Genomic DNA, 54,600 nt, shown 5'->3' with positions numbered 1-54,600 from the left:
GGGATTCGGCGGCGGATCCGGGCCGGCGTCGCCGCCGCCCGCGCGGCCCGTCCAGGAGAGCCGGCCCCCCGAGCGGCCGCCCGCGCGGCCGCAGAACGACCTGGGGCCGCTGCCCCCGCCGCCGGACGAACCCCCGCCGCCCGACCCCGGACCGGTGGACGAGAGCGACGAGGTCGACCCGGAGGGCGACGCCGACGCCGACGGCAGCGAGGCCGAGATGAGCGGGATGGCGCTCATCCAGCGCGAGCTGGGCGGCCAGATCATCCGTGAGATCGACAACACCTGAGCGGAGTCGGCGCGCGGGACGCCCGGACGTACCGCATCACCGGCCGACCCCGTAGTCTCGGGAGGACGGACGTCGTCCGGTGGACGGCGTTCCGCCGGACAGAAGGCCCGCGACGGGGCCGGACTAAGGAGTGCACCGTGGAACCCGGTGGTCAGTTGAACATCCAGGAACTGCTCCAGCAGGCCCAGGCCGTTCAGGAGCAGCTCTTCGCCGCGCAGCGCGAGCTGGCGGAGGCCGAGGTGAAGGGCTCCGCGGGCGGCGGGCTCGTCACCGCGACGGTCAACGGCGAGGGTGAGGTCACGGGTTTGACGATCGACCCGAAGGCCGTCGACCCCGACGACCCGGCCGACACGGCCGAGACGATCGCCGACCTGGTGCTCGCCGCGATCCGCGACGCGTCCCGGGAGGCGCGCGAGCTGCAGCAGGAGAAGATGGGACCCTTCGCCGAAGGTCTCGGTGGTCTCGGCGGCGGTGGGCTGCCCGGCCTCGGCGGCGGCGGCCTGCCCGGTGGGCTGCCGGGCGGTTTCCCCGGCCTCGGCGGGCCCGGAGGCGCGCCGGGCGCCTGAGCGCGGCCACGCGGTGGCTCGGAGCGGTGAACATCGAGTGAAGGGGAGGGTCCGTTGTACGAAGGGGTGGTCCAGAACCTCATCGACGAGCTGGGCAGGCTGCCCGGCGTCGGCCCCAAGAGCGCGCAGCGGATCGCCTTCCACCTCCTCGCCGCCGACCCGGCCGACGTCGAGCGTCTGGGCAAGGCGCTCAAGGAGGTCAAGGACAAGGTCCGCTTCTGCAAGACCTGCGGGAACGTCGCGGAGGAGGAGGAGTGCCGGATCTGCCGTGACGCCCGCCGCGACCCGCAGGTGATCTGCGTGGTGGAGGAGTCGAAGGACGTCGTCGCGATCGAGAAGACCCGGGAGTTCCGCGGCCGTTACCACGTGCTGGGCGGCGCGATCAGCCCGATCGAGGGCGTCGGACCGGAGGACCTGCGCATCCGCGAGCTGATGCAGCGGCTCGCCGACGGCACGGTGACCGAGCTGATCCTCGCGACCGACCCGAACCTGGAGGGCGAGGCGACCGCCACGTACCTCGCACGGCTGGTGAAGCCCATGGGCCTCACCGTCACCCGCCTGGCCAGCGGCCTGCCGGTGGGCGGCGACCTCGAGTACGCCGACGAGGTGACGCTGGGCCGCGCATTCGAAGGACGGAGGCTGCTCGATGTCTGACGCCAACAGCCCGCAGGACTGGAACGTCCTCGCCGAGCGTGTCGCGTGCCACGTGGACAACTACCTCGACGGCCTGGAGGCCGTCGCGCGCGGCGACGGCGGGACGCGGACGGTCCCGCTGCTCCTGCTGGAGGTGTCGCAGGTGATCCTCGCCGGGGCGCAGCTCGGCGCCAGCCCGGACGTGATCCTGCCGGACAACTGGGAGCCGGAGATCGGTGACGACCCCGACCTGGACGCGGTCCGCCAGGGCCTGTCCGAGCGGCTGGCCACCCTCGACGAGTACGTCGAGGTCTTCGATCCCTACAAGGACACCGAGCCCACGTCCTACCGGCTGTCGGACGATCTCGTCGACGTCGCGAGCGACCTCGTCCACGGCCTGCGCCACTACAACCAGGACCGTCCCCTTGAGGCGCTGTGGTGGTGGCAGTACTCCTACTTCAACCACTGGGGCAACCACGCCGGAGCCGCGCTGCGGGCGCTGCACGCGATCGTCGCGAACGCCCGCCTGGACGTCTCCCAAGAAGCGGCCAAGGCATAGGGCGCGAGTCGGCCGAGGTGCCGTACGGAGGTCACGGCCCGGTCCAGACGACGGCACCGCCCGCCTCGTCCCGCCGGGCCTCCGCGCACACCCAGCTCACCCCACAGGGGCGGTTCCCTCCGTCCACCCCCACCACATTCCACGAGAACAGCTCGTTCGATGCGCTCCGCGTATATTCAATGACATTCGGTGACTTCGACATGGCGTGCACAATGCCGCCCGGCGCCGCTCCCGGGTGTTCCAGTACGGAACACCCTGAGGCTTGACCACGGATCCGGCGGTGGGCTACCTGGCCATTCTCGTGTGCAGGCGGCGTAGCGGGTCGGGGACGGTGCGGTGCACGTCGACGAGGCGGTCCACCACGGAGTGCGCCGTCGGGTGGAAGCGGGCCATCTGCGGCGCGGTCTTCTCGGCGCTGAGCAGCCGGTCGAGTGCCCTCCCATAAGCGCCGGTCTCGACATGGACACGCGCCATGTCGAGCTCGTGATGCGCGCGGCGTTCGGCGGCCAGCCCCGCCAGGGTCGTCCGGACGATGGCCCGGTCACGGCGCGCGGCCTCGTCGAGGTCGCCCAGCTCCAGCGCGATCGCCGCGCCGTGGACGGCGATGTTGCCGGGGTTGAAGTCGGTGCCGTGCTCGTCCAGCGAGGGAGAGCCCGCCGCCTTGCTGATCTCCGTCGCCTGGGCGTAGTGGTCCCACGCGGCACTCGCCCGGCGGTTCCGGGCGCAGATCACGGCCGCACGGAGGTGAAGCGACCCCGCGACCTCGGCCGCGTCGGGGCGCCGCTGATCCACCTGGTCGACGGACCTCTCCAGCAGGCGCACCGCCGGTCCGCACACGGCGACGTTCATCATGAGCAGCGCGCGGCGGTGCGTCATCATCAACGGCAGGTGGGGGTCCTGTGAGTTCCGCGCGGACGCGGCCGCGCGTTCCATGATCTGGGCGGCCAGGTCGTTGTAGCCCAGGCGGCGGGTCAGGGAGGCGGCCAGGCCATGGGCCCGGTTCAGCATCCTCCAGGCGTCCGGCCGCTCCGTCTCGTAGGCGTGCCAGGTCAGTTCCTCGATGACGGACGGCAGACGCGCCGCGAGTTGGGCGTGGCGGGCCGCGTGCCGCAGCCGGAGCGCGACGCAGATTTCCGCCTGGAGCCGTGCGAGGGTGCGGGGCGGCCCGTCGAGGTCCGGGCCCACGTCGAGGTGCGCCATCGCCCGGCGGATCGCCGTGATCGCGGTGTGGACCCCGGTTCGGCGCGGGTCCTCCATATAGGGCTGCCCATAGAGCTCGGACGGGTCGACGCCGAGGGCGGCGGCGACGGCCGCCACGAATGCCGGGGTCGCCACCTTGTGCCCGACCTCCACCTGCGCGATGTGGGAACGGGCGTAGTTCGCCCTCTGCGAGAGGCCGTGCTGGGTCAATCCCCGCCGTTTGCGTATCCGCGCGAGCCTGACACCGATGGTCTCGTGGGTCTGGTCAACGGACATGGCCCCGCCTCTCCCTGCCGGATCCGCCTCCCAGGCTAGGATCCGCCCCCGCTCGATGTGAGGGCCTTCGAGGAGGTGGGTGGGGACAGGTGGGAGTTACCTGCTCGTGATGCAATGTGTCGGCGTCGGTAGACTCGACGCCGAGTACGCCTGACCCCGAACCGAGGAGCGCCCACCCGTGGCCCTTGTCGTGCAGAAGTACGGTGGCTCCTCCGTCGCGGACGCCGAGTGCGTCAAGCGGGTCGCCCAGCGCATCGTCGCAACGAAGAAGGCGGGCAACGACGTGGTCGTCGTCGTGTCCGCGATGGGCGACACGACGGATGATCTCATCGATAAGGCCAAGCAGGTCAGCCCGCTGCCGCCGGCCCGTGAGCTGGACATGCTGCTCACCGCCGGTGAGCGGATCTCGATGGCGCTGCTGGCCATGGCCATCGCGAACCTGGGCCACGAGGCCCGTTCGTTCACCGGTTCCCAGGCCGGTGTCATCACCGACGGCTCGCACGGTAAAGCCAAGATCATCGATGTGACGCCGGGCCGGATCCGCACGGCGCTGGACCAGGGCTCGATCTGCATCGTGGCCGGGTTCCAGGGCGTCTCGCAGGGCACCAAGGACATCACCACGCTCGGGCGCGGCGGCTCCGACACCACGGCCGTGGCGCTCGCGGCGGCGCTGGACGCCGACGTCTGCGAGATCTACTCCGACGTGGACGGCGTGTTCACCGCCGACCCGCGCATCGTCCCCCCGGCGCGCAAGATCCCGCGGATCTCCTATGAGGAGATGCTGGAGATGGCGGCGAGCGGCGCGAAGATCCTGCATCTGCGCTGCGTGGAGTACGCGCGCCGCTACAACATCCCGATCCACGTGCGGTCCTCGTTCTCCCAGAAGGAGGGCACGTGGGTCGTCGACAGCAGCGACATCGAAGGACACGACATGGAGCAGGCGATCATCTCCGGCGTCGCGCACGACCGGAGCGAGGCCAAGATCACCGTGGTGGGGGTGCCCGACAAGGTCGGTGAGGCCGCCACGATCTTCACGGTGCTCTCCGAGGCCGAGATCAACATCGACATGATCGTGCAGAACGTGTCGGCGGCCTCCACCGGGCGGACCGACATCTCGTTCACGCTGCCGTCCACCGACGGGCAGGTCGCGCTGACCGCGCTGAACAAGCTCCAGGAGCGGATCGGGTTCGAGACGCTGCGCTATGACGACCGGATCGGCAAGGTGTCGCTGATCGGGGCGGGGATGCGCTCGCACCCGGGCGTGACGGCGATGTTCTTCGCCGCGATCGCCGACGCCGGGGTGAACATCGAGATGATCTCCACGTCGGAGATCCGCATCTCGGTGGTCGTGGCGCAGGACGACATCGACACCGCGGTCGCCGCGGCGCACCGGGCGTTCGACCTGGACGCCGAGCAGGTCGAGGCCGTCGTGTACGGCGGCACCGGCCGCTGATCCGTAGAACCTCGCGGGCCGTGCCCGGACGGGGAGGGTCTTCCCTCCCCTCCGGACGCGGCCCGCTTTGTTGTGTCATGTGGCGCTAAGTCGCTCGCCCTTTGGGAGCAGGGTGGAACGTGCCCCGCGCGGGAACCGGCGGCGTCCGGCGGGAGTTCAGTGGATGGACGTGCGGACGCGGCTCGATGACGAGAGGTGAGTACGACCATGGGCTCCACTGCCGAGCCGGCCGGAGGGACGACCGGAGGGGGCCCGACCCTCACCGTCGTCGGCGCGACGGGCGCCGTCGGGACGGTGCTGCGCGGGCTGCTGTCCACCCGCCGGGACGTGTACGGCGAGATCCGGCTGGTCGCCTCGCCGCGGTCGGCCGGGCGGACGCTCACCGTGCGCGGCGAATCCGCCGAGGTGGCCCCGCTCACGCCGGACGCCTTCGACGGCGCCGACATCGCGATGTTCTGCGTCCCCGCTGCCGTGGCGGCGGAGTGGGCGCCGGTCGCCGCCGGGCGCGGCGCCGTGGCGGTCGACGGGTCCGGCGCGTTCGGCGCGGCGCCGGACGTGCCGCTGGTCGTGCCGGAGGTGAACCCCGCGCGGGTCCGGGACCGTCCCCGGGGGATCGTCGCGAGCCCGGGGTGCACGACGCTGGCGATGATCGTGGCGATCGGGGCGCTGCACCGCAGGTACCGGCTGAGGGAGCTGGTCGTGGCGTCCTACCAGGCGGCCTCCGAGGCGGGCCGGGACGGCATCGACACCCTGTACGCGCAGATGGAGAAGGTGGGCGGCGACCGCGCGCTGGGCAACCGCGCGGGTGACGTCCGCGGGGTGGTGGGCGAGTTCGGGCCGTTCCCGGCGCCGCTGGCGATGAACGTCGTCCCGTGGGCGGGCGCCCCGGCGGACGGCGGGTGGAGCTCGGAGGAGATGCGGATCCGGCACGAGGCGAGGAAGGTCCTCGGCCTGCCGGACCTGCGGGTCGCGGCGACCTGCGTCCGCGTGCCCGTCGTCACCGCGCACTCGGTGGCGGTCCACGCCGTGTTCGGCGAGCGGGTCGACCAGCGGGAGGCGCAGGCGATCCTCGCGGGATCGCCGGGGGTGGTGCTCTGCGACGACCCCGAGCGGTGGGAGTTCCCGACCCCGGCCGACGTCGTCGGGACCGATCCCACCTGGGCGGGCCGCGTGCGGCGCTCCCTCGACGACCCGCACGCCCTCGACCTGTTCCTGTGCGGCGACAACCTCCGCAAGGGCGCCGCGCTCAACTCGGCGCAGACCGCCGAACTGGTCGCCGCCGAGCTGCACGGCTGACCGCGGCGCCGGGCGGACGTCGGGCGCGCCGGTCAGGCGAGGAGAATCCCGCCGGTGATCGCCCGGTCGTGGGCGGGGAGGTGATGTGCGCGGTGACGGGCACGCGCCGTGGGCGGCACGGGGCACCGGGCTTTAGGCTGGCATGCGTGACCGAGACGAAGGCCGTGAAGTCCGAGCAGACGCGGGCCCTGATCGTCGAGACCGCGCTGCGGCTGTTCCGGGAACGCGGCTACGAGGCGACCACGATGCGCGTGATCGCCAAGGAGGCGGGCGTCTCGGTCGGCAACGCCTACTACTACTTCGGCTCCAAGGAGGAGCTGATCCAGGCGTACTACGACGAGCTCCAGGAGTCGCACGTCGCGGCCTGCCGGGCGGTGCTGGACGCCGAGCGGGAGTTCGCGCCGAGGCTGCTCGGGGTACTGAAGGCCCGCGTCGACACGATGGTGCCCTACCACGAGTTCGCCGGGAAGTTCTTCAAGTTCGCGGCCGAGCCGACGTCCCCGCTCAACCCGTTCAGCGCCGAGTCGGGGCCCGCGCGCGACTCGGCGGTCGCGATCTACCGCGAGGTGGTGGAGGGCTCCGACCTCAAGATCGACAAGGACTTCCGGGCGGAGCTGCCGGAGCTGCTGTGGATCTACTCGATGGGGCTGGTCCTGTACTGGGTGCACGACAGCTCGCCCGGCTGCCGCAAGACCTACCTCCTCGTCGAGCGGACCGTTCCGCTGGTGAGCCGGATGGTGTCGATGTCCCGGCTCCCAGGCTTCAAGTCCGTAACCAGAGAACTGGTAGGAATCATCAGAGAAGTCCGAGCCTAGGGGCGGGCTGGACGGGGGCCGTCACGCGAGCGAAGCGATTCGCGCTCGCACAAGCACGGTCAAGGGCGCGAGCCGCCAGGCGAGGGCCCTTGGGCCGGGATTGCAAATCAACGCAGCCCGAGGTGCTTGCAGGCGAAGTCCAGCTCCGCCGCCATCTGCGTGATCCGCTCCTCGACGACCAGCGAGCCGTGTCCCGCGTCGTACCGGTACACCTCGTGGGGACGGCCCAGCTCGGCGAGCCGCCCGAGATAGTTGTCGATCTGCCGGATCGGGCAGCGCGGGTCGTTCTCCCCGGCGAGGATCAGCACCGGCGCCCGGACGTGCTCCACGTAGGTGATCGGGGACGACGCGCGGTACAGCTCCGGGACCTCGTCCGGCGAGCCGCCGAACAGCGACCGGTCGAACGCCTGGAGCCCCTCCATCTCGTCCTCGTAGGCGGCGACGTAGTCGGCGACGGGCACCGCCGCGACCGCGACGCTCCAGTCGTCCGGCCGCGTGCCGATGCCGAGCAGCGTGAGGAACCCGCCCCATGACCCCCCGGTCAGGACGAGGCGCGCGGGGTCGGCGAGCCCGCTGGACACCGCCCAGTCGCGGACGGCCGTGACGTCCTCCAGCTCGGTGAGGCCCACCCGCCCTTCGAGGGCGTCGCGCCACTGCGAGCCGTACCCGGTCGACCCCCGGTAGTTGACGCGCACGACGGCGAATCCGCGGTCGACCCAGGCGGCGGCGGACGGGGTGAACGAGTCGTCGTCCTGCGCGGTCGGGCCGCCGTGGACGTCGAACACGACGGGGAAGGGCCGCTCGCCCTCCGCCGGGGCGCTGACCAGCGCGTGGATGCGGCCGCCGGGACCGTCCACCCACACGTCCTCGACGGGGACCGACGGCGGCGCCGGCGGGCCGGGCGGTGCGAGCACGACCGCGCCGGACGACGAGCGGACCACCGGCGGCTCGGCCGCCGACGACCACGAGAACTCGACGGTCCCGTCGGGGCGGACGGCCGCGCCGGAGATCACCCCGCGGGGGGTGTCGATCCGCCGCAGCTCGCCGGTGCCGAGGTCGTGGCGGTACAGCTCGTCGCGGGCCTCGTGGGAGTGGGAGATCAGCAGCGCGGATCCGTCCGGGTACCAGCTCGCGCCGATCTCGCCGGGCAGGTCGAGGACGATCTCTCGCTCCGTCCCGGCGACCGGGTCCCAGATGAGGGGCTCGTCGCGGCCGCGGCGCTCGTGCCCGACGAGCAGCCGCGGGTCGCCCGGCACGGGCGAGAACCCGTGGCCGTACACGCCCCGGCCGGGCCCGTCCCACAGGTCGGCGACCGTGCGGCCGTCCGGGCGGACGACGCGCAGCGCCATGTGGCGGCTGTCGCCGTGCTCGCTGTGCCCGATCGCGATCAGCGTCTCGTCCCGCGACATCGCGGCGATGTGCGCGTCCTCGGCGTGGTGGTAGAGGACCTCCGGGGCCGCGCCGGGCCGGCACAGGTGGACGGTGTTGCCGGCCTCGGTGGTCCGGCCGACGACGGCCAGGCCGCTCGCGCCGAGGGCCAGCCCGGCGGGGTAGGACGGCTCCAGCCCGGGGACGGCCGGGACGCTCTCGGCGCCCTCGGCCGCCTCGAAGGGGACGCGCCGCCACACTCCGAACTCGTCGCCGTCGGTGTCGGCGAACCACCAGAGCGACGTGCCGGCCGGGTCGAGGACGCCCATCGAGGTGCCGTTCGGCCGCCGCGTCACCTGCCGCCGCTCGCCCGTCTCGCGGTCCCAGACGTAGAGCTCCCAGGTGCCCGTGGCGTTGGATCGGTACATGCTGCGGTGGGGGGCGTCCCGCGCCCACCGGGGGAGGCTCATCCGGGCGGCACGGAAACGCGCCTTCCAGCGCTCGTCGTCGACCATGCCCCCAGTATCGCGGCTCGCCGGGGCGCGTCGCGGCCTCAGCGGCCGGGCGGCACCGAACCGTCGGACGCCGCCGGGACGCCGCCGGGCGCGGCACCGGCCGCATCGTCGCCGATCGCCGCGCGCATGCCGGGGTTGAGGGTGCGGTGCACGGCGCGGGCGACGCGCTCGATCGTGGTCACGCCGTAGGCCATGGACGGCGTGTCCCGGGTCAGCACCACGATCGTGTAGGACCGGCCGGGACCCTCGAACGCGCCGATGCTGTGCACCCGCCAGAACCGGCCGTGCCGCGGCAGCCAGCCGTTCTTCACATGCGCGGTCACCCCGTGCGGGCAGCCCGCGGGCGTGCCCCAGCCCTGCGCCGGGACGACCTCGCGCAACAGCCGCAGCGCGTAGGCGCGGGCCCGGTCCGGCAGGAGGTCGTTGTGCCGCGTGAAGCGGGCGAGCAGTTCGAGCTGGTCGTGCGCGGTGATCTGGGTGAGTCCCCAGTAGCCGCCGGGGCCGAGCACGGTGCGGGACATCCCCGCGCGCTCGGCGAACCGCGCCAGGCGCTCCCGCCCGAGCGAACGCCACAGCGTGGACGCCGCGCGGTTGTCCGAACGGGTGATCATCGCGTGGGCCAGGGACCGTTCGGCGGCCGTCGGCGCGCGGTGCTCGTCGGCGGCCCGCCGCAGCAGCGCGCCGAGAACGGTCGCCTTCACCACGCTCGCCGAGTCGTAGCGGCGATCCGCGGCCAAAGCGCAGCGAAGGCCGCGGCCGTGGTCGGCGACCGCGACGGACACGGTCCCGGCCCGGCCCGCGAGCGCCGCGCGGATCCGCGCGCCGAGCCGCTCGGCGATCTCCGGGTGGTCCTTCGACCGGCACGGGTTCCGTGGCCGGGACGGCTCGCCCGGCACCTTCCCCGGGACGGACGGCATCCGCGGACCCCCCTCGGCTCCGGCGCTCGCGGGGACCGGCGCCGACAGCGCGGCGCCGGCGGCGAGGACGATGAGCGGCATGGTCGGGCGGCATCCGGACACGGACACCACGCTAATGATCGTCCAACGCCCCCCAGGCCCGCGACCCGTCATGATCAGGTAGGCAGTGGTTTACCTGGGCGCAGGGGACGCGTGACGCCGGCTCCGGCCCGTACTCGCGGGTCAGGGGGTGGCCAGGCGGCCGGGGAGCTGGTCGATCACGGCGCGGACCTGGCGGTCCAGGGCGCGCGCGAAGCCCGCCTCGACCGTGAGCTGGGCGCCGGGCCGCAGCCGGGCGAGCGTGTCGGTGAGATCGCCGGGGTCCTGGCCGCCGCGGTCCCGGGCGACGTGCGTCGCGATCAGCCGGACGAACAGCGCGGCCAGGTCGTCCATGCGGCGCTGGAGCTCCTGCCCCGCCGACAGCAGGTCCCGCAGCGGCACCCCGGCGCCGGCGAGCGCCACGGCGGCGTCGAGCTGGCGGCGGCTCCAGTGGGTGACGCGGTCGCCGTCGACCTCGATGAGGCCGAGCGCGGCGGCCCGTTCGAGGGCGGCCGGGTCGATCTCGTCCTGGAACAGGCCCGCCAGCTCGTCCAGCGTCAGCGTGACCGGGACCTCCCTCGACCAGGGCGCGGCCCCCGCCGTGTCGACGCCGAGCACCGCGCCGATGTCGCGGCCCTGCTCCCACGCCGACAGCAGCTCCCGGATGCCCTCCAGGGTGTGGCCGCGTTCGAGCAGGTCGCCGATCACGCGGAGCCGGGCCAGGTGGCCGTCGCCGTACAGGCCGACCCTCCCGGCGCGCCGCGGCGGCGGCAGCAGCTTGCGCTCCTGGTAGTACCGCAGTGTCCGCACCGGGACGCCCGCGGCGCGCGCGAGCTCGACGATGCGGTACTCGCGGCCCCCGGCGCCGTCCGGGGCCGTCCGCGCGGCGGCCGAGCGCGCCGTCCGCCGGCGGGCCGTGCCGCCCGCCCCGCCGTCCACCGTGCCGTCCTCGTCGCGGGTCGCCTCGCCGTCCGGCCGGCCGTTCACGGGCACGCCCTCTCGCTCACGGCCGCCAGCATAGTTCGCGGCCCGCTCCCGCGGCCCGGGCCGGCGCGGACCGTCCCGTCTGGTCAGCGGCGGCGTGGGTTACCCTCGGCCGGTCGCGGATTCCGCATCGGGAGAGGCCGATCATGTTGAAGACCCGTTCCGCCGTGCTCGCGGTGACCGTGCTGGTCGCCGGGCTCGGGCTCTCCGCCTGCTCAGAGAAGCGGTGGTGCGAGCACGACGCCACCGACACCAGGGTCAGTGACCGGTACTGCAAGAACGGGACGCCGGGCTACGAGTGGGAGTCGGGCGGTCACAAGAAGCGCAAGAAGCCCAAGAAGACCAAGACCAAGTCGCACTGAGCCGCGGTATCGGACACGGCGGTATTGGACTCGCCGGTGCCGGACACGGCCGCGCCGCCGGTCGGCCGTGCCGTCCGGCGGCGCGGGCGCGCCTGGAGATCGGTCATCACGTTCTGCGCCGCAGGGTCATGATCTTGCGTGAGCGCTGGCGGCGCTTCTCGTCCGCGGACTGGGCGGCCTCGGTGGCGATCAGGTCGCGGAGCGAGCGGGGGACGATGTCCTCGCGCCTTTCGGTGAAGCGTGAACGCATCGGAGCTCTTCCTTTCCCCTCGGGTGGCCGGTGGTGGCCTTTCTTCCTCGTGGTCCGTGTGGTCTTGAGCGGTGCGGTCCGCCTCAGGCCGCGGTCGCGTACGCCTGGGACACCGTGGAGAGCGCCCAGCGCATCCGCGGCGCGTAGGTCTCGGGGTGGTCCCCCGCCTCCTGCGCGACCAGGCCCGTGCAGACGGAGCGGTCGCCGCCGCAGGCGCACAGCCGGGCGTCGATGGCCAGGCGCACCTGCTCGGCGGACGGATGGTCCGACGCCTGCAGACCCGAGCTGAAGAGGATCTCGGCCAGGTCGGTCGTGGTCAGTGTGGTGAGGCTCAACGTGTCTGACATCGCGTGCCTTCTTCCTGAGGGGCCCTCTCTCCCCCTTCTCCGCTATCTACGACTCTGCCGACCGGACGAACTCATCGCCATCAGGGAAAACCCCCAACCTTGGTGGGGTCTTCCCGTAGCCGACCCGTAGACCTCCCCCTACCCCCTGGGCGGCGAAGATGAGGCAGGAGCGGATCATTCCAGGTCAAAGGGGATTTCAGGGAGAAAGGGGGTGTTGTAGACGAGGCTAGCTCCGGCCTCCAAATGCCGCGCTCAGCGCCTCCCGGCAGGCCCGCACGGCGGGATGGGCGCCCCCGCCCCGGCGTGTCGCGGTGAAGATCCGGCGGGCGCGCCGCGACACGGGCAGCGGCAGGACGGTGATCCCCCTGGGGTCGCCGGACCACACGAGGTCCGGCAGCAGCGCGGCCGCGTGGCCTCGCTCCACGAGGCGCAGGTGCAGCAGCAGGTCGGTCGACTCGAAGCGGACGTCCGGCTCGAACCCCGCGTCCCGGCACAGGCCGGTGGCCCAGCGGCGGGCGGCGGTGCCCGCGGGCTCCATCACCCACGGCTGATCGGCCAGCTCGTCGAGGGCGACTCCGGTACGTGGCGGCACGGACAGGGAAACGGAGAGCTCCTCCGGAAGTGCGAGGCGGATCTCGTCCTCGCCGAGGGCCTCGTACTCCACGCCCGCCGGGCGCGGAACCGGGTCGCCGGGGTACTCCTCGGTGACGACCAGGTCGAAGTCGCGGGCGAGCAGCGCCGGCAGCGCGCGCTCGGACTCGTGCTGCGCCACCTCCACCCGCAGCCTCGGATGGGCCCGGCGCAGACTGGTCAGCGCGGCCGGGACCAGGGCGAGCGTCACGGTCTGGAACGCGGCGATCCGCAGGACGCCGGTGATCCCCGCCAGGGACGCGGCGAGGTCGGCCTCGGCCCGTTCGAGCCGCTCCAGCACGGCCTCGGTGTGCGCGACCAGGATCTCGGCCTGCGGCGTCAGCCGGACGCGCCGCCCCACCGGCTCCAGCAGCGGCACGCCCGCCTCCCGCTCCAGGACGGCGAGCTGCTGCGAGATCGACGAGGGGCTGTAGGACAGCGCGGCGGCCACGGCGGCGAGCGTGCCCCGGTGCTTCAGCTCGCGAAGCAGCCTGAGCCGGTGGAGATCGAGCACGGCCGGCCTCCCGAATCATCGGGTTTGTTCATGATTATCGCTCGGAAAGTTGCGCTGGACCGATGAGTGGCCGATGGGGCAGCGTGGCCGTATGGCCACAGCCTCCTCGCTCGCCCTCGGTACGCCCTTGGCCGGACGGTCATGGTTCGCCCGTCCCACGGCTCGCGCGTGGACGTGCCCGCGCCCGCCCCGCGCGGCCGCCGCCTTCCACGCGGCCCTCCCCGGCTACGCGCCGACTCGGCTCGCCGAGCTACCGGCCCTGGCGGACGAGCTCGGCGTGGACCGCGTGTTCGTCAAGGACGAGTCGCTGCGCCTCGGCCTGCCCGCCTTCAAGATCCTCGGCGCGTCCTGGGGCGTGTACCGGGCGCTGCTCGACCGTCTCGGCCTGCCGCTGCGCCCGGGCGGCGTCTCCGGCGGTGACCCCCTCGACGACCTGCGGGAACGGCTCGCGGCGGCGCCGCCCGTCCGGCTGGTGACCGCCACCGACGGCAACCATGGGCGCGCCGTCGCCGCCGTGGCGCGCCTCCTCGGCCTCCCCGCCGAGATCCTGGTCCCCGAGGGCGTCCACCCCGCCGCGCAGGACGCGATCACGGCGGAGGGGGCGCGGCTGACGCCGGTCCCGGCGCCCTACGACGAGGCGGTCCGGCGCGCGGCCGCGCTCGCCGCGTCCGATCCGTCCGCCCTGCTCGTCCAGGACACGGGCTCCGCTCAAGACACGGGCTCCGCTCAAGACACGGGCTCCGCTCAAGACATGGGGGCGCCGGGCCGGGACCGGGTGCCCCAGTGGATCGTCGACGGCTACTCCACCCTGTTCTCGGAGATCGACGACCAGCTCCGGGCCGTGGGCGCGGCCCAGACGGGTCTCATCGCCGTACCCGCCGGGGTGGGGTCGCTGGCCCAGGCCGCCATCGTCCATCACCGGTCCGGAGGAGGCGCGCCGACCGTCCTCGCCGTGGAGCCCGAGGCGGCGCCCTGCGTCCTGACCAGCCTGGCGTGGGGCCGTCCCGTCACGGTCGAGACCGGCCCGACGGCGATGGCGGGGCTCAACTGCGCCACCCCGTCCGGCCTGGCCTGGCCCTACCTGCGCGCGGGGCTCGACGCGGCCGTGTCCGTCTCCGACGCCGAGGCCGCCCGCGCGGCCCGTGATCTCGCCGGGCTCGGCGTCCGGTCGGGCCCGTGCGGCGCCGCGTCCCTCGCGGGCGCCCGCGCGGCCCTCGCCCCGCACCGCCGGGCTTCGCTCGCACCGGAGCATCGGGGCACGCTCGTCCTGCTGAACACCGAGGGCCCGGCCGCCAACCCCGCCCTTTTCTAGAAGGGAGCTCTAGAGGGAGGCGAGAAGCTCGTCCAGGAAGCGGCGGCTCGCCGCGGGAGGAAGGCACTGCGCCGCCAGACGGTCCCATATCCGCTCGTAGGCCCGCCTTTCGGTGGGTTTGTCGAGGTAGAGCGCCGTCGTCAGCATGTCGACGTACACGACGTCCGGGACGGCCTGCTCCTGGAAGCGCAGCACCGTGAAGGCGCGGGTCGCGGTGACGACCGGCCTGCGCAGGGCGGGCATGATCCGCACGTCCACCCGGTCGGACCCGCTCAGCGAGGCCAGGTGCTCCAGCTGCCCGCGCATCAGGTCCGGACCGCCCAGGAAGCGGCGCAGCGCCGCCTCGTCCACCACGGCCGAGAGCGTCCGTCCCGTGGACCGCTTGAACAGGCGCTGGCGCATGAGCCGGGCACCGATCCTCTCCTCCATCTCCAGGACGGTCTCGCCGCTGCGGATCCCGTCCCGGATGGCGAGGCTCGCGCGCGCGTACTCCTCGGTCTGCAGCAGGTCGGGGATCTGGCAGGGGTCGTAGACGCGGATGGAGGCGGCGGCCTCCTCCAGGTCCAGGTACTGGTGCGTCCAGGCGGGGATCACGTCGCCGTAGCGGTGCCACCAGCCGCGCGCGTTGCCCTCGCGGGCGAGCCGCAGGAGGGCGCCGCGCTCGGCGTCGTCGGTCACCCCGTACAGGACGAGCAGGTCGTCCAGGTCGCGTTCCTTGACCGCCGTCCGGCCGAGCTCCATCCGGCTGATCTTGGAGTGGCTGCCCCGGATCGCGTAGCCGGCCTCCTCGCGCGACAGCCCCTTCAGCTCGCGCAGCCGCCGGAGCCGGGCGCCGAGCAGGATGCGCCTGATCGCGGGTGTGCGGACGCGGACGGCGGCGGACCGCGCGGCCTGGCCCTGTCCTGCGGTCAACGACGCTCCTTGGAATCCGCGGTCGGCCCGGTCCATTTGATCGTATCGGCAAGTGCAGATGCACGTGCACGTGGTGGCCGGAAACCGGGGTATGGGAGGATTCGGCCATGCATCGTGTGGTCGTGCTGGCGCTCGACGGCGTCTATCCCTTCGAGCTGAGCATCCCCGGCCGGATCCTCTCCACCGCCGTGAGCGACACCGGAGAACCCCTGTACGAGGTCGTCACCTGCGGCATCGACGGCTCACCCGTCCGGACGAACGCCGACTTCGCCGTGGCCGTCGAGCACGGTCTGGAGGCGATCCCGGCCGCCGACACCCTGGTCGTCCCGCCGTTCGATTACGGCCCCGACGACCGCGAATGGTTCCCCGCCCCGCTGGCGGCGGCGTTCGCGACGATCCGCCCCGGCACCCGGATCGTCTCGATCTGCACCGCGTCCTACGTGCTGGCCGCCGCGGGCCTGCTCGACGGCCGCCGCGCCACCACCCACTGGACCGAGGCCGAGCGCTTCCAGCGCATGTTCCCGCTGGTCAACGTCGATCCGGACGTGCTGTTCGTGGACGACGGCGACGTCCTCACCTCCGCGGGTGTCGCCGCCGGCATCGACCTGTGCATGCACCTGGTCCGCAGCGACCACGGCAGCGAGGTCGCCAACCGCGTCGCCCGCCGCTGCGTCGTGCCGCCGTGGCGCGAGGGCGGCCAGGCCCAGTTCATCGAACGGCCCGTCCCGAAGCCGTCGGCGGCCACGACGTCCGCGACGCGCGCGTGGGCCCTCGAACACCTGGAAAGGCCCCTCACGCTGGCCGAACTCGCCGGACACGCGCGGATGAGCGTCCGCACCTTCTCACGGCGGTTCCGGGACGAGGTGGGGATGACGCCCGTCCAGTGGCTCACCCAGCAGCGGGTCGAGCTGGCGCGCCGTCTCCTGGAGAGCACCGACCTGCCGGTGGACCGCATCGCGGACGAGGCGGGCTTCGGGACGGCCGCGTCGCTGCGCCAGCACCTCGTCGCGACGATCGGCGTCCCGCCCTCGGCGTACCGGCAGACCTTCCGCACCGGGACGCGCCTTCTCGCCGACCCCGCCTGACCACCGGGGGCCCTGGCCGCCAACGTGGGGGAGGGGGTCTGACGATCATGGCCGGCCGCGCCCGGTCATCACCGTTCCGGGCGCGACCGGCGGCCCTCAGGACACCCGGCGCAGCATCACGCCGACGAGGCTCTCCCTCGAAATGAAGCCGAAGTGCCGGGAGTCGAAGCTCGTGGGGCGGTTGTCGCCGAGCACCACGTAGGAGCTGGGTGGCACGGTTCGTCCAGATATCTGCTCGATGTCCGGGAACGACCATTCTGTGGGCAGCCGATCTCCCTGGACGGCCACGGTCCGCTTGAGGAGCAGCACGCCCTCGTCCTTCGGGTTCTTGAACAGGACGATCTGCCCGCGCCGTACCCGCGTCGTCTTCCGCACCAGCAGGCGGTCGCCCGATCGCAGGGTCGGCTCCATGCTCGGGCCGTCCACGGTGGTCAGCGTGAAGCGCCGCCGTGCCACCAGGACGGCCCCGGTCGCGGCCACCGCCGCGGCCCCGGCCGCGACGGCGGCCGCCCGAAGGGCGATCACCGCCCGTCCCGGTCGAGTTCGGGCAGCTCCTCGAACCGCGCCCCCGACGCGACGATCCGCCGGTCCTCGCCCACCATGTACAACGACGGCGTCCAGACGTTGCGGAACGCGCGTGCGACCGGGCCGCCGTCCGGCTCCGCCAGGATGACCCGCGCGACCGGGGTCAGCGTCGCAACGGTCTCGGGGTCGTGACCGCCGATCACCGCCAGCACGTTCTCCGCGCCCAGCGCGCGCGCCCGCTCGACGAAGCCGGGCAGCAGTGCGTGGCAGGCGTCGCAGTCGGCGGAGAAGAATCCGACGAGCCCGCTCAGCGTCTCGTCCGACACCGGATCGCCCGCACTCGTCACGGCCGTGAACTCCCCGACCGGCGCCCCCGGACCGAGCGCCGGCGACGTACCGGCCGACGGCATCCCGCCCGGCGACGTTCCGGCGCGCGCCCTCAGCCGGCGCAGAACCCCGAGCGTGAGCAGCAGGTTCAGCAGGCCCAGCGCGCCGACGAGCACGACGGCGGCCACCAGGAAGGGCATCGGAAACCTCCAAAGGGGGACAGAGCGGCGCCGGGCGGCGGCGCGAGGCCACCACCCGGCTTCGTTGCCGCGGTCAGATCAGCAGCCGCCGACGTAGGTCCACTCGCAGCCGGTCTGCGTGCAGCAGAACCGGAACCAGTAGCCCGGGTGACCGGCGGCGTTGCAGAAGTAGCCGCTGCTGCAAGCAGAGCCGGTCGACTTGGGGGCGATACGCTCGACCAGACGATCCATGAAACGGTTCATGATGACTCCTTTTTTGGCGCATGCCAGGAAATGATTCGGGGTGGGTTGGTCGTTATGACCGCACATGCCAGCGGGGCTATGGCATCACTCCCTTTACGGCCATCCGGTACTCGGGCCGGAGTACCTGGCGCCAAGTATCGCCCGAGCCGTCCTGCGCGGCGCAAGGGCTGGATATGGACAAATGATCTTTTGTGAAGTTCTGATGAACGGGACCGATCTCGTGATCAACCTTGTCGTGTTCGCCCAGGACGGCCGTCGGCCCGGTGACCCAGAGCCCTTGTGGGGAAGGGTTTTCGTGACCCACCGTGGCGGGTAAGGGACTCGAGCCCATTCCGCTAGCCATAAAGGGTTCGGCAAAGTCAAGGCCCCTTGCGGGGCCGCAAGACGGTCACCTGAATCTCATTCGGATTCCGCATCGCAGAAACGCGGAGGGCGCCTCCGAATTGACGCGCCCGGCACCGGGCTCGTCGGCCTTCGAAGTGCCTTGCCAAAGAAAAGGGACCGCCTGGTGGGGGTGAATTCGCCGGAGCGAGGGCCCGCCTCCTCGCGGCGAGCCGTATCCGAAATGCACTTGAGTCGAATGGAATGATCCGGGTCGGGATCGCTCTTTTGCCTGGGCCGGGGCGTGCCGTCCCGTGGCGAGTCCGGCCGCACGGCGGTGGACGGCGTCGCCCGTACCGCCCTGGCCTGCGTGATCTTCCTCGGACGCGCCGGGAGGCCGGACCGATCGCTCGCTCCGCGCCGGAATGAGCCACGGGCCCCGGCCCCGGCGAGATCCGGCGCGAGCCCGGAGCGGCCGTCGCGGCGATGATCATGCGCGAATGAAGATCGTTTTATCGTCGGAGCGCACCGGTGAGCGTGATCGAGAACGCCATCGAATCCCCGGCGGCAATTATCGGAACGGGCCGTCCTGGCGGCGGCGGGCCCGGAGCGCCCGCGCCGGGCGGTCCCGGACACGCGTGCGCACCCGGGCAGGGCCAGGGTAGATGCATAAGCAACTGATATAAATTGGCCCCATGACCGTACAGAGCCCGATCCACGTGCCCGACGACGTCCTCACCGACCTCCGGAACCGCCTCGCCCAGACCCGCTGGCCCGACGACGCCGGCAACGAGGACGAGTACTACGGCGTCGGCCGCGCCCGTCTGGGCGATCTCGTCGACCACTGGCGCACCGGCTACGACTGGCGCAAGGCCGAGGCGGCGATCAACGCCTACGAGCACCACCACGTCGACGTCGAGGGCGTCCCGGTGCACTTCATGCGCCGGCCCGGCGTCGGCCCGTCCCCGACCCCGCTGATCCTCACGCACGGCTGGCCCTGGACGTTCTGGCACTGGTCGAAGGTCGTCGACCCCCTCGCCGATCCCGCCGCCCACGGCGGTGACCCGGCCGACGCGTTCGACGTCATCGTCCCCTCGTTCCCCGGATTCGGGTTCTCCGGCCCACTTCCCGACCACCCGGACATGAACTACTGGAAGGTCGCCGACCTCTGGCACGTCCTCATGACCCGGATCCTCGGCCACGCCCGCTACGCCGCCGCGGGCTGCGACGTCGGCGCCCTCGTCACCGGTCAGCTCGGCCACAAGTACGCGGACGAACTGGACTTCATCCACATCGGCTCGGGCCAGAAGCTCACCCTCTTCAACGGCGACCGGGGGTGGGACCTCAGCGGCGGCCGTCCCATCCCGGACGGCCTGCCCGCGGACGTCCACGCCCGGCTGCTCGCCCTGGAGAAGCGCTTCGCCGTGCACCTCGCCGTGCACGTCCTCGACCCGAGCACGCTCTCCTACGGCCTGTCCGACTCGCCCGCCGGCATGCTCGCCTGGCTCCTGCGGCGCTGGACGACCTGGAGCGCCCCCGAAACCCTCGGCACCAGGGACGACATCCTCACCCACGCCACGATCTACTGGGCGACCAACTCGATCGGCACGTCCATCCGCACCTACGCCAACAACAACCGCTACCCCTGGACGCCCTCCCACGACCGCACCCCCGTCGTCGAGGCGCCGACCGGCATCACCTTCGTCGGCCACGAGAACCCGCCCGGCGTCACCACGGACCAGCGCGTCCAGAACTTCCTGGACGGCGACCGCGCCCCCTGGTACAACCTCGTCAACCTCAAGGCCCACGAGAAGGGCGGCCACTTCATCCCCTGGGAGATCCCCGCCCAATGGGTGGACGACCTGCGCCGGACCGCCCGCAGCCAACGCTGACGAGAGCATCTGGCCATCAGCGGACACCCTTCCCCGGGAGCCGCGACGGAGCGCGCACCATCGAAAGGAGGAACGGCAGGCCGGAGGCATGGGATGTGGCCGAGCAGGAAGTCCCGCTGGAACGACGCCCGCGGACACTGGATGCAGATGGGAACCGCCGACGGCACGGAACTCCCACCCCTCGTCACGCAAGAGTGGCGTTGGTATGCCCGCTCGGCCAAGAGGGCCCGGAACGCCTACTTCGCCTTCGAGTCCATCACCCTCTTGACCGCCGCCGCCGTGCCGGTCGCCGCCGGCGTCTGGAACAGCGCGACCGTCGCCGCCGTCCTGGGCGCCGCCCTGGTCGTCCTCACCGGCCTGCGCCAGATCGCCGACCTGCACCACTACTGGGTCAGCTACACCCAGGTCCGCTACGCGATCGAGCATGAGGTCGTCCTCTACAGCACGAACACCGCCCCCTACTTGGACAGGGGCACCAGCGCGGGCCTGCTCGCCTCGACCGTCCTGACGATCGTGGCGAAGGAGGGCCAGAGCTGGAGTAGCAGGAGAGCCCAGATAACAGCCACCAGCCAACCCCTCCTGTCCCCACCCCAGGGCCCACCCTCCTGACATGGAGAACCGCCCAGGACGACGCCAGGGGTGACGGATTGCTGATCCTGCGACTGAAGCGCTCGTTCCGGTACGTACACGAGCCCCTCCGCACCGGTGAGACCTCCATCCCGCTGCTGGGCAACGAGAACCTGGCGGACGACCTCCGCGACCGCATCGTCTACTCGCGGGGCGGCGCCTTCCTCGTCACGGGCTTTCGCGGCGTGGGCAAGTCCACCACCGTCCTCCGGGCCCTCGACACGCTGCTCCACGACGCAGGGCGGTCCGAGGCGGTCCTGCCCGTCGTGCTCAGCGTCGCCCGGTCCACCGACACCGACCGGCTCCTGTTCGCGATCGTCCGCCGGATCTTCGAAGCGCTCCACGACCAGGGGCTCCTGGCACGGCTCCCGCGCGAGACCCAGCGGTCACTGCTGCTCGCCTACATGCGCACGTCGCTGTCCTTCAAGGAGACCAGATCGGACGCGGTCGAACGCACCGTCGGCGGAGAAACTGCCGGCGGCTCCGTCCTCAAGGCCATCGTCCCCAAGCTGACCATGTCCGCGAAACGGACCCGCTCCCTGGCGACCGAGGCCCAGTTCCTCGCCTACTCCGAAACCGACGTCGAGCACGACATCATGCGCATCGTGTCGCTGCTCGACCTCAACGGCTCCGTCCCCTCCCCGCCCCGGAGCCCCCTACGCCGCATCTGGCCCTGGCCCAGGGCCACGATGCGGCGGCTGCGGCTGGTCGTCGTCCTCGACGAGGCGGACAAGCTCAGTGAGGGCGAGGCCGGCCTCGTCGCCGTCGAGAAGCTCCTCGGCGGCATCAAGAACGTCCTCACGATGCCGGGCGTGCACTTCCTCGTCGTCGCCGGCCCCGACCTGCACGACCGCGTCATCAAGGACGCCTCACGCGGGAACAGCGTCTACGAGAGCGTCTTCGGCTGGCGGATGTACGTCCCGTGCGCCTGGAACGCGGTCGAACGCCTGCTGGCGGGAACCGTCGAACCCGGGCAGGAGGACCAAGCCGACCAACTGCGCATCTTCGGCGACTACCTGCGCTTCAAGGCACGGGGCGTCCCCCGCCGCCTGTTACAGGAGTTCAACGAGTTCGTGTCCTGGCAGCACCACGCGCCGATCCTTGAGGTCAGCCCGCGCGACGCCCCGCTCATAGGCTTCTACGCCCGCCTGGAGAACATCCTCCGCGACTTCATGACGGGCACCGACGGCGCCCCGCTGTTCCCGATTCCCATAGACGAGGACCGCCGCCGCCTCAGCGCCTACTACGTCGTGGACTGGGTCCTCCGCAGTGAGGGCGAGCCGATCCGGGCATCGGACCTCTTCCAAGAAGAGCGGGACGCCGAGTTCGACCCCCTCCTGCAAGTCTCCCGCCGCTCGGTCGACCGCCTCCTCGCACACCTGGCCGACCAGGGCGTGGTCGAGACCCTGCGACGCGGCGACGGCCACGCCACCATCTACGGCGACGTCTCCGACGCCCAGGAAAGCGTCTACAGAGTCGCCAGAGACGTCCGCCAAACCCTGCTGAGCTTCGCCCTGCGATACGAGAGCGAACGCGCCGCACTGGACGTCACCACGACCGGCGTCCACACCAACCCGGCCACCCCCGTCATCGGCGGCCGCTACGAACTGGTCTCGGCACTCGGAGCCGGCGGCATGAGCGAGGTGTGGTCCGGCCACGACCGCCTCCTCGGCCGGACGGTCGCCGTCAAGATGCTCCGGACCGCGCTCCGCGAGGAACCCGGCATGCTGGCCCGTGCACGGCGCGAGGCCGAGATAACCTCCCGCCTGGAACACCCCAACATCGTGCGCTGCTACGACGTCGTCTCGACCGAGGATCTGCTCGCTCTGGTCCTGGAGTTCGTCCCGGGCATGAGTCTGTCCCAACACGTCACCGAGAACGGCCCGCTGACCGCGGCCGAAGCCGCTCGAATGGCGATCGGGCTCGCGGAGGCATTGGAATACCTAGAACACCACCACATCTTCCGACTGGACCTCAAACCCAGCAATGTGATGCTGCACCCCGAACGGGGCCCCGTCCTCATCGACCTGGGCATCGCCAGGACGATCAACTCACCCCGCCTGACGTCGCCCAGCATGGTCATCGGCACCCCGGCCTACCTCGCCCCGGAAGCGCTCACCGGCGACGACCTGGACCACCGCGGCGACATCCACGCACTGGGAATGACCCTGTGCTACAGCCTCAGCGGCCAGGACCCACTGGGACAGGGACCAATCCAGGTCGTCGTCGCCAAGCTGATGAACGAAGACATAGACCTCTCCGGCCTACGCATCTCCCCCGAGTTCCGCGAAGCCCTCTCCCTGACCCTCCGCAAGGACCCGGACGACCGCTTCCAAAGCGCCTCAGCCCTCCTAAAAACCCTCCGCAGACTCCCCGAACAAGTAGAAGCCCCAACAGTAGAAATACCAAGACCCCCCGCCCCCGCCCACAACACCACCCCCGACCCATAACACCCATTCGCGCACGACAGTGAACGATGTTCCGCACGGCGATCCCGGCGTCCCAGATCACGGCAAGGCCCTGCCGCACGACGGGCTACTACAGGTCGACCCCGACCGCTCGTTGACCTGATCAGCTGCCGCTTATGTAAGTGAAAGGCGGAACGTGTCCGGGCATGCACACACAATCGTCGGACGTGCATCCGGCCTCGACCAGGCTTCATCCGTTTTCGGATGCCGACTAGGCGGATGCCGAGCCGATCAAGGATGAAGTAGTTCTGGCACGCTGTTCTCAAGAACGGGCCGGGGATTCCCAGGCGGTGTGGCGAGAACGGGCCTCGGCGAGGAGGAGTTCGCGCAGCTGGTCGCGGGTCCGGCCGCGGGTCTTGATGGCATGGCAGTTGGGGCATAGCGCGATCATTTGGCTGGGGTGGTCGCGGCCCCAACTCGCGCGGTCCTCGATGTGGTCGACTTCGAGGAGGGGCTTACCGCGGTCGGTGACGTCGTCGGGCTGCCCAGCGCACACCGGGTTCTCGCACCGGCCGAGGCTGCGCAGGAGCACTGCCTCGACGGCCGACGCGGAACGCACGGGCCTTTCGCTGGTCGTGCGACTGGTGCGGTCGTGATCGCCGCGACTCTCGGCGTCCTCGACACTCCGGCAAAGGCGCTGATAGACCTCACGGTCGCCGACGTCCTGCCGCGTGAGGCGGTTCGCCCGCACAGGCCGAAGACCTACTTCATGAAGCAGCGCCCGGGGAACCGTGCCGCCGAAGAAGCGACGGCCGATTTCCGCAACGGCTTCACCGCGCGCCTCCTCCGAAGAAACGGTCAGCTCATACACCCAGGGTGAGAGACCACTGTGCGGGTCGTGTTCCTCCATCCAGCCGAGGGGTTCGCCGTGAGCCGCTGGTATGTCCCCGGTATGGCCATGCATCTCCCACAGCTCGGTGTGCGCCAAGGCGATAATCGGGAACTCCGGCCGAGGCCTTGAACGCGGCTGGCCGTACTCACGCAGGAGCCCGCGCAATTCACTGTGAGCCGCGTTCCAGGGAACCAGACGAGGTTTGCGGTGAGCGGCTCGGCCCAGCGCCCACAGTAGTGTGATCGGCTGATGTCTCGCCGGTCCATCGGCCGTACTGTCGACGCGCAGCGCTTGCAACTGTGCGATGAGCCGCTGAAGAGGTGGGAGGGGCTCATCATGGATCACTTCGAATCCAAGCCTGGTAAGGAGTCGCCCGACGGTCTGGCGTCCACCGGAGAACTCCCGGGCGCTCAACGGCCGTCCGGCGACGGAGCGATAGGCCACCCCCACGACGGCCTTGGAGTCGTAAAAGACACCGTTGTAGTGCAGCGAGTACCGACGCGCAGGGTCGAAGCCGTACTCCTCGAGGAAGCGCCCCCGCCCCAGGCGATCGCACTCGCCGATCGCCTCCAGCACTGCCTCACGAGTGATGGCCGAGAGATCCACAAATGGATGATAGGTCCGAGTAGGGCCGGTGTGTTGCACCTTGCGCGACTACCCGCAGGCGTGCGGCACTGGCACTGCACACGCCGGCATACCGGTGGCGGCTGACGCGATGGAAGATCACGATCGGGTTTCGGGGGACAACCCGGCCGCCGGGCCGGACGTCTTGATCAACACCGATCATCGCGCCCACTCAGAGGGACACTCGTGCTTCGTATCGCCACCACCGGGATGGCGGCCGCGCTCTTCCTCGGCACATTCACGGCCGCTCCCGCCCTCGCCGACGGGGCGGCGTCCGTCGTACTCGCCGCCCAGCCCGCTTCCGTCGACCCTGACAACCCCACGACCACGATCACCGGGAAGGTCCTCGCCGCGGACGGAACCCCCGCCGCGGGCACCCCGGTCGACCTGTCCACGAACCCTGGATGGGGCGCGGTCACCGACGCCACCACCACCGCCGACGGCACCTTCACCGCGACGCTGAGCCCCAATGGGGAAAGCGACGCGGTGAGCGTCTGGGCCGATGTGGCGTCGCTCGGAATCCACTCCGACTCTGTGACCGTCCAGGTCGTCCATGGGAAGACGCAGACGACCCTGACCGGGAGCCGAACCGGCCTGAACGAGGGCCAGCCCCTCACCCTCAGTGGTCAGGTCACCTACCAGGGCAGGCCGCTGTCCGGACGGACGGTCGTCATCGACCCCGCCGTCGAACCCGGCCACTGCACCGCGTCCATGTACACCCTCCGGGTCCGCACGGACGCCGAAGGCCGGTTCAACAGCGAGATCAAGCCGTCCTGCACCGCGACCTACGTCGCGCGGTCACCCGCCGCCGGTTTGTACGAAGGCTCCACCGCGAACCTTTCCGCGGTCAGCGTCCGGCCGGCCACGACGACCTCGCTGTCGGCGACCATGGACGCCTATGGACGTTTCCAGGCGCGGGGCACCCTGTACGCCCCCTCCGCCGGCGGAGACTTGAACGGCAAGCAGGTGCTCCTCGAATACTCCCCCGACGGCCGCACCGCCTGGCAAACCGCCCTCCGGATGAAGACCAACTACGGACAGTTCAGCGCCTCGTTCAACACCAACAGCTCCGGCTACTGGCGGGCTCGCTTCGCCGGGGACGCCTCCGCGGCCCCGTCCGTCAGTCCCGTGCGCAAGACCTGGCGCTGGGCGACCACGATGTCCAAGCTGAAGGCGTCCCCCACCAAGGTTCGCAAGAACCGCTACATCACCGTCTCCGGAACCCTGAGCCGCTACTACAGCAGCAAACACCGTTTCGGCGCGTTCCCCGGCCAGAAGGTGCGCATCATCTTCCGGTTCCGCGGCCAGAAGACCTGGTACCACGTCAAGTGGGTGAAGACCGACAGCAAGGGCCGCTACAAGGCCAAGGTCCGCGCCTACGGCAACGGCTACTTCGCCGCCACTTTCGCGGGCACCAGCGACACCTGGGCCACCAGCACGCCCAATGACGCCCGCGTCACCACCTACGCCCTCCCGTCCCCCGGCAGCCGTTCCGGCCCGCCGCCCGTCACGAACGTCCTCCCCTGGCGAGGCGACCAGTAGCCCTCACCTCAAGCCACAACCGCCGCTGAACGCTCCTCCACCCTTCATCCTTCGGACACCAGCCGACACCTCGGCTTCGCAGCTCGATGGCGGGGCCGGTTCTGTTCCGAGTTGACCACACGCGATCGGCAGGGCCGACGCTTGAGCATCGGTCCTGCCGACCGTCGGGCAGGCAAATCCATCTCTGTGTGCGGGCATGGCCCTCGCTGCGGGCCTGAGCAGGGATCATGTCCGTCCTAGGACGAAGCCGGGCTGGTGCTGCCATCCCACCATCTCGATCACGGCCAGTATTTGGCGTGGGACGTTGTCCAATACCAGTGGTGCGTGCTTGGGCAACTGCCTGGCGTGCTGCGCGAGAACATTGAGCCCCCCTAGATCAATGAATCCGAGCCGCGAGATGTCGAGGTGTGTTGGATCGTCCGAGGTGGTGGTTTTGAGCAACTCCTTGAGGATCGCCTGCCGCGCCACGTCTATTTCTCCTTCGAGCCGCAGTCCCGGAGGTTCGAAGGTGCGGACGATACGCAAGATCCCATCGTCGAACTCGGGGTTCGCCTCCACCACGATCTCGTGGGAGTCCCCTAGCGCGGCCAAGTCCTCCTTGCTGCAACAACGCCTGTCCACCTGGCAGATCGCCATGGTCATCGACGTCGAGAAGACGTTCTCGCCTAGACGGTGCTCGCAGCCGAGCATCTGATTGAGGGTGGGGCGTCCGGGTTCTGAGAGCGCCCAGGTGAGGTCGGTGGTCATCCGGACCGCTCGAAAACCCTGGTCGAAGGCCTCATCTACTTGTTGCGCCAGTGTCTGGAGCATCCGGCCGGCGTCGAATCGGCCTCGTGAGTCCATGCAGGCCTCTTCCCGCGGAATGAAGCTCAACTGCCCGCCCCGCATGAGTGCAGGGAGGTCATAGCCGTGACGGGGAAGTACTCCGAGAAGCTGCCGAGCTTCGTCGTCGGCGATGTAGACCATCTTCTCGTTCATATCTAGGCCGTCACGGACGAACGCTCCGATCACACGGTCACGCTCCGGTTCGCCGCTGAAGGCCAGCCACGCGTGGTCGCCCGGCCGGATCGTGCTGACCGGATGCCTCGCATGCCGTGGATGCTCCCTCCCCGGGCGTACGGGCGCGGACTCTTGCAGCGCGTCGGAGAGCCGCTGTTGCGCGTTGATCGTCCGGCGGAGCCCTTTCTCCAGTCGATCACGCGTGGTCGAAAGGAGTATGTCGAGCTCGGCGTCGGTCATGGGGTGGCTGGATGCCGCCGTCCCCGGTGCGTTGTCGGTCACTGGCGCTTCCTCTCGGCTTGCGCCTCCAGCATGCCCTTTAGGCGCTCGCGAGCGCGCTGGAGCGACTTGCGGACGTTCTCGGGGGTGGTCCGCAATTCCAGAGCGATCTGCTCGGGTTTGAATCCGTCTATGGTCCAGGCCATCACCTCCCGCTGGCGGGTCGGCAGGGTCCGCAGGGCCGCCAGCACGAGATCGCGTTCCACGATCCGGTCGGCGTGGTCGTCGCCGGCGTGGATGACAACACGGTGAACCGACTGGTTTGTCGCCCCTGTGGCCTTTCGGGCGCGAAGAAGGGCGCGGGTGGCCACCGTGCGAACCCACGCTTGTGGCCGGTTGATCTCCTCCCAGTGTGTGTACGCCTCGGCATAGGCCGTCTGGGCGGCGTCCTCGGCGGTGCACTGCTCAGCCCCCAACCTCATGAGAAACCCCACGAGGCGAGGGAAATCCTGTTCGAAGCATTCGCTGAATTCACCGCACACGGCGGCGGTCCCGCCGCCTTGTGGCCGAGCGCGGGCCGGTCGGCCATCGCGGGACCTGCGGCGCGAGGTCTGTCTGTGACGCGCCGAGGGCACCGGAGATGCTGTCGGTCCCGTGGCCGACCTCGATGAGGACGGCGCCGCCGTCGAGGTCGATGAGCCGGCTGCCGGGCGCGAGGATGCGCACCACCTCGCTTCGTCCCTTCACCCGGGTCTGATGGAGTCTTTCGAGGGTCCGTCCGCGAAGCCAGGTGCCGACCAGCCCCGCCGCGATGCCGAGGGCGCTCACAGCTGCCGCTGTCAGAGTCGGGTCCGTCATTGACTGACACTCCTGTTTCCTGTGTGTCGGCTCCGCCGGCGAGCCGGAGGGTGTGGTTGCCGATGCTGATTCAGCCGTTACCTGTGAGTGCAGGGTGAGGAGGCATCGCGTGACTATGAGATCAGCGGTTCGCTGGCGGGGAGGGGTAGGGAAATAAATAGGCTCAGGTCATGGGGATGTGACGGCCGGTAGCGGTCATGTGCTGCCGAGTGACCGCGTGCTACCCCAGGGTCGTGTACGTCTGCCGATACCGCGAGGCCTCGTTGAGGGAGTGGGCAGTGCCCGAAGGTGGAGGGGGAACGGGGGACGTCCAACCATCTGCCGTGATCTGATCATGCTGCTAGGGCCCGGCAATGGTAGAGACGCCGTGGTCGGTCTGCGTGCCGCCTGTGCTGCCGGACCCTTTCCAATACGTGTCGCTTCAGTTCCGCGTGGCGGACGCGACGACCGGGGGAGAACGTGGGCGTGAACACGGCGTCCACAGGTTGGGTGCGAGGCGGCCGAGGTCACGGTCAGCAGCGCCGGCGACCTACAGGAACTCTCCCTAGGGCTCGTCATGCCGAGGGTCGGGCTCATAGCGGCCCCGGATCAGAGGAACGAGCTCGGGAGGTTCGCCCGTCGAAGGACTCGACTCGTCCCAGTCATGGTGAGGTGGCCGCGCTGAGCCGGACACGTCGTCCGGCCAAAAGAGTTCGAGGCCGGTCTCCTTGGTGGAGAACCGGCCTCTGATCTGGCGTTGGCTGTCGGGGTGGCGGGATTTGAACCCACGACCTCTTCGTCCCGAACGAAGCGCGCTGCCAAGCTGCGCTACACCCCGGTGGTGGCTGCCCGGGAGTCGTACGTGCTCCCGGCGCCTTGACCACTCTAGCGGACGCCGGGGAGTGGTGCGTCCCCAATATCGGGCGGCTTGCGGGCCGTGAAGCCCGTCACGGCGCCGCTGGGGGTGAGGGTGATGTCGGTGAGACCGGCTGCGGTGAGCCATCGGTGGAGGTCGGTGCGGGTTCCGGTGGGGCCGAAGGTGCCGTTGTGGCGGAAGAGGGCGATGAGGGCGTCGTGGCGGCGGCCGGTGCCGCGGACGATCGTGGTGCCGCGGAGGGTGCCTCCGGGGCGCAGGACGCGGGCCAGTTCGCGGACGGCGCGTTCGGGGTCGGGGAGGCAGTGGAGGCCGTTGTAGGTGACGCAGGTGTCGAAGGTGGCCGGGGCGAAGGGCAGGGCGGCGATGTCGGCCTGGACGAGGGCGGCGCCCTTGCGGCGGGCGCGGTCCAGCATGGTCGGGGAGAGGTCGGCGGCGACGTGGCGGGGGTTGCCGCGGACGGCGATCCCGCCGCCGCACGGGACGTCGAGGACGGTGCCGTCGCCGATCTCGTCGATGCTGCGCCACAGGTGGGAGATGTCGTAGCTCCACAGGGCGCGGGCGAGGAGGCGGGAGAGGGTTCTGCTCTGGACGGCGCGGTCGTAGCCGGCGGCCTGGAGGCGGTTGGTCCGCCAGCGGTCGCCGGTTCGGGTCATCGGGGGACGAGAGTGAGGAGGGACGCCTCGGGAGGGCAGCAGAAGCGCATGGGGGCCTTGGGGGAGGTACCGAGGCCGGCGGAGACGTGGAGCCAGGAGCCGCGGTGGCGGTGCAGGCCCTTGACGCGGGGACGGTCGATGCCACAGTTGGTGGCGAGGGCCCCGTAGAAGGGGACGCAGACCTGGCCGCCGTGGGTGTGGCCCGCCAGGAGGAGGTCGTAGCCGTCGGCGGCGAAGCGGTCGAGGTTGCGGGGTTCCGGGGAGTGCATGACGCCGAGGTGGACGTCGGCACGGGGGTCGACGGGGCCGGCGACCTTGTCGTAGCGGTCGCGGTTGATGTGGGAGTCGTCGATGCCGCCGAACTCGATGTCGAGCTCGCCCACCTTGAGGCGGCCGATGCGGTTGTTGAGGTCGAGCCAACCGGCGGCCTGGAGGGACGAGCCCAGTTCGCGGTAGGGGAGGTCGGGTTCGCGGCGGCGCTTCTTGTAGTCGGCGCGGCTGGTCCGCCAGATGTAGCGCAGGGGGTTCTTGAAGATGGGCGAGTACAGGTCGTTGGACCCGTAGACGAAGACGCCTGGGCGGTCCAGGAGGGGGCCTAGGGCGTCTAGGAACGGTCCTATGGCGTCCCGGTGGGAGAGGGAGTCGCCGGTGTTGACGACGAGGTCGGGCTCCAGCGCGTCCAGGGAGCGGACCCAGTTGATGAGGCGGGTCCTGCCGGGGGTGAGGTGCGCGTCGGAGATGTGCAGGATCTTCACCGGGGGACGGCCGGGAGGCAGCACCGGCACGTCGAAGCGGCGCAGGCGGAACCAGTTCCGCTCGATCACCGAGGCGTATCCGAAGGTCGCGGCGCCCGCGCCCAGGAGGCCGAGGGGCACTGCGTAGATCTTTCGCACGGTTCTCCCTTCTCTGGTCTCCATGCTTCCAGACAAGGGCACCTCACGGTAATCCTGATGAGGCGTGCGCGTTCCTCCGGGCATGATGTGACCATGAGTGCCCTGAAGGAAAAGCTGGAGACCGACCTCTCCGCCGCGATGAAGGCCCGGGACGAGCTGCGCACCCGCACCCTGCGGATGGCGCTGACCGCGGTGAAGACCGAGGAGGTCGCCGGTAAGAAGTCCCGTGAGCTGTCCGACGACGAGGTCGTCCGGGTGCTCACCCGGGAGGCGAAGAAGCGGCGGGAGGCCGCGACCGCGTTCGGGGACGCGGGGCGCGCTGAGCAGGCGCAGGCCGAGCGGGACGAGGGCGCGGTGCTGGAGGAGTACCTGCCCGCGCAGCTCGGCGACGAGGAGCTGGCCGCGCTGGTCGCCGACGCGATCGCCGCCTCGGGCGCCACGGGGCCGCAGGCGATGGGGCAGGTCATGAAGGTCGTGAACCCGAAGGTCGCCGGACGGGCGGAGGGCGGCCGGGTCGCCGCGGAGGTGCGGCGGCAGCTCGCCACGTGACGGACGTGCGAAGGGCCCGGCGGATTCCGCCGGGCCCTTCGTCGTGTCGGTCGTCGCGCTAGTTCTTGGGTTTGTCGTCCTTCTTCTTGCCGCCGCCGCGGCTCACGTAGAGCATGACGGTGGTGCCGGGCGCGACCTCTGTGCCCGCGTCGGGTGAGGTGGAGACCACGGTCCCCTTCGGCTGGTCGGAGTCGACGGAGCCGGAGGCGAGCTGGGGCTTGAGATCGGCGGCCCTGAGCTTGGCCATCGCGGCGGCGACGAGGTCGCCCTTCACCTTCGGGACGCTGGTGGTGTCGCCGAAGTCGCGGGACGGGGTGTTGAACCCGGGGGCGGGTTCGCCGGACAGGGCGTCGCGCATGCTCTGCGCCCACATGGTCAGCGGCTCGTCCGCGCCGAAGCTGCCGTAGACCTTGTACTTGTTGGGGCCGCGGAAGTCCCAGTAGGCGGCCGCGGCGGCCAGGTTCGGGGTGTGGCCGGCGAACACGGCGCAGGAGTGCTCTTCGCAGGTTCCGGTCTTGCCGGCGGCGGGGCGGCCGATGCCGCCGATCCGCTTGGCGGTGCCCTTGGTGAGGACGCCCTGCAGGATCGAGTTGACCTTGTCGGCGACGGCCTCGTCCACGGCCTGGTGGCAGTCCTGCTTGGGCAGCTTCAGCTTCTTGCCCTCGGCGTCGACGACCTCGGTGACGGAGATCGGGGCGCAGTACTTGCCGCGCGCCGCGAATCCCGCGTAGGCGGCGGCGAGGTGCACCATATCGATCTCGTTGGTACCGAGGACCTGGGAGGGCACCTCGCGGAAGGACTGGCCGTCGGCGCGCTTCATGCCGAACTTCTGCGACATCTTGACGGCGTCGCAGAGGCCGACGCGCTTCTCGAGCTGGGCGTAGAAGGTGTTGACCGAGGACCAGGTGCCGGTCTTGAGGTTGTAGGCGCCGGCCTCGGCGGGGTCGGAGTTGCTGGGGCTCCAGGGCGCGGTGCCGCGGCCCTTGCAGTCGGTGAGGCCGGTGACGGTGGTGCTGCTGCCCGCGTTGATGGACGTGCTGACCGGGATGTCCTCGTTCAGGGCCGCGGCGAGGGTGAACACCTTGAACGTGGAGCCGGCGGAGACGCCGACGCCTCCGCCGTGCGCGCTGTCGGCGGAGAGGTTGAGGGTCGTGCGGCCCTTGCCGTTGCCGAACCGCTTGCTGACGCCCATCGCCCGGATCCTGCCGGTGCCGGGCTCGACCATGGCCTCGGCGCCGACGCGGTGGCCGCCGGGGGCGACCGTGCCGCGCAGGGCCTGGTCGACGGCGCGCTGGTCCCGCATGTCGAGGGTGGTGCGGATCGTGTAGCCGCCCCGGTTGAGCTTGTTGGTGATGCTGACGCGCTCGTCCGGCTTCAGCTGCCAGTACTTGCCGTCCGAGAGGATGTTGAGCATGTCGTACTTCACGTACTCGCAGAAGTACGGCACCGTGCTCGTCTCGCAGCCGCCGACCGGGTCGGTGCGGTTCAGCTGGATCGGCTTGGCGGCCTCCTGGTCGGCCTGGGCCTTGCTGATGTGGCCGAGCTGCTGCATCCGGTAGAGGACGGTGTCGCGGCGCTTGCGCGCGTCGTTCGGGTTGCGGATGGGGTCGTAGGCGGTGGGGTTCTGCGTGATGCCCGCGAGGAGGGCCGCCTGACCCAGGTCGAGCTTGGACGCCGGCTTGCTGAAGAAGCGCTTGGACGCCGCTTGGACGCCGTACGCGCCGGCGCTGAAGTAGGCGACGTTCATGTAGCCCTCAAGGATCTGGTCCTTCGTCAGCCGCTGCTCGATGTCGAGGGCGTAGCGCAGCTCACGGATCTTACGGCCGACGGTGGGGGCGGTGACCTCGTTGTACTCGTCCTTGGTCCGCGCGCTGTCGGCGAGGAGGTTCTTCACGTACTGCTGGGTCAGCGTGGAGCCGCCCTGCGTCTGCTCCGACTCGACGTTGGACGCCAGTGCGCGGATGGTGCCCTTCAGGTCGAGGGCGCCGTGCTGGTAGAAGCGCGAGTCCTCGATGTCGACCATCGCCTGCCGCATGATGGGGGCGACCTGGTCGAGGCGGACCGATTCGCGGTACTTGTCGAAGAACGTGGCGACGGCCTTGCCGGTGGCGTCGTACATCACGGTCTTCTCGGACGGTGGGCGCGTCTTCAGCTCGCTGTCCATGTCCTCGAAGTTGGTCGCGGCGTCCCGTGCGGTCAGCCCCGCGCTCCCGACCCCGGGCAGTGCGATGAAGGCGACCAGAACGCCCGCGACGACACCCGCTCCCAAGAGCCGGAACAGTGTGGACAGGGCCTTGCCCCGATCTGTTTTCACAACGCGCACGGGATCTAGAGTACGCGGGACGACCAGTGCATTCGGGACAGGTGCCCCGCACCGTGCATCTCACCTCGGCGGTGCGTCCGTTCTGTCCCCGTCGTGACAACCTGCGCCATGTCTGGCGCGTCAACTACAGGTAACTAGTCCGTTCCGGCGGTATGGCCCCGGTGGGCTATATCGAGAATGGGCCCAACGGGGACTGTTGAATCGTCCCTCGCTTCCGTAAGTTCTTCCCCACGGCTTTCGTTTGGCGGCCTGACGTCCGCGCCCGTCCGGCCAAGGAGCGCAAATCGACACAGACCCTAGGGGAGTGGGGCCAAGATGTGGATCACGGATTGGACCGCCCGCGCCGCCTGCCGTAACGCGGACCCGGACGCCCTGTTCGTGCAGGGAGCGGCGCAGAACCGGGCCAAGCTCATCTGCCGCGGCTGTCCGGTGCGCACGGAGTGTCTCGCCGACGCCCTCGACAACCGGATCGAGTTCGGCGTGTGGGGCGGGATGACCGAGCGGGAGCGGCGGGCGCTGCTGCGGCGGCGGCCGGACGTGCGGTCGTGGCGCGATCTGCTGGAGACCGCCAAGGAAGAGTACGAGCGGTCGGTGGACGTCGACGAGGAAGAGCTCGTCGCCAGCTGACCCGTCCGGTACAGGTTCACAGGTCAGGCTTGCGTAGCGCGGCTGCGGGCCCGCACCGTTCCAGGTGCGGGCCTGCCGCCGCGTCATGACCATCTGTACCGATTTCCGGACGGGCTGTCACCCGGAATTCGCCCAGGTCCGTAACGGGTTCCGGGTGTTCATCACCGGGTGGGGCAAAGCACGGCCGCACTGATCAGGACGCGTGCACCGGGGCGCGTCCGGCTGATCAGGACGGACCGCACCGAACGCTCTGTCCCTGCTCTGCTGCGGATGGTGCGATTCCGCAGGTCAACGCGCTGTGAGAACGTCCCCGGAAAGGTCGTGCCGGGGATGTTCAGGCGGCGGCGGGAGGGGTCGGCGCGGCCAAATCCCGCCCGACCTGGCGGAGACCGTCCAGGTCATGCACGTCCTCCGCCTGCGCGGGGACGGTCGTGACCGGGACGGTCGGATGCGCCGAGGCGAAGTGGTCGCGGAGCCGTTCCTCGCGCGCGGACAACTGCATGCGGCCGGCGTGCAGGCGCAGCAGCGCCGAGGTGAGCGTGTGCTCGCCGCGTTCCTCCAGCGTCTCGGCGGCGGCCTGGCCGCGCGCGGCCGACAGCGTGTCCGCCGCCGGCTCGTGCACGCGGTTCACGACGAGGCCGGCGAGCGGCATGCGCTCCTCGGCGAGCCGCTCCACGAAGTAGGACGCCTCGCGCAGCGCGTCCGGCTCCGGCGCGGCGACGACGAGGAACGCGGTGCCCGGGGTCTGCAGCAGCCGGAAGGTCTTCTCGGCGCGCTCGCGGAACCCGCCGAACATGGTGTCGAACGCGGCGACGAAGGTCTGCACGTCGCGCAGCAGCTGCACGCCGAGGATCTTGTTGATGACGCCGGTGAACATGCCGAACCCGGCGCTGAGGACCTTGACGCCGAAGCGGCCGCCGGACTTGGCGGGCGCGGCGAGGATCTTCATGAAGCGGCCGTCGAGGAAGCGGCCCATCCGCTCGGGGGCGTCGAGGAAGTCCAGCGCGTTCCGCGACGGCGGGGTGTCCACGATGATCAGGTCCCACGCGCCGGAGCGGTGCAGCTGGCCGAGCTTCTCCATCGCCATGTACTCCTGCGTGCCCGACAGGCTGGAGGACAGCGACTGGTAGAACGGGTTGGCGAGGATCTGCTTGGCCCGGTCGGGGTCGGCGTGCGCCTCGACGATCTCGTCGAAGGTGCGCTTCATGTCGAGCATCATGGCGTGCAGCTCGCCGTCGCCCTCGACCTCGATGCGGCGCGGGTTGTTGTCGAGCTCGGACAGGCCCATCGACTGCGCGAGCCGGCGCGCCGGGTCGACGGTGAGGACGACCACGTCCCGGCCCCGTTCGGCGGCGCGGACGCCGAGCGCGGCGGCGGTGGTGGTCTTGCCGACCCCGCCGGAGCCGCAGCACACGATGATCTTCGTCCGGGGGTCGTCGAGCAGTGCGTCGACGTTCAGCGCGGGCGGGGTCCTGCCGGTCGTCATCGGCGCATCTCTCCCGTTCGGGACGCGGGGGTCGGGCGGGCTCCTCGCGGCGCGGGGGCGCGGCCGTGCCGGGGCGGGGCGCCGGCCGTGGCCACCGGCGGGGAGGTCACGCGGCGCCCTGGGCGCGGAGGGCGGCGGCGAGGTCGTACAGGCCGGCGAGGTCCATGCCGTCCGACAGCAGCGGCAGCGAGTAGCGGGGGTGGTCGATCGAGTCCAGGCGTTCCTTCTCGCGGCGCTGCAGCGCGGTGCGGCGGGCGTGGTCGGCGGCCCCGGCGGCGAGCGCCGCCGTGATCGCCTCGGCGTCGTGCTCGAGCCCGGCGGCCTTCACCCCGCGCAGGATCTCCTCGCGGTCCAGGGTGCCCGCGGCGGCCGCGGCGAGATCGTCCTCGGACAGGACGGGCGGGTGCTCCATGTTGACGATCACGCCGCCGATCGGGAGGCCGACCGCGGTGAGGTCGCGGATGCCGTCCATCGTCTCCTGGACGGGCATCTCCTCCAGGAGCGTGACGAAATGGACGGCGGTCTCCGGGCTGCGGACGACCTTCATCACCGTGTCGGCGTGGTTGCGGATCGGCCCGACCTTGGCGAGGCCGGAGACCTCGTCGTTGACGTTCAGGAACTTGGTGATGCGGCCGGTCGGCGGCGCGTCCATGACGACGGCGTCGTAGATGAACGAGCCGTCCTTCTTCCGGCGCCGCACCGACTCGCTGGTCTTGCCGGTGAGGATCACGTCGCGCAGGCCGGGCGCGATGGTGGTGACGAAGTCGACGAGGCCGAGCCTGGTCATCGCCTTCCCGGCGTGCCGGAGGTTGTAGAACATCTCCAGGTACTCGATGAGCGCCTCTTCGGTGTCGACGGCGAGCGCGTAGACGTCCCCGCCGCCGGGGGCGACGGCGACGCGCCGCTCCCCGTAGGGCAGCGGCGGGCAGTCGAACAGCTGGGCGATGCCCTGCCGCCCCTCGACCTCGACCAGCAGCACCTTGCGGCCGCCCGCGGCGAGCGCCAGGGCGAGCGCGGCGGCGACGGTGGTCTTGCCGGTGCCGCCCTTGCCGGTGACCACATGCAGGCGTACGCCGTCCCAGTCGGTGTCGTTCGCGCTCACCCGATCGACCATATCGTTCACTCGGCAAACACTTCAGAGGGCGGCCCCGTCGCCCGTCAGTGATCCCCGCCACGGTGCGCCGCGCCGGGAAGATCGTCCGCGGGGCCGTTGTCTCGGGCGTTCCCGCGCGGTTAGCTGGGAAACGTGACCGGGCTCGCGGGCCGGGTCCGTCCGGACCGCGGGGGCCCGGACCGTCCACGCGAGAGAGGGGTCGTGATGGAAGCGGTGGCTTTGGTCATCCTGCTGGTCGTCGTCGTGGGCGGGCTGCTCACGCTGGCGTCGGCGCTCCGGGTCGTCCAGCAGTTCGAGCACGGCATCGTGTTCCGGTTCGGCCAGGTCCAGCGGGGCGGGCAGTTGCGGCCGGGGGCGGTCCGCACTCCCGGCCTGACGGTCATCCTGCCGATCGTGGAACGCATGCAGAAGGTCAACCAGCAGACCGTCACGATGGGGGTGCCCGCCCAGGAGGGCATCACCCAGGACAACGTGAGCGTGCGGGTGGACGCCGTCGTCTACTTCCGGGTTGTCGACCCCGTGAAGGCGATCGTGAACGTCCAGAACTACGGCTACGCCGTCTCCCAGGTGGCGCAGACGTCGCTGCGTTCCGTGATCGGCCAGGCCGACATGCAGGAGCTGCTCGGCGAGCGTGAGCAGATCAACCTGCGGCTCCGGGGCATCATCGACGAGATCACCCAGGATCCGTGGGGCATCCTCATCGAGCGCGTCGAGATCAAGGACGTGTCGCTGCCGGAGGGCATGAAGCGGTCGATGGCCCGGCAGGCCGAGGCCGAGCGGGAACGGCGCGCCCGGATCATCACCGCGGACGGCGAGTTCCAGGCGTCCAAGCGGCTGGCCGCCGCCGCGGAGATCATGTCGCAGGACCCGGCGGCCCTCCAGCTGCGCCTGCTCCAGACGGTCGTGGAGGTGTCCGCGGAGAAGAACAGCACGCTGGTGATGCCCCTGCCGGTCGAGATCCTGCGCTTCTTCGACCGCGCGACGGGCGGTGGCGGCGAAGCGGCGACCGCTGAGAAGGGGGACCGGCTCGACCTCGGCGAGCGGCTCGCGAAGGCGGAGGCGGAGCTGGAGAAGGCGGCCGAGACGCCGTCCACGCTCCAGTCCGCGGAGGACGTCCCGCCCGTCATCGGACTGGACGAGCCGAAGCCGCACCACGGGGTGCACCAGTCCCAGCCGTCCCGGGAGGTGACGGGCCGAGAGGACGAGACACGGGGCATCTCGAGTGCCGCGCCCTCCGCAGACGAGGGGGACACCCCACCCGCGCAGACCTGACCCAGGTGTAGTCAGGCGTTCTGTGCCGCGCAGTGCGACGGCCCGTCCGAGACGTCCCGTGCCTCCGGCGTGCGCAGATTCCGGACGCCTGGGACGGCCGCCGTCGCGAGACAGCTCACCCCCACCAGACGGCCGCCGCCATAAGGGGGAAGGACGGTCCCCACTCGGAGGCGGGCCGATCGCGGGTCCGTGGAGTCCTCGGCCGGGAGGTGCCCTCAGGGGGTGAGGACGAGCCTGCCGCGCAGGCCGCCGGCCTCCAGGCGGGTGTGGGCCTCGGCCGCCCCGTCCAGCGGAAGCGTCCCGGCGACGAGCGGGGTGAGGCGCCCGGCGTCCACCAGGGCGGCCAGCTCGGCGAGCCGGGTACCGTCGGCGCGGATCCACACGTTCGCGACGCGTACGCCGCGCAGCGGCAGGGGGGCGCTCGCGCCGCCGCTGAGGGCCGCGAAGGCCCCGCCGCCGCGGACGGCGTCGAGCGCCGCGCCCGCCAGCAGCGCCGCGTCCACGGCGCCGTCCACGCCGCCCGGCACGAGCGCGCGGACGGCCTCGCCGAGGTGTGCCCCGCGCGGTACGAACAGGTCCGCGCCGAGCCCGCGGACGCGCTCCTCGTCGGCCGCGGAGGCGGTGCCGACGACGCGCAGTCCGCGGTGCGCGGCGAGCTGGACGGCGTGGCCGCCGACGGCTCCGGCGGCCCCGGTGACCAGCAGCGTGCTCCCGGACGGCAGGGCGAGCAGGTCGAGGGCCTGCGCCGCGGTCAGGCCGTTCAGGGGGAGCGTCGCCGCGTGAACGGCGTCCACCGAGCGCGGCGCGCGGGCGACGGCGTCCGCGTCCAGGACGATGGCCTCGGCGTAGGCGCCGAGGGGAACGTCCAGCCGGTCGCGCAGCCCGATGACCTCGTCGCCGACCGCGAACCGGGTGACGTCCTCGCCGGTGGCGTCGACGGTCCCGGCGACGTCCCAGCCGATCCCGACGTCCCGGGGGGCGGGCGCGTCCGGGCCGAACGCGGGCATCAGGCCCGCCGCGGCGAGGGCCCCGGACCGGGTCACGACGTCGACCGGGTTGACCGCCGCCGCGGCGACCCGGATCCGGACCTGTCCGGGCCCGGGGGCGGGCTCCTCGACGTGGACGGCCTCCAGCGCGTCCGGTCCGCCGGGCGCCCTGACGATGATCGCGCGCATGCCGATGCTCCTCGCGTGCGGTGGGGTGACGCGGGGGAAGATCCCGCACGGCCCACTCTCGTCCGGAACATCGCGGAGCCGGAAGAGGTTACCTGCGAGTGCGTTCGGTACGCGGAGGTGAGCGCGGAACATGACCACGATGACGGCGGCGCGGCGCCGTGAGGAGGCCAAGGCGGAGTTCGACGCCTACATGGACTCCTGCCCCACCAACGGGCTGCGCGGCATTATCGGCAACAAGTGGAACTCGATGGTGCTGCTCAGGCTGGAGCAGGGGACGGTCAGATACGCCGACCTCAGCCGTGCCCTGCCTGGTGTCAGCGCCAAGATGCTTACGCAGACGCTCCGTTCCCTGGAGCGGGACGGGTTCGTCTCGCGCAGCGTGACCCTGGCTGTGCCGGTCCAGGTGGAGTACACGCTGACGCTGCTGGGCGAGAGGCTGATCCCCCTGCTCGATGCGATGCGCCACTGGGCGGATCGGAACATGCCTGAGGTGGACGCGGCGCGCGCGCACTACGACGCCAACAACCCCTGACGTGACCTCTGCGCGCGCGCCGTTGCGTCGCGTCCGGCGTCCGCTGGAAATGGTCTGTGGGAAGGCGGGTTCGCGCAGGCCCGGCACAGGTCGATCGCTAGGGTGAGCCCCATGAAGAAGTGGGAGTACGCGACCGTTCCGCTGCTGGTGCACGCGACCAAGCAGATCCTCGACAACTGGGGCCAGGACGGGTGGGAGCTCGTCACCGTCCTGCCCGGTCCGAACCCGGAGAACCTCGTGGCGTACTTCAAGCGCGAGGTGCCGTCCGAGTAGCCGGACACTCCCGGGTACCCCCGGGTACGGCCCCATGGTTCCCCGGGCCGCCCGCCACCTGCCAAGCTGATCGCCGGAGAGCGGGACGGGCCGTCCGGGCCCGCCGCATGGGAGGGAGTGGCCATGAGTACGCCCGAGGAGCGGATCGCCGAACTCGGACTCGAGCTGCCGGAGGTCGCCGCGCCGCTGGCGTCCTACGTCCCCACGGCCCGGACGGGCGCGCTCGTCTACACCGCCGGGCAGCTTCCCCTGGTCAAGGGCGAGCTTCCCCTTACCGGGAAGGTCGGCGCGGAGGTCTCCGCCGAGCAGGCCGTGGCACAGGCCAGGATCTGCGCGCTCAACGCGATCGCGGCCCTCAAGGCCGAGGTGGGCGAGCTGTCCAGGATCGTGCGGATCGTGAAGGTCGTCGGCTTCGTTGCCAGCACCCCCGACTTCACCGGCCAGCCCCAGGTCGTGAACGGCGCGAGCGAACTGCTGGGCGAGGTGTTCGGCGAGGCGGGACGGCACGCGCGCAGCGCGGTCGGCGTGGCGGTGCTGCCGCGCGACGCGGCCGTCGAGGTCGAGCTGATCGCCGAGGTGTCCTGACCGTCGCCCCGGCGGCGGGCGCCCGCCAGAGGCTCCGCGGTGGCCGCACCCGCCCCGTCTCCGCGGGCGGGGCGGCCGGTGCCGGGCTTGACGGAACGATATTCGGTATGTCCGAATGGGCCTTCATGGAAGGCACACGGTGAACGCTCGGAAACTGCCCGCCGACCTGCATGAGCGGGCCGCGGAGATCCTGGCCGGCCGGATGGAGCCCGCACCGGCGCGGCACGCCTCGACGGTGGTCGTCCTGCGCGACCACGATGTGCACGGCCTGCAGGCGTTCATGCTGCGCCGGGTGCGCTCGATGGTGTTCGCGCCGGGCGCCTACGTCTTCCCGGGCGGCGCCGTCGACCCGCGCGACGGGGAGGCGGATCTCGCCTGGTCGGGCCCCTCGCCCGCCGAGTGGGGCGCGGCGTTCAACGCCGGGGAGACGCTGGCGCGCGAACTGGTGTGCGCGGCGGTGCGCGAGACCTTCGAGGAGAGCCTCGTCCTGCTCGCGGGCCCGACCGGAGCGTCCATCGTGGACGACACCTGCGGCGGGCAGTGGGAGGCCGACCGGCTGGCCCTGCTGGACCGCTCCCTGTCGTTCGGCGGGTTCCTCGCCCGGCGGGGGCTCGTCCTGCGCTCGGACCTGCTCCGGCCGTGGGCGCACTGGGTCACTCCGGCGGTCGAGCCGAAACGCTACGACACCCGGTTCTTCGTCGCCGGGATCCCGGCCGGGCAGCGCGCCGGCGACGTCAGCACCGAGGCGGACCGGGTGACCTGGGTACGCCCGGCGGAGGCCGCCGAGCGGGGCGGCACGGGCGAGTGGCCCATGCTCCCGCCGACGCTCGCCACGCTGGCGGACCTGGCCGGGTTCGCGACCGTGGACGAGGTGCTGGCCGCCCGCCGCGAGATCATCGTCCAGGAGCCCGATGTGGAGATCGTGGACGGTGAGGCGTACCTCGTCCTGCCCGAGGACGTCCTGCGGCACTACGCGCGGGGGTGAGCCGCCCGTGCGCCCGCGTGTCCCGCCTCTGCGGACCCGTCCGCTGTCTCGGGCCGTCGTTGGCCGCCTCGCGGGCACCTCGGCGTTGCGCCATCTGGAGCGGCTGGGGTGGAACCCGGCCGGTCCTCCCTCCCGCACCTCGGGCAGGATGGGTGAAATGAGCGAGATCGACGGAATGGGAACGGAAAGGGCGACCTGTGTGCTGGCGCCGAACCCGTCCGCGATGACCCTGGACGGCACCAACACGTGGATCATCGCCGAGCCGGGCGCGGACGAGGTCGTGGTCGTCGACCCGGGCCCCAAGGACGGCAAGCACCTCCGCCGGGTCGTGGACGCCGTGGAGTCCCAGGGGCGCCGCGTGGGCCTGGTGCTGCTCACGCACGGGCACCCCGACCACGCCGCCGGGGCGGTGAAGTTCGCGGGGCTCGCCGGGGACGTCCCCGTCCGGGCGCTCGATCCGCGGCACCGCCTCGGGGACGAGGGCCTCGCCGAGGGCGACGTCGTCACCACGGGCGGCCTGGAACTGCGGGTCATGGAGACACCGGGCCACACCGACGACTCGCTGACGTTCTGGCTTCCGGCGGACGGCGCTGTCCTGACGGGTGACACCGTCCTCGGGTACGGGACGACGGTGCTAGAGGGGAAGCTCGGCGACTATCTGGGTTCGCTCGACAGGCTCCGGACCTTCTCCGCCGAGGTGGAGGCCGCGGTGATCCTGCCCGGGCACGGACCCAAGCTCGACGACCCGCTCGCCGCCCTCGACCACTACATCGACCATCGACGCGAGCGCCTCGCCCAGGTGGAGGCGGCCGTCGCCGCCGGGGCGCGCACGGCCCGGGAGGTCGTGGAACGTGTCTACGCCGATGTGGACAAGTCCCTGTGGCCCGCGGCCGAGTGGTCCGTCAAATCACAGCTCGAATATCTCAAGTCCCGGGGGTAGCGGCGTCACAGGGGGGGGCGGGCGCCCGCGCGCGCTTGAGCCCGCGGTGGCTGCACGATCACGTCCTCCGGGGGGCCGTGATCGTGCAGACCGTTCCTACTTGGAGCGCTTGCGGAGGCGTTCGATGTCGAGGATCACGACGGCCCGCGCCTCGATCCGCAGCCAGTTGCGCTGGGCGAAGTCGGCGAGCGCCTTGTTGACCGTCTCGCGGGACGCGCCGACGAGCTGGGCCAGCTCCTCCTGCGTGAGGTCGTGGTGGACGTGCAGCCCTGCCTCGGACGGCTGGCCGAACCGCTCGGCCAGGTCGAGCAGCGCCTTGGCCACGCGCCCCGGCACGTCGGTGAAGACCAGGTCGGCCATCACGTCGTTGGTCTTGCGAAGCCGCTGGGCCAGCGCGCGCAGCAGCTGGACGGCCACCTCGGGGTGGCCCGTCAGCCACGGGCGCAGGTCGTCGTGCCCGAGGCCGGCCAGCCGGCACTCGGTCACCGCGATGGCGCTCGCGGTCCGCGGACGCGGGTCGAACAGCGACAGCTCGCCGAACATCTCGCTCGGGCCGAGGACGCTCAGCAGGTTCTCCCTGCCGTCCGGCGCCGTCCGGGTCAGCTTGATCTTGCCCTCCAGGACGACGTACAGGCGGTCGCCCGTCTCGCCCTCGTTGAAGAGCGTCTGACCACGGGCGAGCCTCACCTCGGTCACGTTGGCGCGCAGCGCCTTGGCGCCCTGCTCGTCGAGGGCCTCGAAGAGGGGCGCCCTGCTCAGAACGTCCACGTCGCGGTCGGTCACGCTTCTCCTCCTTGAACACCTGCATGCATAGTGTGACGTACGTCCCACCGCGTACGTGAAGGTAGGGTCACGGCGCGCCGAAACGCGGGATCGAACGTGCCCTCGCCCTCGCAACGGTGGTCCCGGTCCGCGGGGCCGCCCGCGTACCGGGCCGTACGCCCCTGCTCGGGCATCCGGCCGCCACGATCCTGTTCGCCCAGTGTACGGACCGCCGGGTGAATGCCGTCACACCGGTCTCATCACCTGTAAGCGGACCTTCATGATCGATGTCGGCCGAGGTGGCGCGGGGTGCCCGGGACGGCCGTCTCCGGGCGGCGCCGGGCCCCGCGGGAGGGGCACGAGGGGCGGCGCCGCCGATGCCGCGCTCCCGGCGGAAGTCGGCCGGATGGTCGTGCCGAGGCCCTACCCTGGCGGGATGGCGACCAAAGCGGAGCCGCCCGCGCGCGCCCGCGGGCGGAAGGCGGAGACCAGGCTCGGACTGGTGCGGCGGGCGCGGCGGATCAACCGGGTCCTGGCCGAAACCTACCCCGATGCCCACTGCGAGCTGAACTTCGCGACCCCGTTCGAGCTGCTCGTCGCGACGGTACTGTCCGCCCAGACCACGGACGCGCGGGTCAACCTGACCACGCCCGCCCTGTTCGCCCGCTACCCCGGCCCTGAGGACCTCGCCGCCGCCAACCCCGAGGACGTGGAGGAGATCCTCCGTCCCACCGGGTTCTTCCGCGCCAAGACCAAGTCGGTGATGGGGCTGTCGGCGGCGCTGCGCGACCGGTTCGGGGGCGAGGTGCCGGGGCGCCTGGAGGACCTCGTCACGCTGCCCGGTGTCGGCCGTAAGACCGCCAACGTCGTCCTCGGCAACGCGTTCGATGTCCCGGGCATCACCGTCGATACCCATTTCGGACGTCTCGCGCGTCGCTTCGACTGGACCACCGACTCCGACCCGGTGAGGGTCGAGCAGGAGATCGGTGAGCTGATCCCGCGCAAGGACTGGACGATGCTGTCGCACCGGCTGATCTGGCACGGCCGCCGCATCTGCCACGCGCGCCGGCCTGCTTGCGGCGCCTGCCCCCTGACCCGGCTCTGCCCGTCCTTCGGCGAGGGGCCCACCGACGAGGAGACCGCACGCAAGCTCGTGAAGCCGGGCCCGTTCTCCTGAGCGGCGGCCTGACCGACCTTAGGAGCGGCGGTCAGGGGAAGGAACCGGACCGTTCCGTAGTTGGGACCGACGTGACAGAGATCGCATCCACCTGCCCGCCGTGGCTCGACCGTTTCCGTGCAGAGGCCCCTAAGATGCCGGCGCCGTTCTCCGCACCGGTTCCCGAAGCGCGCGCGGCCGCGGTGCTGATCCTGTTCGGTGAAGGCCCAAACGGTCCGGACGTCCTGCTCACCGAGCGGGCCGCGACCCTCAACAAGCATGCGGGGCAGGTCGCGTTCCCGGGCGGCCGCATCGACCCCGAGGACGACGGACCCGTCGCGGCGGCACTGCGCGAGGCATGGGAGGAGGCCGGCGTCGAACCGGCGGGAGTCGAGGTCATCGGCGTCCTCCCCGAGCTGTACCTGTCGCACAGCGAGCACCTGGTCACCCCCGTCGCCGGATGGTGGCGCGAGCCGTCGGAGGTCGCGCCCGGCCATCCCGGCGAGGTCGCTGCGGTGGCGCGGGTCTCCCTCGCGGAACTCGTCGACCCCGTGAACCGGCTGACCGTCCGGCACCCGTCCGGGCTGAGGCTCGGCCCCGCGTTCCGCGTCGGCGGCATGCTGGTGTGGGGGTTCACCGCCGCTCTGCTCACGCAGGTGCTCATCGCGGGCGGCTGGGATCGCCCGTGGGACGCCGGCCGCGTGGAGGACCTGCCGCCCGAGATGGTCGCCCGCCCGTCCCGCGGGTGAACTCCGTCTGGACGCGTAGCGTGACGGTCCGAAATAGCACCGTGCGGTTACCGGGGTCACCGTAATCTGGTCCGCGGAGGGGACGCTGTTAAGGGGCCCGGCCCTATACGGTGAAGCGGTGCTGGGCGACCACATTCTCGACCTGATCCTCGTCGTGCTCGTCGTGCTGTTCGGGGTCTCGGGCTACCGGCAGGGCTTCATCGTGAGCCTGCTGAGCTTCGCGGGCTTCGTCGGGGGCGGCGTCCTCGGCGTCCTCGTCGCCCCCCCGATCTCCAAGGCCGTCGTGGACGGCGCCGCGCAGCAGGCGCTGCTGGCCATCGTGATCGCCTTTCTGGCCGCCACCCTCGGGCAGCTGATCGCATCCTCCGCGGGAGCCGTCCTGCGCAACCGCGTGACCGGAATGAACGCGCGCGCCTTCGACTCCGTCGGCGGCACCTTCGTCAGCGCGACCTCGCTGCTGATCGTCGCGTGGTTCTTCGGCCACCTGGTCGCCGACTCCGACTTCAAGCCCGTCCGGACGCAGGTCAAGGGCTCCTCGATCATCAACGGCATCAACGACGTGATGCCCGTGCAGGCGCAGGGCTGGTTCTCCTCCTTCCAGGGGTTCGTGAAGCACAGCGAGTTCCCGCAGGTCTTCAACGGCCTCGGCGGCGAGTCGGTGGTGCAGGTGCCCCCGCCGGACGACTCCATCCTCAACACCGGCGCGCTGCGCAACGTCAAGCGCAGCATCGTCAAGATCGTCAGCACCGCGCCGCAGTGCCAGCGCCGGATCGAGGGCACCGGCTTCGTGTTCGCGCCCGAGCGCGTCATGACCAACGCGCACGTCGTCGCCGGCGCCCGCGGCTTCTCGAAGGTCCAGTCGCTCACCGGCTCCACCGACCGCGGGCGCGTCGTCCTGTACGACCCCAAACGCGACATCGCGATCCTGCACGTTCCCGGACTGGAGGCTCCGGCGCTGCGGTTCGCGCCGTCCGCCCGGGTGCGCGACGACGCCATCATCGCCGGGTTCCCGAAGAACCAGCCGTTCCGCGCCGACGCCGCCCGGATCCGCGCCCGGCAGACCGCCCGGGGCCCGGACATCTACCACGCCGGCCAGGTCAGCCGCGAGATCTACGCCATCCGCGGCCTGGTCGAGCCGGGCAACTCCGGCGGTCCGCTGCTGTCGAAGGACGGCCGTGTCTATGGCGTCATCTTCGCCGCGGCGCTGGACACCCCGTCCACCGGGTACGCCCTCACCGCGGAGGAGGTCGCCCCAGATGCGCGGGACGGTCAGAGCCTCACGGCCGAGGTCAACACCCAAAGTTGCTCCGACTGACCCGGTCGGAGGCAGGGCGCTCTATTAGCGCCTCAACTGGAGCGTGACCGGGCCGTCCTCTGGGTGCTCCACCAGAGCCTTCGTCTTCCGGACGACCCCCTGCACGTCCAAATCGTGCGGTGGGGTGGTCTGGTACGGCTCCAGCCTTTCGGACGCGCGCGTGAGCAGAGCTTGGGCGCCCTTGATGTTGCCCCTGCGCAGATGGGTGATGCCTACGGCGACCTGTGCGAGGCCACGCCACAGTTCACGTTCCTCTTGAGCGGACGCCTTCCACACGGCTTCGAGGACCTCGTGCGCGTGGAACGGCCTGTCCTCGTCCAGGAGGCGCTGTGCCTCGTCCAAAGCCTCCAAGGGCTCCATGGCGAGGTCTTCGGGCATCGTGGGTATGCCGGTGGCGTCATGCGGCAATGGCCGCCCGTAAGCGTCCCTGGGCCGTGCGTTACGTGGCCGGCCCGAGTCGTCCCGATCCCGCATGCCCCCACCGTACGCGGATCAGCGTTCGGGTTCCGGGTCGGCCAGCCAGCCGAGAAGCTGGGCGTCGAACGCGTGGGGCCGTTCCTCGTGCGGGAAGTGGCCCGCCCCCTCGATGAGCCTCCAGCGGTAAGGGGCCGCGACGTAGCGGCCGGATCCCTGCGCGCTGCTGGGGAGCGTGCACGTGTCGAGAGCACCGTGCAGCTGAAGAGTAGGAGCGTGGATGGGGGTGCGCATGCGGTGCGCGTACCGGATGCCGTCCGGGCGCGGTTGTGAACGGATGAGCCAGCGGTGGTACTCCAGCGCGCAATGAGCCGTCCCGGGGATCTGCGCCGCCTTCCGGACGAGCCGCTCGGTGCGCTCATCGGGCCAGCCGGGGGCCGACCAGTCGTGCAGGAGCCGGCCCACCAGGGCGGCGTCGTCGCGCACGAGGCGCCGCTCCGGCCACACCGGGACCTGGAACCCGAGAGTGTGGCGCGCCGCCCACGCCTGCCCGCGCAGGTCGCCGCGGACGGCCTGGCGCAGCCGCAGCGGATGCGGGGCGCCCACCACGGCAAGCCGCTGGACGACCTTCGGGTGGTAGACCGCCATCGTCCACGCCAGCAGCCCGCCCCAGTCGTGCCCGGTGACGACCGCGTTGGCCTCGCCCAGGGCCCGGACGAGACCGGCCGCGTCCCCGGCCAGGGTGACCAGGTCGTATCCGCGGGGCGGCTTGTCGCTGCCGCCGTAGCCGCGCAGGTCCACCGCGGCCGCGCGGTAGCCCGCTGCGGAGAGCGACACCAGTTGGCGGTGCCACGACCACCAGAACTCGGGGAAGCCGTGCAGCAGCAGGACCAGCGGCCCCTCACCGGCCTCGGCGACGTGGAAGCGCGTCCCGCCGGCGCTGATCGCCCGGTGGGTCCACGGTCCGTCGATCTCGACCAGCGACGTGTCGTGCCCTGCCATGGGGTCAGTCCGTGATCGCGGGGGTGTCCGAGTCGCCGCGGTGCCGCAGCATGGTCAGGTCGTCCTTGAGCGTCCGGCGCGTCCGCTTCGCCCCGTCGATCTTGCGGATGCGCAGGTAGCCGATGCCGATCAGGCCGAGCGCGAGGAGCAGGTACACGCCCGACACGATGAGGAACGCGGCCCAGTGCCAGATGCCGAGCGCGACCAGCCCGTACGCCAGCGCGATCGACAGCAGGATCACGATCAGCCCGCCCATCAGCGCGGCGATCGTGAACATCACGCTGCCGAGCGCCGCCTTCTTGGCGTCGGCCTTGAGCTCGATCTTGGCCAGGTCCATCTCCGCCCTGACCAGCGCGGAGACGTTGCTGGACGCCAGCGCGACCAGCTCGCCGAGGGATTTGTCCTCGATGCCCTCGCCCGGCAGTGCCTCGGACATATCGCTTTCTCCTCCCAGAGCCCCCGCTTCCACGGCCGGCACCAAGCCTGTCAGCCGGGCGGTTCGTACGGCCACCCGGTGTCATTTCTGTCAGTCCGTGCGCGCCCGCACGCGCATCCTCCTGCGGAAGACGACGGTGGCGGCCGCCGAGGCGAGAAGACTCGCGATCAGGACCGCAGTCGTCACTCTCTCGAATTGTGACGGGTCGGTATAGGCCAAACCGCCGATCAGCAGGGAAACGGTGAAACCCACCCCGGCGAGCAGCGCCACTCCGGCGATCTCCCGCCAGTGGAGCTCCTCCCCCAGCGTCGCCAGACCGAGCCGGACCGCCGTCCAGGCCCCACCGAGAACGCCCACGAACTTACCGATCACCAGTCCCGCGACCACGCCGAGGGCCACCCGGTCGCCGCCCACCGCGCTCAGCGCGGACCCGCTCAGCCCCACACCGGCGGACAGGAACGCGAATATGGGCACGCATAGCCCGGCGGAGAACGGCCGCAGGACGTGGTCGGCCCGCTCAGCGTTCGTGGGCCGCTCGTCAGGGGTCTCCTTGGAGCTGGTCAACATCCCCATGGCGACGCCTGCGACCGTGGCGTGGATCCCGCTTCGCTGGACGCAGTACCAGGCGAGGACGGCAAGCGGCACGTAGAACCAAGGCGAGCGCACGCCGCGGTACTGCAGCAGCCCATAGACGCCTATCAGCACCACGCCCGCCGCCAGCGGTGGCCAGTTCAGCTCGTCGGTGTAGAACAACGCGATGATGGTGATGGCGATCAGATCGTCCACCACGGCCAGTGTGAGCAGGAACGCGCGCAGCGGCGCCGGGCAGGACGAGAACGTCACCGCCAGCACCGCGAGCGCGAACGCGATGTCGGTCGCCGTCGGCACCGCCCACCCCCGCGCCGCCCCCGGCTCGCCCGCGCTCACCGCCAGGAAGATCAGCGCGGGCATCGCCACCCCCGCCGCCGCCGCGATCACCGGCAGCGCCGCGTCCCGCGGATCGCGCAGTTCGCCGTGGGTCAGCTCCTCCCGCAACTCCAGTCCCGCGATGAAGAAGAACACCGCCAGGAGGCCGCCCGAAGCCCAATGCTGGACGTCCATGTGCCCGAGATCCAACCACCCTGGGCTGACCTCGTACTTCTGGAGGTCCGTGTAAGCGGAGGACCATGGCGTGTTGGCCCAGATCAGCGCGGCCACCGTCGCGACCAGCATGACGATGCCGCCCACCGTCTCCATGCGGAGCGCCTCGGCGACCTGCCTGCCGTAGCGGACCGTCGGACGGAACGGCCAGACGGCGGCGACGCGACGGGTGGCGGACGAGCGCGGCATGGGGATCCCCTGGGAAGGTGCGGAACGGGCCGGTCAAGTCCGGTCCGCGTCCGCTCGCCGCGGCCCCGAACCGGTCTGCCGACCAGACTTCCCGGCGCACCTGCCCAGCAGACTACCCAGATGATCGAGGTCCACGCGCCACCGCCGGCCCCGGGCACGGGCGCCCGTACGGAGAGGCCCGCACCCGGACGGGGAAGTGCTTCCCCTCCGGGAGCGGGCCGACGGCCGGGTGGATACCGGTCAGTCCTCCGACTTGGAACTGGGCAGCTTCTCGGAGATGAGGTTCATCACCGTGCTGTCCGCCAGGGTGGAGACGTCGCCGATGCTGCGATTCTCGGCGACGTCCCGCAGCAGCCGCCGCATGATCTTGCCGGAGCGGGTCTTGGGCAGCTCCGGCACGATCATGATCTGGCGCGGCTTGGCGATCGGGCCGAGCGTCTTGGCGACGTGGTCGCGCAGCTCCTTGAGGAAGTCCGGGCCCTCCACGTCACCGGCGCTGCCGCGCGGGATCACGAACGCGACGATCGCCTGCCCGGTCACCGGGTCGGTCGCGCCGACGACCGCCGACTCGGCCACCTTCGGGTGGGAGACCAGCGCCGACTCCACCTCCGTCGTGGAGATGTTGTGCCCGGACACCAGCATCACGTCGTCGACCCGGCCGAGCAGCCACAGGTCGCCGTCCTCGTCCTTCTTGGCGCCGTCACCGGCGAAGTAGAGGCCGTCGAAGCGCGACCAGTACGTCTTGACGTACCGCTCGTCGTCGCCCCAGATCGTCCGCAGCATGGACGGCCAGGGCTCCTTGACCACCAGGAAGCCGCCGCCGCCGTTCGGCACCGAGACGCCCTGGTCGTCCACGACGTCCGCCGCGACGCCCGGCAGCGGGCGCATCGCCGCGCCCGGCTTCCCGGCCGTCACCCCCGGCAGCGGGCTGATCATGATGCCGCCCGTCTCGGTCTGCCACCAGGTGTCGACCACCGGCGTCTTCCCGGCACCGATGTGCTCCCGGTACCAGACGTAGGCCTCCGGGTTGATCGGCTCGCCGACGGACCCGAGAACCCGCAGGGAGGACAGGTCGTACTGGGCGGGGATGTCGTCTCCCCACTTCATGAACGTACGGATCGCCGTGGGCGCCGTGTAGAAGATGGACACCTTGTACTTCTGGATGATGTCCCACCAGCGGCCCTTGTTGGGGGTGTCGGGGGTCCCCTCGTACAGGACGCTGGTGGCGCCGTTGGCCAGCGGCCCGTACACGATGTAGGAGTGCCCGGTCACCCAGCCGATGTCGGCCGAGCACCAGTACACGTCCTTCTCGGGCTTCAGGTCGAACACCGCATGATGCGTGTAGGCGACCTGGGTCAGATATCCGCCCGTGGTGTGCAGGATCCCCTTCGGCTTACCCGTCGTCCCGGACGTGTACAAGATGTACAGCGGGTGCTCGGAGTCCATGGGCTCGGCGGTGTGCTCGTCGCTCTGCCGCTCCACCACGTCCTGCCACCACACGTCGCGCTCGTTCTCCGCGACCTCCTCACCGGTGCGGCGCACGACGAGGACCTTCTCGATCGACGGGGCGTCGGCGACGGCCTCGTCCACGGTGGGCTTCAACGCCGACGGCTTGCCCCGCCGGTACCCGCCGTCCGCGGTGATGACCAGCTTGGCCTGCGCGTCGTCGATGCGTGTGCGCAGCGCGTCCGCGGAGAAGCCGCCGAACACCACCGAGTGGGTCGCGCCGATCCGCGCGCACGCCAGCATCGAGATCGGCAGCTCCGGGATCATCGGCAGATAGATCGCGACCCGGTCGCCCTTGCGCACCCCGAGCTCGAGGAGCGCGTTCGCCGTCCGGTTGACCTCGCGCTGCAGCTCGGCGTAGGTGAGCGTGCGCGTGTCGCCCGGCTCGCCCTCCCAGTGGTAGGCGATCTTGGCGCCGCGGCCGGCCTCCACGTGCCGGTCCACGCAGTTGTAGGCGACGTTCAGCTCCCCGCCCACGAACCACTTGGCGAACGGCGGGTTGCTCCAGTCCAGGACCTCGTCCCAGGGCTTCGTCCAGGCCAGCCGCTCGGCCTGCTCGGCCCAGAACCCCAGGCGATCCTCCGCGGCCCTGTCGTACGCCTCGGCCTTGACGTTCGCCGACTCGGCGAGCTCGGCCGGAGGTGCGAAGCGCCGCGTCTCCTGCAGCAGGTTCGACAATGTCTCTTGGCTCTGGCTCAACGCGTACTCCTTGCTCGCTGAAACGGGGTTCGCCCGGCGCCCCCACTCCACCAGGGAACGTCCTGCGCACACAAGGCCGCTTCCCAGGTGTTGAGCACGAAACACGCCCAGGACTCATGGCTTTGGTCGATGTTATGTGATGCCTTGCACACCGCCCGTCCCGGATGGTGGAACAGGCGGAGGGCACTGTGCGGGCCCGTCCGACCAGCGCATAAGGTCAGGCCGTGACCGATGCCCTTGCCGATGTAGCGAACCTGCCCGGTGTGGCCGACGCGGTGGCCGACGCGCGGACCGCCGTGGACCGGTTGCTCGGCCACCGGATCCTGCGGCGCCGCAGTGCCGAGGTGTCCACCGAGTCAGCGCTGCGCGGCGCGCGCGCGTCGGCCGCCCTGGAAGGCGCCACCGTCACACTGGACGAGCTGCGCACCACCGAGCACCCGACCGACCCGGCCGTCCAGGGGGCTCTGCGGGTGTCCGCGGAGCTGGGCACCCTGGCCGAGACATGGCGGCACGCTCCCCGGCAGGTTCTCGCGCGGCTGCACGTCCTCGCCGCGGCGGACGTCGTGGACAGCGCCGACCTGGGCCGTCCCCGCCCCGACGGCCGTCCCGTCGAGGACGTCCTCGGCCTGGGCGACCCGCCGACCCCTGCGGAGGTGGCCGCCCGCCTGGACGTGCTCAGCGGCCTCCTCACCACCCCGACCAAGGCCCCCGCACTCGTCGTCGCGGCGATCGTGCACGGTGAGCTGCTCACCCTCCGCCCCTTCGGCTGGGGTGACGGGATCGTGGCCCGTGCCGCGCAGCGCCTCACCCTCGTCGCCCGGGGCCTCGACCCGAAGTCCCTCACCGCCCCGGAGGTCGGCCACGCCGAACTGGCCGGCGCCTACGCCGAGGCGATCCGCGGCTACGCCTCTGGAACCCCGGACGGAGTGGCCGCCTGGATCGCGCACTGCGCCACGGCCACCGCCGCCGCGGCCCGCGACGCCCAGGCGATATGCGAGGCGTTCCTCCGCGGCTGACCGGCCTGTCAGTGGCCGGGGCCATCGTGTCCTCGACGAAGGAGTGCTCATGGCCGATCGCAAGAACGGGCGACCAGCGGCGCCGACCGAGACCACCGTCTCGTCCGAGAACTGGGACTCGCGTGACCTGACCGGGGAACACCACGACAGCGTCCTGTTCGTCGACGTGGACATGACCGAGGCCACCGGCACGGGCGCGACGTTCACCGGCTGCACGTTCCGGGGCGTCCGCTTCAACGCCTCCACCCACACGGACTCCGCGTTCGTGAACTGCACGTTCGTCCGGTGCGGTTTCTTCGACGCCGCATTCAGCGGCTGCAAACTCGTGGGCAGCATGTTCGACGCGTGCACCTACGACCTTCTGAAGGTCCAGGGCGGCGACTGGTCGTTCACCGGCCTCCCAGGAGCCGACTTGCGCCGTGCCTCTTTCACCGACGTCCGCATGCGTGAGACGGATCTCACCGGCGCGCGCTGTGCGGGTGCCACTCTGCGCGGGGTGGACCTGTCGGGCTCGTGGCTGCACAAGGCCGACCTGACCGGTTGTGATCTGCGGGGGAGCGACATCACCGCGCTGGATCCCCTCACCGTCGAACTGAAGCGCGCGGTGATCGATCCTTACCAGGCGGTGGTCATCGCGACGGCACTCGGCTTGGACGTGCGCGACTGAGGGGAACCCGAGCGAAGGGTGGAGACCTTCTGCATAGCGAACGGCGTCCCCGCGGGGACGCCGTCGCCAGACACGTCAGGCCGGGTTACCAAGCGTGCACCTCAATTCGTCGGAGCGGGTCAAGCCCGTCTCGACGCGCCTCCCGCGGCTGGTCGCGCGTGGGTGCCCGGTTGCCGTGCTCGGACACATGGTCCGTAGAACTTGTCTACGCCTCGTCCGCCCAGCTGACAACCCCAGATTCGCAAAGCCGGACGCCCTGCGAGGGGTGTCCGCGCCCCGCCGGCGCCTGGCCCTCCAACCGTGCATTGTGGTTGAAAAAGGACTAACGCCCCTAATGGGGACTAATTTCCCTTGCCTTCGTCGCTTCGAAATCGATCACGTACCATGATCGTTTCTTTTCGGCGGCCGATCTCCCGGGCGCCGGGAAGGATCATTAGTTCTCATGTACGCTCCCACTCCCGTGCCTATACGGGCGCCCGGGACGTGGACGGTCCACACTGACGTCGCTTCGCGCCCGTAGGGGGCGGGACCATCTCAGCCAGATGAGAAAGAACAGCACGGCCAAGGTGACTTCGCCGCTCGACGGAACTCTGGACGATCGGGCAGCATATGTTGTATTCGCCTAGACTGGAGACACTCGAGTTTGCCTCCGCTATAGGACGAACTCGCGTGTGACCCGGCTCGCACTCTCCTTGACTTTCATGGAAAACGGGCCGGCTCTACCCCCCCGGAGCCGGACCGTCCGGCGACCCCCGCTATCCCCCCCGGCGGGGGTCGCCCAGCCGTGAAGCGCCGGGCGGTGGCCCAGACCCCCCACCGCCCGGCCACCTTCCCGACCGGTATCGTGCCTGCCCCACCGCTCGCCAAGGCCGTCACCTGCGATGATCACGCTGGGTGGGCGAAGTTATCCACAGTTCGCGGAACGTCTTCCGCCGGACCGCGTCCGCGGCGCAGGGTGGACTCCATCGACCGCCGAAGGAGTCCGATGAACATCGCCGCACTGATCATCACTGGTGATCCCGCCCTGGCCGACGGCCTGCTCCGCCTCGCGGCCGCCGCCGACGCGCACGCCGAGGTCGCCCTCGACCCCGACGAGGCGCGCGCCGCCTGGGCATGGCCCGCGCTGATCCTGGTGGGCGCCGACCTCGCCGAGGAGGTCGCGCTCGTCGCGTTCCACCTGGGCCTTGTCGCTCCCGTTCGTTCCGTCGATTCCAGACGTCGGTCGCGTCTCAAGCACGGTCGGCCGCGTCA

Annotated in this window: 53 protein-coding genes, 1 tRNA gene and 2 pseudogenes; 28 read left to right on the top strand and 28 right to left on the bottom strand. The window is 71.0% G+C overall.

All coding sequences use genetic code 11. The features are described from left to right. The 4 genes and pseudogenes from E1291_RS43825 to E1291_RS08930 form a co-directional block, all read left to right on the top strand. Positions 1 to 286, top strand: a pseudogene (locus E1291_RS43825) (DNA polymerase III subunit gamma and tau); the annotation flags it as partial. Positions 287 to 423: 137 nt separating this feature from the next. Beyond that, positions 424 to 852: a YbaB/EbfC family nucleoid-associated protein gene (locus E1291_RS08940; RefSeq protein WP_131737265.1), complete on the top strand. Its 429-nt coding sequence runs from the start codon at positions 424 to 426 to the stop codon at positions 850 to 852. Positions 853 to 906: 54 nt separating this feature from the next. Then, the gene (gene recR, locus E1291_RS08935) at positions 907 to 1,506 is read left to right on the top strand and encodes a recombination mediator RecR (RefSeq protein WP_131737264.1); all 600 of its coding nucleotides are present in this window, start codon (positions 907 to 909) and stop codon (positions 1,504 to 1,506) included. Continuing rightward, a complete protein-coding gene (locus tag E1291_RS08930) occupies positions 1,499 to 2,044 on the top strand; it encodes a DUF5063 domain-containing protein (protein ID WP_131737263.1) in 546 nt (181 codons plus the stop codon). Before recR ends, E1291_RS08930 begins: the two co-directional genes overlap by 8 nt. Before the next feature lie 285 nt (positions 2,045 to 2,329). Here the strand turns inward: E1291_RS08930 and E1291_RS08925 are convergent, their stop codons facing one another. Beyond that, positions 2,330 to 3,520, bottom strand: coding sequence for a helix-turn-helix domain-containing protein (locus E1291_RS08925; RefSeq protein ID WP_131737262.1), 1,191 nt, complete (start codon positions 3,518 to 3,520; stop codon positions 2,330 to 2,332). Positions 3,521 to 3,698: 178 nt separating this feature from the next. Between E1291_RS08925 and E1291_RS08920 the strand changes: the two genes are divergently transcribed. The 3 genes from E1291_RS08920 (at position 3,699) to E1291_RS08910 (ending at position 7,084) form a co-directional block, all read left to right on the top strand. Then, positions 3,699 to 4,973 carry an aspartate kinase gene (locus E1291_RS08920; RefSeq protein ID WP_131737261.1) on the top strand — a complete coding sequence of 425 codons (1,275 nt, stop codon included), beginning with the start codon at positions 3,699 to 3,701 and terminating at the stop codon, positions 4,971 to 4,973. A gap of 207 nt (positions 4,974 to 5,180) precedes the next feature. Next, positions 5,181 to 6,269, top strand: coding sequence for an aspartate-semialdehyde dehydrogenase (locus tag E1291_RS08915; RefSeq protein ID WP_131737260.1), 1,089 nt, complete (start codon positions 5,181 to 5,183; stop codon positions 6,267 to 6,269). Positions 6,270 to 6,415: 146 nt separating this feature from the next. Further along, positions 6,416 to 7,084, top strand: a complete 669-nt coding sequence (locus tag E1291_RS08910) for a TetR/AcrR family transcriptional regulator (RefSeq protein ID WP_131737259.1) — start codon at positions 6,416 to 6,418, stop codon at positions 7,082 to 7,084. A 107-nt stretch (positions 7,085 to 7,191) separates the two neighbouring features. Here the strand turns inward: E1291_RS08910 and E1291_RS08905 are convergent, their stop codons facing one another. The 3 genes from E1291_RS08905 to E1291_RS08895 all read right to left on the bottom strand — a co-directional run bounded on the left by E1291_RS08905 (position 7,192) and on the right by E1291_RS08895 (position 10,955). After that, positions 7,192 to 8,967, bottom strand: a complete 1,776-nt coding sequence (locus E1291_RS08905; RefSeq protein WP_131737258.1) for a S9 family peptidase — start codon at positions 8,965 to 8,967, stop codon at positions 7,192 to 7,194. A 38-nt stretch (positions 8,968 to 9,005) separates the two neighbouring features. Further along, positions 9,006 to 9,986 carry a serine hydrolase gene (locus E1291_RS08900; protein ID WP_242614034.1) on the bottom strand — a complete coding sequence of 327 codons (981 nt, stop codon included), beginning with the start codon at positions 9,984 to 9,986 and terminating at the stop codon, positions 9,006 to 9,008. A gap of 120 nt (positions 9,987 to 10,106) precedes the next feature. After that, positions 10,107 to 10,955 carry a MerR family transcriptional regulator gene (locus E1291_RS08895; RefSeq protein ID WP_242614033.1) on the bottom strand — a complete coding sequence of 283 codons (849 nt, stop codon included), beginning with the start codon at positions 10,953 to 10,955 and terminating at the stop codon, positions 10,107 to 10,109. Positions 10,956 to 11,092: 137 nt separating this feature from the next. Here E1291_RS08895 and E1291_RS08890 point away from each other — a divergent pair, with 137 nt between their 5' ends. After that, positions 11,093 to 11,308: a hypothetical protein gene (locus E1291_RS08890; protein ID WP_131737257.1), complete on the top strand. Its 216-nt coding sequence runs from the start codon at positions 11,093 to 11,095 to the stop codon at positions 11,306 to 11,308. Positions 11,309 to 11,414: 106 nt separating this feature from the next. Here E1291_RS08890 and E1291_RS41865 read toward each other — a convergent pair whose 3' ends face one another. From E1291_RS41865 to E1291_RS08880, 3 genes are all read right to left on the bottom strand, one after another. Continuing rightward, the gene (locus E1291_RS41865) at positions 11,415 to 11,558 is read right to left on the bottom strand and encodes a hypothetical protein (protein ID WP_165495027.1); all 144 of its coding nucleotides are present in this window, start codon (positions 11,556 to 11,558) and stop codon (positions 11,415 to 11,417) included. 83 nt (positions 11,559 to 11,641) lie between these two features. Then, positions 11,642 to 11,905: a hypothetical protein gene (locus E1291_RS08885; RefSeq protein WP_131737256.1), complete on the bottom strand. Its 264-nt coding sequence runs from the start codon at positions 11,903 to 11,905 to the stop codon at positions 11,642 to 11,644. Between the two features lie 226 nt (positions 11,906 to 12,131). Next, complete coding sequence (locus tag E1291_RS08880) at positions 12,132 to 13,049, bottom strand: LysR family transcriptional regulator (protein ID WP_131737255.1); 918 nt, start codon at positions 13,047 to 13,049, stop codon at positions 12,132 to 12,134. A 91-nt stretch (positions 13,050 to 13,140) separates the two neighbouring features. Here E1291_RS08880 and E1291_RS08875 point away from each other — a divergent pair, with 91 nt between their 5' ends. Then, the gene (locus tag E1291_RS08875) at positions 13,141 to 14,361 is read left to right on the top strand and encodes a pyridoxal-phosphate dependent enzyme (RefSeq protein ID WP_131737254.1); all 1,221 of its coding nucleotides are present in this window, start codon (positions 13,141 to 13,143) and stop codon (positions 14,359 to 14,361) included. A 9-nt stretch (positions 14,362 to 14,370) separates the two neighbouring features. On the opposite strand, the gene E1291_RS08870 is transcribed toward E1291_RS08875, so the two are convergent. Beyond that, on the bottom strand, positions 14,371 to 15,273 hold the full coding sequence (locus E1291_RS08870) for a DUF5753 domain-containing protein (protein ID WP_242614032.1): 903 nt from the start codon (positions 15,271 to 15,273) through the stop codon (positions 14,371 to 14,373). A 107-nt stretch (positions 15,274 to 15,380) separates the two neighbouring features. On the opposite strand from E1291_RS08870, the gene E1291_RS08865 reads away from it, so the two are divergent. Next, the gene (locus E1291_RS08865) at positions 15,381 to 16,358 is read left to right on the top strand and encodes a GlxA family transcriptional regulator (protein WP_131737253.1); all 978 of its coding nucleotides are present in this window, start codon (positions 15,381 to 15,383) and stop codon (positions 16,356 to 16,358) included. 96 nt (positions 16,359 to 16,454) lie between these two features. Here the strand turns inward: E1291_RS08865 and lepB are convergent, their stop codons facing one another. The 3 genes from lepB to E1291_RS41860 form a co-directional block, all read right to left on the bottom strand. After that, a complete protein-coding gene (gene lepB / locus E1291_RS08860; protein ID WP_207400638.1) occupies positions 16,455 to 16,883 on the bottom strand; it encodes a signal peptidase I in 429 nt (142 codons plus the stop codon). Continuing rightward, positions 16,880 to 17,410 carry a peroxiredoxin family protein gene (locus tag E1291_RS08855; RefSeq protein WP_131737252.1) on the bottom strand — a complete coding sequence of 177 codons (531 nt, stop codon included), beginning with the start codon at positions 17,408 to 17,410 and terminating at the stop codon, positions 16,880 to 16,882. The genes lepB and E1291_RS08855 overlap by 4 nt, the downstream gene beginning before the upstream one ends. A gap of 78 nt (positions 17,411 to 17,488) precedes the next feature. Continuing rightward, the gene (locus E1291_RS41860) at positions 17,489 to 17,653 is read right to left on the bottom strand and encodes a hypothetical protein (protein WP_165495026.1); all 165 of its coding nucleotides are present in this window, start codon (positions 17,651 to 17,653) and stop codon (positions 17,489 to 17,491) included. A gap of 1,016 nt (positions 17,654 to 18,669) precedes the next feature. Between E1291_RS41860 and E1291_RS08850 the strand changes: the two genes are divergently transcribed. From E1291_RS08850 to E1291_RS08840, 3 genes are all read left to right on the top strand, one after another. Beyond that, positions 18,670 to 19,866, top strand: coding sequence for an epoxide hydrolase family protein (locus E1291_RS08850; protein WP_131737251.1), 1,197 nt, complete (start codon positions 18,670 to 18,672; stop codon positions 19,864 to 19,866). Between the two features lie 147 nt (positions 19,867 to 20,013). Next, a complete protein-coding gene (locus E1291_RS08845; RefSeq protein ID WP_165495025.1) occupies positions 20,014 to 20,475 on the top strand; it encodes a DUF4231 domain-containing protein in 462 nt (153 codons plus the stop codon). Between the two features lie 38 nt (positions 20,476 to 20,513). Further along, on the top strand, positions 20,514 to 22,943 hold the full coding sequence (locus E1291_RS08840) for a serine/threonine-protein kinase (RefSeq protein WP_131737249.1): 2,430 nt from the start codon (positions 20,514 to 20,516) through the stop codon (positions 22,941 to 22,943). A 280-nt stretch (positions 22,944 to 23,223) separates the two neighbouring features. Here the strand turns inward: E1291_RS08840 and E1291_RS08835 are convergent, their stop codons facing one another. Beyond that, entirely contained in the window at positions 23,224 to 24,399 is a 1,176-nt protein-coding gene (locus E1291_RS08835; RefSeq protein WP_131737248.1) for an HNH endonuclease signature motif containing protein, read from the bottom strand. A 204-nt stretch (positions 24,400 to 24,603) separates the two neighbouring features. Here E1291_RS08835 and E1291_RS08830 point away from each other — a divergent pair, with 204 nt between their 5' ends. Further along, a complete protein-coding gene (locus E1291_RS08830) occupies positions 24,604 to 25,959 on the top strand; it encodes a hypothetical protein (protein WP_131737247.1) in 1,356 nt (451 codons plus the stop codon). A 225-nt stretch (positions 25,960 to 26,184) separates the two neighbouring features. On the opposite strand, the gene E1291_RS08825 is transcribed toward E1291_RS08830, so the two are convergent. From E1291_RS08825 to E1291_RS08800, 6 genes are all read right to left on the bottom strand, one after another. Continuing rightward, positions 26,185 to 27,240: an MEDS and STAS domain-containing protein gene (locus tag E1291_RS08825; RefSeq protein WP_131737246.1), complete on the bottom strand. Its 1,056-nt coding sequence runs from the start codon at positions 27,238 to 27,240 to the stop codon at positions 26,185 to 26,187. Continuing rightward, positions 27,237 to 27,719: an RNA polymerase sigma factor gene (locus tag E1291_RS08820; protein ID WP_131737245.1), complete on the bottom strand. Its 483-nt coding sequence runs from the start codon at positions 27,717 to 27,719 to the stop codon at positions 27,237 to 27,239. The genes E1291_RS08825 and E1291_RS08820 overlap by 4 nt, the downstream gene beginning before the upstream one ends. Next, complete coding sequence (locus E1291_RS08815; RefSeq protein WP_165495024.1) at positions 27,709 to 28,005, bottom strand: hypothetical protein; 297 nt, start codon at positions 28,003 to 28,005, stop codon at positions 27,709 to 27,711. The genes E1291_RS08820 and E1291_RS08815 overlap by 11 nt, the downstream gene beginning before the upstream one ends. Before the next feature lie 773 nt (positions 28,006 to 28,778). After that, positions 28,779 to 28,852, bottom strand: a tRNA-Pro gene (locus E1291_RS08810). 47 nt (positions 28,853 to 28,899) lie between these two features. Next, the gene (locus tag E1291_RS08805) at positions 28,900 to 29,544 is read right to left on the bottom strand and encodes a class I SAM-dependent methyltransferase (RefSeq protein WP_131737243.1); all 645 of its coding nucleotides are present in this window, start codon (positions 29,542 to 29,544) and stop codon (positions 28,900 to 28,902) included. Continuing rightward, positions 29,541 to 30,437 carry a metallophosphoesterase gene (locus E1291_RS08800; RefSeq protein WP_242614031.1) on the bottom strand — a complete coding sequence of 299 codons (897 nt, stop codon included), beginning with the start codon at positions 30,435 to 30,437 and terminating at the stop codon, positions 29,541 to 29,543. Before E1291_RS08800 ends, E1291_RS08805 begins: the two co-directional genes overlap by 4 nt. A gap of 93 nt (positions 30,438 to 30,530) precedes the next feature. On the opposite strand from E1291_RS08800, the gene E1291_RS08795 reads away from it, so the two are divergent. Further along, positions 30,531 to 30,986 carry a GatB/YqeY domain-containing protein gene (locus tag E1291_RS08795; RefSeq protein ID WP_131737241.1) on the top strand — a complete coding sequence of 152 codons (456 nt, stop codon included), beginning with the start codon at positions 30,531 to 30,533 and terminating at the stop codon, positions 30,984 to 30,986. A 58-nt stretch (positions 30,987 to 31,044) separates the two neighbouring features. Here E1291_RS08795 and E1291_RS08790 read toward each other — a convergent pair whose 3' ends face one another. Then, on the bottom strand, positions 31,045 to 33,309 hold the full coding sequence (locus tag E1291_RS08790; protein ID WP_131737240.1) for a penicillin-binding protein: 2,265 nt from the start codon (positions 33,307 to 33,309) through the stop codon (positions 31,045 to 31,047). 315 nt (positions 33,310 to 33,624) lie between these two features. Between E1291_RS08790 and E1291_RS08785 the strand changes: the two genes are divergently transcribed. After that, positions 33,625 to 33,936 (top strand): WhiB family transcriptional regulator, encoded by a 312-nt coding sequence (locus E1291_RS08785; RefSeq protein ID WP_131737239.1) that lies wholly within the window; start codon positions 33,625 to 33,627, stop codon positions 33,934 to 33,936. Between the two features lie 334 nt (positions 33,937 to 34,270). On the opposite strand, the gene bagB is transcribed toward E1291_RS08785, so the two are convergent. Next, the gene (gene bagB, locus E1291_RS08780) at positions 34,271 to 35,422 is read right to left on the bottom strand and encodes an ATPase BagB (RefSeq protein ID WP_131737238.1); all 1,152 of its coding nucleotides are present in this window, start codon (positions 35,420 to 35,422) and stop codon (positions 34,271 to 34,273) included. A gap of 106 nt (positions 35,423 to 35,528) precedes the next feature. Then, complete coding sequence (gene bagA / locus E1291_RS08775) at positions 35,529 to 36,524, bottom strand: ATPase BagA (protein ID WP_131737237.1); 996 nt, start codon at positions 36,522 to 36,524, stop codon at positions 35,529 to 35,531. A 216-nt stretch (positions 36,525 to 36,740) separates the two neighbouring features. Here bagA and E1291_RS08770 point away from each other — a divergent pair, with 216 nt between their 5' ends. After that, positions 36,741 to 37,808: a slipin family protein gene (locus E1291_RS08770; RefSeq protein WP_131737236.1), complete on the top strand. Its 1,068-nt coding sequence runs from the start codon at positions 36,741 to 36,743 to the stop codon at positions 37,806 to 37,808. Between the two features lie 215 nt (positions 37,809 to 38,023). On the opposite strand, the gene E1291_RS08765 is transcribed toward E1291_RS08770, so the two are convergent. Continuing rightward, entirely contained in the window at positions 38,024 to 38,983 is a 960-nt protein-coding gene (locus E1291_RS08765; protein ID WP_131737235.1) for an NADP-dependent oxidoreductase, read from the bottom strand. A 130-nt stretch (positions 38,984 to 39,113) separates the two neighbouring features. On the opposite strand from E1291_RS08765, the gene E1291_RS08760 reads away from it, so the two are divergent. The 5 genes from E1291_RS08760 (at position 39,114) to E1291_RS08740 (ending at position 42,298) form a co-directional block, all read left to right on the top strand. Further along, positions 39,114 to 39,515, top strand: coding sequence for a winged helix-turn-helix transcriptional regulator (locus E1291_RS08760; protein ID WP_131737234.1), 402 nt, complete (start codon positions 39,114 to 39,116; stop codon positions 39,513 to 39,515). A 111-nt stretch (positions 39,516 to 39,626) separates the two neighbouring features. Then, the gene (sp36, locus tag E1291_RS08755; protein WP_131737233.1) at positions 39,627 to 39,788 is read left to right on the top strand and encodes a Sp36 family protein; all 162 of its coding nucleotides are present in this window, start codon (positions 39,627 to 39,629) and stop codon (positions 39,786 to 39,788) included. 123 nt (positions 39,789 to 39,911) lie between these two features. Beyond that, entirely contained in the window at positions 39,912 to 40,373 is a 462-nt protein-coding gene (locus E1291_RS08750) for a RidA family protein (RefSeq protein WP_131737232.1), read from the top strand. 139 nt (positions 40,374 to 40,512) lie between these two features. Continuing rightward, positions 40,513 to 41,358 (top strand): NUDIX hydrolase, encoded by an 846-nt coding sequence (locus E1291_RS08745; RefSeq protein ID WP_370770963.1) that lies wholly within the window; start codon positions 40,513 to 40,515, stop codon positions 41,356 to 41,358. A 157-nt stretch (positions 41,359 to 41,515) separates the two neighbouring features. Then, the gene (locus E1291_RS08740; RefSeq protein ID WP_242614030.1) at positions 41,516 to 42,298 is read left to right on the top strand and encodes an MBL fold metallo-hydrolase; all 783 of its coding nucleotides are present in this window, start codon (positions 41,516 to 41,518) and stop codon (positions 42,296 to 42,298) included. 96 nt (positions 42,299 to 42,394) lie between these two features. Here E1291_RS08740 and E1291_RS08735 read toward each other — a convergent pair whose 3' ends face one another. Continuing rightward, complete coding sequence (locus E1291_RS08735) at positions 42,395 to 43,081, bottom strand: Crp/Fnr family transcriptional regulator (RefSeq protein WP_067483689.1); 687 nt, start codon at positions 43,079 to 43,081, stop codon at positions 42,395 to 42,397. A gap of 415 nt (positions 43,082 to 43,496) precedes the next feature. Here E1291_RS08735 and nth point away from each other — a divergent pair, with 415 nt between their 5' ends. From nth to E1291_RS08720, 3 genes are all read left to right on the top strand, one after another. Continuing rightward, positions 43,497 to 44,237, top strand: coding sequence for an endonuclease III (gene nth, locus E1291_RS08730; RefSeq protein WP_131737230.1), 741 nt, complete (start codon positions 43,497 to 43,499; stop codon positions 44,235 to 44,237). Positions 44,238 to 44,371: 134 nt separating this feature from the next. After that, positions 44,372 to 44,965: an NUDIX hydrolase gene (locus E1291_RS08725; protein WP_131737229.1), complete on the top strand. Its 594-nt coding sequence runs from the start codon at positions 44,372 to 44,374 to the stop codon at positions 44,963 to 44,965. A 118-nt stretch (positions 44,966 to 45,083) separates the two neighbouring features. After that, positions 45,084 to 46,280: a MarP family serine protease gene (locus E1291_RS08720; RefSeq protein WP_207400637.1), complete on the top strand. Its 1,197-nt coding sequence runs from the start codon at positions 45,084 to 45,086 to the stop codon at positions 46,278 to 46,280. Between the two features lie 24 nt (positions 46,281 to 46,304). On the opposite strand, the gene E1291_RS08715 is transcribed toward E1291_RS08720, so the two are convergent. From E1291_RS08715 to acs, 5 genes are all read right to left on the bottom strand, one after another. Next, entirely contained in the window at positions 46,305 to 46,658 is a 354-nt protein-coding gene (locus tag E1291_RS08715) for a DUF309 domain-containing protein (RefSeq protein ID WP_242614029.1), read from the bottom strand. Between the two features lie 114 nt (positions 46,659 to 46,772). Further along, complete coding sequence (locus E1291_RS08710) at positions 46,773 to 47,696, bottom strand: alpha/beta fold hydrolase (RefSeq protein WP_131737227.1); 924 nt, start codon at positions 47,694 to 47,696, stop codon at positions 46,773 to 46,775. Positions 47,697 to 47,700: 4 nt separating this feature from the next. Further along, positions 47,701 to 48,132 (bottom strand): phage holin family protein, encoded by a 432-nt coding sequence (locus E1291_RS08705; protein ID WP_131737226.1) that lies wholly within the window; start codon positions 48,130 to 48,132, stop codon positions 47,701 to 47,703. A gap of 90 nt (positions 48,133 to 48,222) precedes the next feature. Continuing rightward, positions 48,223 to 49,461: a Na+/H+ antiporter NhaA gene (gene nhaA, locus E1291_RS08700; RefSeq protein ID WP_131737225.1), complete on the bottom strand. Its 1,239-nt coding sequence runs from the start codon at positions 49,459 to 49,461 to the stop codon at positions 48,223 to 48,225. Positions 49,462 to 49,701: 240 nt separating this feature from the next. Next, a complete protein-coding gene (gene acs, locus E1291_RS08695) occupies positions 49,702 to 51,666 on the bottom strand; it encodes an acetate--CoA ligase (RefSeq protein WP_131737224.1) in 1,965 nt (654 codons plus the stop codon). Positions 51,667 to 51,890: 224 nt separating this feature from the next. Between acs and E1291_RS08690 the strand changes: the two genes are divergently transcribed. From E1291_RS08690 to E1291_RS08680, 3 genes and pseudogenes are all read left to right on the top strand, one after another. Next, positions 51,891 to 52,682, top strand: coding sequence for a Fic family protein (locus E1291_RS08690; protein WP_131737223.1), 792 nt, complete (start codon positions 51,891 to 51,893; stop codon positions 52,680 to 52,682). A 49-nt stretch (positions 52,683 to 52,731) separates the two neighbouring features. Further along, positions 52,732 to 53,349 (top strand): pentapeptide repeat-containing protein, encoded by a 618-nt coding sequence (locus E1291_RS08685; protein ID WP_131737222.1) that lies wholly within the window; start codon positions 52,732 to 52,734, stop codon positions 53,347 to 53,349. Between the two features lie 985 nt (positions 53,350 to 54,334). After that, positions 54,335 to 54,600 (top strand): annotated as a pseudogene (locus tag E1291_RS08680) (hypothetical protein); the annotation flags it as partial.

The organism is Actinomadura roseirufa (assembly GCF_900659635.1).
Taxonomy (GTDB): domain Bacteria; phylum Actinomycetota; class Actinomycetes; order Streptosporangiales; family Streptosporangiaceae; genus Spirillospora; species Spirillospora roseirufa.
This window is presented reverse-complemented; position numbering and strand designations above follow the sequence as displayed.

Coding starts and splice junctions, on each gene's coding strand:
- E1291_RS08930 (WP_131737263.1), top strand. CDS start 1,499: ATGTCTGACGCCAACAGCCCGCAGGACTGGAACGTCCTCGCCGAGCGT.
- E1291_RS08925 (WP_131737262.1), bottom strand. CDS start 3,520: ATGTCCGTTGACCAGACCCACGAGACCATCGGTGTCAGGCTCGCGCGG.
- E1291_RS08915 (WP_131737260.1), top strand. CDS start 5,181: ATGGGCTCCACTGCCGAGCCGGCCGGAGGGACGACCGGAGGGGGCCCG.
- E1291_RS08905 (WP_131737258.1), bottom strand. CDS start 8,967: ATGGTCGACGACGAGCGCTGGAAGGCGCGTTTCCGTGCCGCCCGGATG.
- E1291_RS08890 (WP_131737257.1), top strand. CDS start 11,093: ATGTTGAAGACCCGTTCCGCCGTGCTCGCGGTGACCGTGCTGGTCGCC.
- E1291_RS41865 (WP_165495027.1), bottom strand. CDS start 11,558: ATGCGTTCACGCTTCACCGAAAGGCGCGAGGACATCGTCCCCCGCTCG.
- E1291_RS08885 (WP_131737256.1), bottom strand. CDS start 11,905: ATGTCAGACACGTTGAGCCTCACCACACTGACCACGACCGACCTGGCC.
- E1291_RS08875 (WP_131737254.1), top strand. CDS start 13,141: ATGGCCACAGCCTCCTCGCTCGCCCTCGGTACGCCCTTGGCCGGACGG.
- E1291_RS08865 (WP_131737253.1), top strand. CDS start 15,381: ATGCATCGTGTGGTCGTGCTGGCGCTCGACGGCGTCTATCCCTTCGAG.
- E1291_RS08855 (WP_131737252.1), bottom strand. CDS start 17,410: ATGCCCTTCCTGGTGGCCGCCGTCGTGCTCGTCGGCGCGCTGGGCCTG.
- E1291_RS41860 (WP_165495026.1), bottom strand. CDS start 17,653: ATGAACCGTTTCATGGATCGTCTGGTCGAGCGTATCGCCCCCAAGTCG.
- E1291_RS08850 (WP_131737251.1), top strand. CDS start 18,670: ATGACCGTACAGAGCCCGATCCACGTGCCCGACGACGTCCTCACCGAC.
- E1291_RS08845 (WP_165495025.1), top strand. CDS start 20,014: ATGGGAACCGCCGACGGCACGGAACTCCCACCCCTCGTCACGCAAGAG.
- E1291_RS08805 (WP_131737243.1), bottom strand. CDS start 29,544: ATGACCCGAACCGGCGACCGCTGGCGGACCAACCGCCTCCAGGCCGCC.
- E1291_RS08795 (WP_131737241.1), top strand. CDS start 30,531: ATGAGTGCCCTGAAGGAAAAGCTGGAGACCGACCTCTCCGCCGCGATG.
- E1291_RS08785 (WP_131737239.1), top strand. CDS start 33,625: ATGTGGATCACGGATTGGACCGCCCGCGCCGCCTGCCGTAACGCGGAC.
- bagB (WP_131737238.1), bottom strand. CDS start 35,422: ATGACGACCGGCAGGACCCCGCCCGCGCTGAACGTCGACGCACTGCTC.
- E1291_RS08770 (WP_131737236.1), top strand. CDS start 36,741: ATGGAAGCGGTGGCTTTGGTCATCCTGCTGGTCGTCGTCGTGGGCGGG.
- E1291_RS08765 (WP_131737235.1), bottom strand. CDS start 38,983: ATGCGCGCGATCATCGTCAGGGCGCCCGGCGGACCGGACGCGCTGGAG.
- E1291_RS08760 (WP_131737234.1), top strand. CDS start 39,114: ATGACCACGATGACGGCGGCGCGGCGCCGTGAGGAGGCCAAGGCGGAG.
- sp36 (WP_131737233.1), top strand. CDS start 39,627: ATGAAGAAGTGGGAGTACGCGACCGTTCCGCTGCTGGTGCACGCGACC.
- E1291_RS08750 (WP_131737232.1), top strand. CDS start 39,912: ATGAGTACGCCCGAGGAGCGGATCGCCGAACTCGGACTCGAGCTGCCG.
- E1291_RS08740 (WP_242614030.1), top strand. CDS start 41,516: ATGAGCGAGATCGACGGAATGGGAACGGAAAGGGCGACCTGTGTGCTG.
- nth (WP_131737230.1), top strand. CDS start 43,497: ATGGCGACCAAAGCGGAGCCGCCCGCGCGCGCCCGCGGGCGGAAGGCG.
- E1291_RS08725 (WP_131737229.1), top strand. CDS start 44,372: ATGCCGGCGCCGTTCTCCGCACCGGTTCCCGAAGCGCGCGCGGCCGCG.
- E1291_RS08715 (WP_242614029.1), bottom strand. CDS start 46,658: ATGCCCGAAGACCTCGCCATGGAGCCCTTGGAGGCTTTGGACGAGGCA.
- E1291_RS08710 (WP_131737227.1), bottom strand. CDS start 47,696: ATGGCAGGGCACGACACGTCGCTGGTCGAGATCGACGGACCGTGGACC.
- E1291_RS08705 (WP_131737226.1), bottom strand. CDS start 48,132: ATGTCCGAGGCACTGCCGGGCGAGGGCATCGAGGACAAATCCCTCGGC.
- nhaA (WP_131737225.1), bottom strand. CDS start 49,461: ATGCCGCGCTCGTCCGCCACCCGTCGCGTCGCCGCCGTCTGGCCGTTC.
- E1291_RS08685 (WP_131737222.1), top strand. CDS start 52,732: ATGGCCGATCGCAAGAACGGGCGACCAGCGGCGCCGACCGAGACCACC.